Below are 56,387 nucleotides of genomic sequence, written 5' to 3'. Positions count from 1 at the left end.
GAGGCCGATGCGGCCTGCGAGGCGCTTTATCAATCCGTGACGGCGCTGGGGCTCGATCCGCTCTATGACGATCGCAACGAGCGCGCGGGTGGCAAGTTCGCCACGATGGACCTGATCGGGCTGCCATGGCGCATCACCGTCGGGCCACGCGGGCTGAAAAACGGCGTCGTGGAACTGACCTGCCGTCGCACCGGCGTCAGCGAGGAATTGCCCCCGGAACAGGCGGTCGAGAAGCTGGCGCAGATCTACGCGCCTTTCCGCGGCACGATGGTGGGCTGACATGCTGCTGCGGGCGGTCACATTCGCAGGCGGCTTGGCCGGCGCGGTGGGACTGTCGCAGTTTCCTGAATTCTCGCAGCAATATACCCAGCGTCTGGCGGGGGCAGTGGACGAGTTGAGCCGCTTTGTCGCGGAGTTTGACGCCGATGCCGCCGGGCAGGGGTTCACCCGGCAAGACGCCTTGGAGGATCTGCGGCAGGGCGGTCAGATGGGTGCGGCGCGAGCGCAGACGATGGCCAGAACGCTGGCGCGGCATACACGCCTCAGCGCGGATCTGGCCGCGCTGCGCGAAGCCGGGCCGTTCACCCGTGCCTACCGCGCCCGCAGTTTCACCGACCCCGAAATTGTCCGCGCCACATGGGGCGATTTCAGGCCCGCCATGCCGCTGACCTTCGAGGGCGCGGTTTTCGCAGGCTTCGGGTTTCTGGGCGGGCTGGGCCTGCTGGGCGGGCTGATCGCGTTTATCCGCTTGCCATTCCGCCGCAAACCGGCGCAAACCGCCGAGCGCATCTGATGCCCGCCCCCCGGCGGGCGGGCTGCGCTTGACGCCATTGCAACCCCGGCGCACTCTGCGCGCAAAACAACATTGAGGTATCCGAGTGGCAGGCTCTCCGGCCCCTTTCGCCCCATTCGAGTGGATGATCGCGTGGCGCTACCTGCGCGCCAAACGCGCCGAGGGCGGCGTGAGCGTGATGACATGGATTTCGCTGATCGGAATCACGCTGGCGGTCTTTGCCCTGATCGCCACGCTGGCCGTGCGGTCAGGCTTTCGCGCTGAATTCGTCGATACGATCCTGGGATCGAACGCGCATGTGACGATCTACAACGCAGGCGCGGTCGATCCGGTCACGGGCAATATCGACCGGATGCTGGACGACTACGAGGCGATGGCCGCCCGCGTGCGAACGGTGCCCGGCGTTACCCGCGTGGCCCCCTTGATCAAGGCGCAGGTGATGGCCAATGCCCGCGACCGCAACGCGGGCGTGCAGATATTTGGCATCACGCTGGAAAACCTCAAGACGATACCGCGCATCGCCAATCCCGAAACCGGGCAGGGCGATATTGACCGGTTTGGCGAAGGGGTGGCGATCGGCTCGGGTGTCGCGCGCGAACTGGGCGTCGGCGTCGGCGACCGGATCAAGCTGATTTCACCCGGCGGGGTCAAGACGGCGTTCGGCAGCACTCCACGCGTCAACGCCTACGAGGTGGTCTATATCTTTACCGCCGGGCGCTACGATATCGACCGGGTGCGCGTCTACATGCCCTTTGCAGAGGCGCAATCGTTCTTCAACCGAGAGGGGCGCGCGGACGAGCTGGAAGTGATGGTGGCCGCCCCCGAGAAAGTGGACGAGATGGGGCTGGACCTGGTCCGCGCAGCGGGGGAGCGCTCGCTCGTCTGGACCTGGAAGGACGCCAGCGACGGATTCCTGCGCGCGCTCGAAGTCGAGGACAACGTGATGTTCATCATCCTGTCGATCCTCGTGCTGATCGCGGCGATGAACATCACCAGCGGGCTGATCATGCTGGTCAAGAACAAGGGCCGCGATATCGGCATTCTGCGCACCATGGGCCTGACCGAAGGTTCGGTTTTGCGCGTCTTTTTCATCTGCGGTGCCTTCACCGGGCTGATCGGAACGGTATTCGGCGTGATCCTGGGTTGTCTCTTTGCGGTCTATATCGACCCGATCTTCAGCATGGTGAATTACCTGATGGGCGGGCAGGTGTGGGACCCGTCAATTCGCGGCATCTATCACCTTCCGGCCAAGCTGGAGCTGGGGGATGTGATTTCGGCGGTGTCGCTGTCGCTGGGCCTGTCATTCATAGTGACGATTTTCCCGGCCCGCCGCGCGGCACGAATGAACCCGGTAGAGGCGTTGCGTTATGAGTGAGGCTGTGCTGCGCCTGAGTGGGCTGGAAAAGATCTATAACAAGGGTTTGCAAAGCGAGGTCGCGGTGCTGCGCGGTGCTGATCTGACGCTGGCCCCGGGCGAGATCGTGGCGCTGGTCGCGCCCTCTGGCGCCGGCAAATCGACGCTGCTGCATATTGCCGGTCTGCTCGATACGCCCGACGCGGGCACGGTCGAGATCGGCGGCGTGGCGATGGCCGGGCTGGGGGATCGGCGGCGGACCATCGTCCGGCGGCGCGATGTCGGCTTTGTCTACCAGTTCCATCATCTGCTGCCGGAATTCACCGCCTTGGAAAACATCGTGCTGCCGCAACTGGCGGCGGGCACACCGCGCCGCGATGCAGAGGCGCGCGCGCGCAGCCTTCTGGATCAGGTCGGCATCGCAGCGCGCGCCGATCATCGCCCCTCGGCCATGTCGGGCGGAGAGCAACAGCGCGTCGCCTTCTGCCGGGCGCTGGCCAATGCGCCGCGCCTGTTGCTGGCGGATGAGCCCACCGGAAATCTCGACCCCGAGACATCAGACCAAGTGTTCCGCACGCTCACCGAACTGGTGCGCAGCACCGGCCTTTCGGCGCTGATCGCGACCCATAACCTTGATCTGGCGGCGCGCATGGACCGCACCGTGCGGCTTGACGGTGGGCGCGTGGTCGCGGTCTGACAGCCGTCGATTGACCACCGTGGCGGGGGCGCGCAGAGTATACGCAATCAGGTTCCGGAGGTTCCATGCCCACGATTACAGTCGATCAGATCGAAAGGCTCTGCAAGGCGGCGCTGATGCGCCACGGTGCGGAGGATTGGATCGCCGCGTCAGTCGCGCGCGCCACCGCCGCGGCAGAGTCCGTGGGCAACAAGATCTGCGGCCTGTACTACCTCGACAGCTATTGCCGCCAACTGGTCAGCGGTCGGGTCAATGGCACCGTCGATCCGGTGGTCACGCGGCCACGCCCCGGTGCGGTCTATGTCGATGCCGGGTTGGGTTTTGCCCAGCCTGCCTTCGAGCGTGGTTTGCCGGTGGCGCTGGAGGCCGCACGCGAAAACGGCATCGCCAGCCTTGCCATCTGTCACGCGCATACCTGCACCTCTCTGGGCTATTTCACCGATCAGATCGCGCGTGCGGGCTTCATCGGCTTTGGTGCGACCAACGCGACGCCGATTGTGGCACCTCCGGGCGGCAGCCACCGGGTGATCGGCACCAATCCCATCGCCTTTGCGGTGCCCGACGGGCAGGGCGGTGTCGCGATGCAGTTCGACCAGTCCACCACGACCGTGGCCTTGGGCAAGATCACCATGGCCAAGGCCGCCGGCGAAACGATCCCCGAAGGCTGGGCCGTGGACGCGGATGGCCAGCCTACAACCGACCCCGACGCAGCACTTCAGGGATCGCTGGTCAGCATGGGCGGCTACAAGGGCTGGGGTCTGGGGCTGATGGCTGAATTGCTGGCCGCTGGCATGACCGGGTCGCGCAACGCGATGGACGTGCCGCCGCTCAAGGCCACCGATGGCCCGCCGCATGATCTGGGCCAGTTCTACACGCTGATCGATCCCGGCCTGTCGGATGCCTTTGGCTCACGGCTGGAGCGCGTCTCGCAAGGTGTCGCCCAGGACCCGGGCGCGCGGATGCCGGGGCAGGGCCGGGTGGCCGCGACCCAGGTGGAGCTGAGCGATGCTTCCTGGGCCGAGTTGCAGGCGCTGGCAGGCCCCGCCTAAACCTGCTGCGTGACAAAGACACCTGCGGCCATGATCCCGATGCCGCAGGCACGGGTGAGGGTGAGCGGTGACAGCTGCGCGCCGAACAGGCCGAAATGGTCGATGATGGCGGCGCTGACAAGCTGCCCCAGCAACACGAAGAACACCGCATTTCCGACGCCGAATTTTGGCGCGATATAGGTGATCGTCAGCACGTAGAACGCCACCAGAGTCCCGGCGAGGAACAGATGCTTTGGCGCCGCCCACGCCCCCAGCACGGCGCGCGGACCGGACACGGCCAGCACCGTGATCGTGCAAACAAACGCCACGACAAAGAGGATCGCCGCCGCCGCCGCGGGCGAGCCCAGCCGGGTGCCAAGTGCCGCGTTCAGCGCGGCGAGGATCGGAATGCCGATACCGGCGGTCAACATAGTTAAGGCATAAAAGGATGTGTGAGACATCGGGGCTGCTCCGCGGTTGCGTATCGCGCGTAAACTGGCACGCACCGCGTGTATACGCCAGACGCCAATTCGCTGGCATCCGGTTCGCGGCGCGCGTGAAAGGCACTACCTTTGATCAATGGTGACAGGGCGGGGCATCGTACGGTGCCCCCAGCGCTGATTAACACCTTGTCGATACTTCCCTGAACCATCCGGGCGCGCCCGGACTGGCGAAACACGTGATGTCCGTTTCCCGCCCCAGTCCCGCATCGGGCCGGGCCGGGTTCCGGATGTGGAAAGGGAACGACATGAACAAGGCAGTTACCGATGGCATCGTCTTCATGCCTCCGGCGTTTGAGCGCGGGCTCAATGTCTGGTCCAGCGGCGATGGAACCCCCGGATCAGACACTTATGACGGTGCGGTGAATGCTGGCATCATCGCCGCCGATCAGGATTTTGGTGGCGCGCTGGAACTGCAGAAAACCGAAAACCTGCAGAAACTGCGCTACATGGGGGAAACCCCGCTATTGCCGGGCTGCTACCTGAAAATCACCGCCCGGATCAAGGCGATTGCCGGCAATCTGCCCACCGTTCGGATTGCAGGCTGGGCGGCGGCATCGAACGGCAACCATGTCGGCGGATTGACCGAGGTCGGCCCGGCAACCACGCTGCAAAACTACGGCGAAGTGGTCGAGATCACCGCGATCGTCGGCACGGGCAACCGCAAGGGCGTCGATATGGCTTGGGGCGCGGCCCCGGCCTACGGGCATTTCGGGCTGGATCTGACGGGCCCGAATGGCGGCATTGTGCGGATCGACGATATCGTGATCGAAGACGCCACAGCCCTGTTTCACCGCGATCTGATGGATTGGGTGGATGTGCGCGACTACGGCGCCGTGGGTGACGGTGTGACGGACGACGCCGCCGCGTTCGAGGCCGCCGATGCCGCCGCCGATGGCCGTCAGGTGCTGGTGCCTCGGGGCACCTTCCATCTGGGCGACAGTGTCACGTTCCAGTCCGCCGTGCGGTTCGAGGGCACGGTGACGATGGCGGACCATCATACCTTGTCGCTGACCAACAATTACCACCTCCCGGCCTATATCGACGCCTTCGGTGACGAAGAGCTGGGCTTTCGCAAGGCGTTTCAGGCGCTGCTCAACAACACCGGCCACGAATCCCTGGATATGAAAGGCCGGATCATCTCTCTGACGGGCCCCATCGACATGCAGGCCGCGATCCCCGACAAGACCAGCTATTCCCAGCGCCGCCTGATCAAGAACGGGCAGTTCTATGCAGAGGATAATGCGGCATGGAACACCCAGACCGTGACCTCGCAAGCGACCTACTCGCCCAGCAACAGCCTGCGCCTGACCAATGTCACCAATGTCGCCAATATCCCGCTGGGCGCCTTGGTCGAAGGCAACGGCGTCGGGCGCGAGGTCTATGTCAGCGCCGTCAACATCGCCGCGCAGGAGATCACGTTGAGCCAGCAACTCTATGATGCGGCGGGCACACAGGTCTTCACCTTCCGCCGCTTCCAATACATGCTCGATTTCAGCAATTTCGCGAAACTCAGCAAGCTGTCCTTGGTCAATATCGAGTTTCAGGCTGCGGGAAAATGCAGCTGCGTGATGCTGCCGCAAGCTGCGACCAGCTTTCAGTTTCGCGATTGCTATTTCACACGGCCCCGGGATCGCGGCATCTCCAGCCTGTCGACGGGCGATCAGGGGATGATCGTGGATCGTTGTCAGTTCCTGTCTGCCGAGGATGCCGAACTGGTGGCAAACCGGACCTCCATCGCGCTCAACGCCAATGCCAACGATGTGAAACTGCGCGACAACCGGATCACGCGGTTCCGCCATTTCGCGGTTTTGGCGGGGTCGATCAACATTGTGTCAGGCAATCACTGGTTCCAGGGCGACGAATCCAATGACGGCACGCGCTCTGCCGGGCTGGTGCTGACGCGGACCAACTGCCGCACGACGATTGACGCCAACTATGTCGATAACTGTTTTATCGAATGGTCGAACGAGCATGACAGCGCGCCGGAATTTTCCAGCGAGTTCTCGTTCAGCGCGCTCAACATCACCGGCAACGTGTTTCTGGCGGGCAACGTGGCGCCGTGGTTCACCTTTATCGTGGTCAAACCGCATGGCGCGGGGCATTTCCTCAACGGGCTGAGCGTGACCGGCAATTCGTTCCGCATCATCGACGATCCGATCGACAGGGTGGATTCCGTCGATACCAGCTTTGCCGATCTCGACTACAACCGGATCAAGAACATCTCGTTCCGGGACAATACGTTCGGCAACATCTTTCACCCGGTTCTCAGCCCGCTGATGCTGGAGTTCGAGCAATCGAGTGCCGCCGAGAGCTGGACCATCGATCTGGCAGACAGATTGCCTTTCGGGGCCTTCGCGCAGACCGTAGAAGCGGTGATCCCCGCGGGCCCGCTGCTCGATGGAGCGGGCAAAACGGTGCATGTCGCGCCCTATTATCAGGCCAAGCAGGGGCCAGACAGCAATCAGGTGCGGCTGCGCTTCGGGACGCCGGTGCGCGGGACCGTGACGCTGCGGGTGCGGATCGACGATCCGCTCTGACGCGGTGTACGTCTGGCGGCTCTGGAGTGTCTAGAACGTCCGCCAGACCCCGAATTTTATTCCGAATGCCGCGGCATTCCTGATCCCGGCCGTCACACCGAATTCGATGTGGCGGCCGGGGTGCGTTTCGATCACGACAGAGGGCACCACACGCAGGTAGCCGGGATCGGCCAGCGACCTGCCGTGTTGCAGCTGCACCATCCACTTGCTGCGCGGGCCGGGGTTGTAGCCCAGCGTCAGGTCGGTCTTGACCGCCACGTAACGGCTCTCGATGCCGATTTCGGCGCGGGTTTCGATCGACATCCAGCCGAACCGGTCCAGCAATTCGAAACTGCGCCCGGTGGCGATGCCCGGCCGCGCTACCGCCTCATCATCGATCATGCCCAGCCCGAATTCAGCCGTGACCTTGGTGTCGCGGGATTGCGACAGCAGCGGCAGCACCGCGAAGGCGAATGCCTTGTACTGGCCCCGTTCATCCGATCCCAGATCAAGCCCGAGGGTCAGATTGCTGTGCAGGCCGTATTCGGCGTAGATCGTGCCATAGCCACCGGCGGCGCCGTATGCTTGGGCATCTTCGAGGGTGAGGGCATAGGATAGAAACCCGCGCCCCGCGTCGCGCAGCCATGGCCCTGCCAAGGCCTGCCCCGGCAAGAGCAGCAGCAAGATCAGCGCGCGCAGCATCGTTTCACCTCCACGCGCCACAGTCGGTAAACTTGGTAAACCAGAGGTTAATGTTCGCCGGATCATTGCGGCGCGCGGCACCGCTGCAAAATACCCGCGACGCTGGAGCGCGGGGCATATTTGATTTTCCTGTTTCAGGAGAATCGCAAAAGGTTCTAAGCTTGGCATAAAACGGAGGACGCCATGCCGCAGATTGATGCAGCCACCAGCCACCAGACCGTGATCACCACATTTGAAATGACTCCGGGCACCTGTCAGGACCTGCTCGACGAACTCACCGAAGCCTATGAGAAATTCATCTCGCACCAGCCCGGCTTCATTGCCGCAGGGTTGCATGTGAATGACGCCCAGACCCGGATCGCCAACTATTCGCAATGGGAACGGCGCGAGGATTTCCAGGCGATGCTGCGCAGTCAGGAAATGCGCACGCGCAACCGCCGCATCCATGCGCTGTGCAAGAGCTTCGAGCCGGTCATGTATGACGTGGCCGCCACTTTCGGCTGATTTGGGTCAAAGTGCGCCGCACCGCGCGGCTGTAACATCAGAGGATCTCGGGAAAAAGGAGACCCCAATGTACAAGAACATTCTGGTGCCAGTGACGATTGCTGACGACCGCGATCTGAAACCCGTTCTGCAATTGGCGCAGGTTCTGGCCGAGCCGGGTGCCACGATCACGCTGCTGCACGTGCTCGAGCAGATACCGGTACACGCACTGTCCTTCCTGCCTGCGGATCACATGGCCAAGCGCCGGATGGAGGTCGAGGCGAAGTTGGCCGATCTGGCCGAGGGCGTGCCCGGTGGCACAAGTCTCGTGGTCGGTGGACATGCCAGCCGCGCAATCCTCGACCACGCCAAAGAGGCCGGGAGCGATTGCATCATCATCGCCAGCCATCAGCCCGGCATGCAGGATCTGCTGTTGGGGTCCACCGCCGCCAAGGTGGTGCGCCATGCGATATGCAGCGTGCATGTAGTGCGGTAGTTCACGCAGGCGCGGTGGCCGCGCCGCTCAGACGCCCATCCGGTCGCGCATCGCGTACCAGGTCATCGCCAGCACCAGCAGCGGGCTGCGCAGGCTTGACCCACCGGGGAAGGGCGCGGCGGGCACCCGCGCCATCAGGTCAAAGCCCTGCGTCTCGCCCGCGACGGCCTGGGCCAGTAACAGCCCGGCATGGGTGGCGTTGCCGACACCGTGACCGGAATAGCCCGACGCGCTCAGGATGCCCGGCGCGAGCCGCGCGAAATAGGGCATGCGCTTCATCGTGATGCCCAGCGTCCCGCCCCAGGCATAGTCCAGCGGCACGTCTTTCAGATGCGGGAAGATCTCCAGCATCGGCTTGCTGACAGTGGCGCGGATATCGCTGGGAAAGCGGTAGCCGTAGCTTTCGCCGCCCCCAAAGAGCAGCCGCTTGTCATGGCTGAGGCGAAAGTAATTCACCACGAACTTGCTGTCCGCCACCGCCACGTCGCGGGTCAGCACCTGCGCGGCCGCGTCGCCCAATGGCTGGGTCGCGACGATGAAATTGTTGATCGGCATGACCCGCGCCGCGACCTTGCGATTGAGCCCGCCGAGATAGCCGTTGCAGGCCAAAATCACGTGATCGGCGGCCACGCGCCCGTGATCCGTGCGCACCAGCGTGCCGTGCCGCGTGTCGATATCGTGGACCTTTGAATTCTCATGGATGCGCACCCCCGCCGTCTCTGCCGCACGCGCCAGTCCCAGCGCGTATCGCAGCGGGTGCAGATGCGCCGCCCCCATATCCAGCGTCCCGCCATGATAGGCGGGAGAGGGGCACAGCGCGTGCATCTGCTCCGCATCCAGTTTTTCGATCTGGTCATAGTCGTAGCGGTCACGCAGATGATCGGCCTCTGCGTGTTCCTCGCGCATCTCCTTGGCGGAAAAACACGCATGTGCGACGCCGGGCTTCAGGTAGCAGTCGATCTTGTGCCGCTCGATCAGCGATTTCACCAGGGATTTGGTTTCTTCGGCCATTTCCCAAAGCTTGGCGGCATCGTCCCGGCCCACCAGCTTTTCGAGGCCGGGTTGTCCCATGCGCTGACCGCTGCCTAACTGCCCGCCATTGCGCCCGGATGCGCCAAAGCCCGCGCGATGCGCCTCTAGCAGCACCACGTCCAGCCCGGCCTCGGCCATATGTAGCGCGGCAGAAAGGCCGGTATAGCCCGCGCCGATCACGCAGACATCGGCCCGCGTCTCGCCCTTCAGGGCTGGGCGCGGGGCGGGCTGGTCGGCCGTGGCGGCATACCAGCTGTCAGGGTAAGTGCCGGGCCGGTCATTGGCATAGAGCAGATCCATGCGGGTGCGTCCTTCAGACGTTCAGCAGCAGATGTTCGCGCTCCCAAGGCGAGATCACATGCAGGAATTCATCATACTCGGCACGTTTGACGATGCCGTAGACACGGGCAAAATCGGGTCCAAGTACCTCGTGCAGGCGCGTTGCCTCTTCGAACATGTCCAGCGCATCGCCCAGAACACGGGGGATGTCGCCTTCGCCCTCATAGGCGTCGCCACGGAATTCCGGCGCGGGCATCTTTGCATCCTCCAGCCCCAGAAGCCCGCAGGCAAGGCTGGCTGCAATCGCCAGGTAGGGGTTGCAATCCATCCCTGCCAGCCGGTTTTCGACCCGCCGCGCGTTGGTCGAGGCAATAGGAATGCGGATGCCGGTGGTGCGGTTATCGCGTGCCCATTCCAGATTGATTGGCGCGGCGTGATCCTTGACGTAGCGGCGATAGGAATTGACGTAAGGCGCCATCACCGCGATCGCGGCAGGCATGTGGTTCTGCATACCGGCGATGAAGTGATAGAAGGCGTCGGTATCCTTGCCCTCGGCATCGACGAATATGTTCTCGCCGGTTTTCGCGTCCAGAACCGAATGGTGGATATGCATGGCCGAGCCGGGCTCGTCCGCGATGGGTTTGGCCATGAAGGTGGCAAAGCAGTCATGGCGCAGTGCCGCCTCGCGAATCAGCCGCTTGAAGTAGAACACCTCATCGGCCAGAACCACCGGATCGCCGTGATTGAGGTTGATCTCCAGCTGGCCCGCCCCGCCTTCCTGGGTGATGCCGTCGATCTCGAAACCCTGTGCTTCGGCGAAATCATAGATATCGTCGATTACCGGGCCGAACTCGTCCACGGCGGTCATCGAATAGGCCTGCCGCGCGGCGGCGGGACGGCCCGACCGGCCGATCATCGGCTTGATCTCTGTCGCCGGATCGATGTTGCGGGCAACCAGGTAGAATTCCATCTCGGGCGCCACGACGGGCGTCAGCCCGCGTTCGGCATATTGCGCAACCACCCGTTTCAGTACGTTTCGCGGCGAACAGCCGACCGGTACACCGTCGCCGTTCATCGCGTCGTGAATGACCTGAATGGTCCAGTCGCCGGTCCAGGGCGCGGCAGTGGCCGTGCTCATGTCCGGTATCAGGATCATGTCCTGCTCGATGAACCCATCCTCGCCGGCGGCCTCGCCCCAGTCGCCGGTGATCGTCTGGAAGAAGATCGAATCGGGCAGGTGAAAATGCTTCTGCTTGGCGAATTTGCTGGCCGGAACAGCCTTGCCGCGCGCAATGCCCGGCAGGTCCGAGATGATGCACTCCACTTCGTCGAGCCTGCGGCCTTCAAGATAGGCGCGCGCTGCTTCGGGCAGTTTATCGGTCCAGTCGGCCATCATACACCTCGTTTGAGAAAGGCCGCCATGCGGTCGGCCATGATCTGGTTGTCGGTGGGCTGATCCACCTGCGCCAGCGCGTTGTCCAGCAGCGGGTCGGGCACAAGCCCGCGCCCGCGCAATTCAATCAGCCGCTGAACGAATTCGGCGGTATGTTCGGGATGCGGCTGCACGGTAAAGATGCGGTCACCATAAAGCAGCGCGGCGTTGCGACAGAAATCGTTCTGCCCGACCACCTCGGCCCCGTCGGGCACCTTGGTCACCTGATCCTGATGCCAGGCGTTCAGATGCATCTTGCGGCCTTCGATCTCGTACCCGGTGCGCCCGACCGACCAGCCCTTGTCGAATTTCTCGACCTTGCCACCCATCGCCTGCGCAATGATCTGGTGGCCAAAGCAGATACCGACCATCGGGCGACCATCGGCATAGACATCGCGGATGAACTGCTCCAGCGGCGGGATCCACGGATGATCCTCGTAGGCCCCGTGCTTGGACCCGGTGATCAGCCAGCCATCGGCAGCCTCGGGGCCGTCAGGAAACACGCCATCCACCACGGCGTAGCTGTCATAGGTGAACCCGTGCCCGTCGAGCAGGTGCTCGAACATGGTGTCATAGTCGCCCATGACCGCCTTGATGTCATCTGGGGCATGTCCGGTCAGCAATATGCCTATCTTCATCGCGCGCGTTCACTCCGGCATCTTAATTTGATCAAATTCTAGGCTAGCCGAGCCCAATAGGCCCGGCAAGCCGAAATATATCGCCTTGCGGGGGCCGCGTCAGACTTTTTCGAGATAGGTCTTCCAGTGTTGATCTTCGGGGATCTCCGACATGATCTCGACCTCCTGCCGTTTGGTCAGCACCAGATTGCGGATCATCTTGGGTTCAAAAATCCGCGCAATCAGCGGGTCCTCGGCAAACTGGTCAATGGCGGTCTGCCAGTCTTCGGCCAGTTGCGGCAATTCCTGGTCATAGGCGCTGCCCGTGATCGGCTCGCCGGGGTCCATGCCGTCCTCGATCCCGATCAGCGCCGCCCCAAGGATCGCGGCAAAGCTGAGATAGGGGTTGATGTCACCGCCTGCGACGCGGTGCTCGATCCGGCGCGCTGCCGGAGACCCGCCGGGAACGCGCACGGCGGCGGTCCGGTTCTCGTAGGCCCAGCAGATCGCGGTGGGCGCATGGGCGTCGGGCACCAGCCGGGTATAGCTGTTGGCGTGCGGCGCAAAGACCAGGGTAGAGCCGCGCATCGCGGCGATGCAGCCCCCGATGGCGGCGCGTAGCGTGTCTGTCCCCTTGGGGCCGCCATCGTCAAAGATGTTCTTTCCATCCGCATCCAGCACCGAAAAATGCATATGCATCCCGTTGCCGGAATCCAGCACGAAGGGTTTGGCCATGAAGGTGGCGGCGCAGCCGAACTTGCGCGCAAGCCCGCGGATCAGCGCCTTGAACAGCCATGTATCGTCGGCGGCATGCAGCGCGTGCTGATGGTTCAGCGTGATCTCGAACTGGCCGACCCCGGCCTCGCTGGTGGCGGTCTGGGCGTCGATATCCATCGCCGCGCAGGATTCGTAGAGCGCCGAAATGAACGGATCGAACGCGTCCATCTCGCTCAGCGACAGGATCTCGGACCCGTCCATCCGCCGCCCACTGCGGGGATCTCGGACCGATTTCAGCACCTTGCCGCTATCATCCACCAGGGTGAATTCCAGCTCGGTCGAGGCGATGACCTGCCAGCCGTGCGCCTCGTAGCGGTCCAGCACCTTGCGCAACGCGTGGCGTGCATCGCCGTAAAACGGTGTGCCGTCCTCGAAATACATCTGCATCGGCACCAGCGGCTGCGGCCCATCCAGCCAGGGCAGGGGGACAACCCCGCGCGACGTGGGCAGCAGGATGCCATCGGCGTCGCCGGTCTCGAAGATCAGCGGGCTGCCGTCGATATCGGCCCCCTTGATATCCACGTTCAGCGCCGAGAGCGGCATGCGCACGGCACCGCTTTCAAGTTTCTCGAAGTAAGAGGCCGGCACGCGCTTGCCGCGCATCTGCCCATTGAGATCGCAGGCCGCGACGCGGAATGTGGCAAAGTTTTCAAGCTGCATCGGATCCACCTTTTGTCATACGACGCCTAGATTTACCGGATAAGGTTCGGACGCAACCGCAATTTCCGCCGCGCCTCTTGCGGCAGGTGCCGGTTGAGTCGCCGGTTGATCAGGCCAAAGACGCTGATCACCACCAATGTCAGCAGGATGAAATAACCCGCGAGAATGGGGTAGGGCACGAACGGGTTGAAGGTCTTGTCCGCAAAGTAATTCGCGTAATACAGCGCATCACCGCGTTGCTGCCACGCGGGAAAGCCGCTGAAAAAGACCAGTGTCGTGGCGTGAAAGAGGAAAATCGCCTCGTTGGTATAGGCAGGCCAGGCCAGCCGCAGCATCGTCGGCCAGATGATCCGCTTGAACCGGGACCAGCCGGAAAACCCGTAGGCATCTGCCGCTTCCACGTCGCCCTTGGGGATCGAGCGCAGCGCACCATAGAAAATCTCGCCGGAATAGGCGGCCGTGTTGAGAAACAGCACCACCAGCGCCCCCAGCCAGGCGGCTGTGAACGGGGCAAAGACTCCGCTGACGCCCTTGAGGCTGAGAAACAGGAAATAGGCAAAGAAGAACTGGATGAAGAGCGGCGAGCCGCGAAAGACAAAGATGAACCATTCCGAGGTCTTGCGCAGCACGATATTGCTCGAGCCCTTGCCCAGCGCCACGGCCGTGGCCAGGAAGAACCCCGAAAAGAGCGCCAGCACCCCGAAATAGACATTCCACAACATGCCCGAGCCGATCAGCACGAACTGGTCACACAGCGTGAAATTGTCACGTGGCAACAGCCGCTCGCCAATGCCGAGGCTGCGCAGCCCGTAGGCCTGGATGGTTTCGACACAGAACATCTAGGTTGCCGCCTTTCGGTGGGCTTCGCCGCCGGTGGTGGCCTGCCCGTGGGTCAGGCGGTTCATCACCCGCTCCAGAAAGACTTCGGAGACCTTGGTGAAGCCAAGGTAGAAGATCAGCAGCGCGAAGAAATACCACATCCGCCAGTCACCATGCGGATAATCGGTAAAGCGCGGATTGGCGGTGCCGCCCATTTCGCGCGCCCAGTAAACGATATCCTCGACCCCCAGCAAAAACAGCAGCGGCGTCGCCTTGATCAGCACCATCCACAGGTTGCTGAGGCCGGGCAGGGCATAGACCCACATCTGCGGCACCAGGATGCGCCAGAAGGTCTGCCGCCGCGACATGCCGTAGGCCTCTGCCGTCTCCAGCTGGCCGCGCGGCACGGCGCGCATCGCGCCAAAAAGGACATTGGCGGCAAAGGCGCCAAAGACGATCGAGAAGGTCAGCACAGCGGTGAAGAAGCCGTAAACCTCGTGCACCCATTGCGGTGCGGTCGACAGCGGCAGCTTGGCTGCGGCGCAGACGACAAAATCATTGCCCTGCCGGATCGGCTGATCCCAGTCCGGGCACAGGATCTGGTGCCGGGTCCATTCGAACATCTGGTCGAGCGCGATGACAAAAAACAGGAAGAATGCGATATCCGGCACGCCCCGGACCAGCGCGATGTAAATCTTGCCGAACCAGCGGAGCGGCAACACCCGCGACCGCGCCGCCATCGCCCCGCCAAAACCGAAGGCCAGCGCCGTGGGCGCCGTGATCCCCAGAAGCAGCAGTACGGTGCCAAAGCTCAGATACAGCAGCATGTGCTTGCCCGTTGTCAGGTAGCAAGCCAGCCACTGGAGCGAGCCGAGCGTCTCGGGGTCTGTGCAAAAGCTGAAGATGGCGAGCCTCGTTCAGGCGGTTTCCAGGTATTTTCAGAAAGATGAAAGGGGGCGCAGCGGCCCCCTCCCGTTTATCTTATTCAAAGGTCGAGGACACGTCCCACTTGGTGATCAGTGCATTGAGCGAGCCGTCATCCTTCATCGACTGGATCGCTGCGTCGAACTTGCCGCGCAGCTCGGCATCGGATTCGCGAACGCCCATGCCGACACCGCCACCCAGCGCCACGTCTTCACCGAGGAATACCAGATCGCTGTCTTCGGCTTCGATCGGCACGAGATAGGATTTGTCCGCCAGCACCGCGTCGGCCTCGCCATTGCGCACGGCGGCGATGGTTTCCTCGGGCGTGGCAAATTCGACCAGCGTCGCGCCGCTCTCGGCGATATAGCCGGCCTGGATCGTGCCGGACTGCGCCGCGATGACGCCCGTGGTCACGTCAAGCCCTTCGTCCATGCCGAGATAGGCGGACGGATCGGGCGGCGTGTAGTTCTGGGTGAAGTCGATGACCTCGTCGCGCTCGTCGGTGATCGACATGCCCGCGATGATCGCGTCGTAGTTGCCCGAAACGAGGTTGGGAATGATGCTGTCCCATTCGTTGGTGACCCATTCGCAGGTCAGTTCGGCGCGCTTGCACAGCTCATCGCCCAGTTCGCGCTCGAACCCGTCGATCTCGCCGGAATCGTTGATGAAGTTCCACGGCGCATAGGCGCCTTCAGTGCCCAGGCGGACAGTGTCCGCCGACAGGGCCATGCCCGCTGACAATGCCAGCGCAGCTGTGGAAAGGATCAGTTTTTTCATGAGATTCTCCCTTGGTTTCATGGTCTTGGTTTTTGTCAGTCGGCCGTGGTCGAGCTGAGAAACTGCTGCAGCCGCTCTGATTTCGGTGCGCCGAAGAGGTCCTTGGGCGGGCCTTCTTCTTCGATCAGGCCCTGATGCAGGAACACAACGTGATCCGATACATCTGCGGCCATCTTCATGTCATGGGTCACGATCATCATGGTGCGGCCCTCACTGGCCAGATCCTTGATGACACGCACCACTTCCTGTTCCAGCTCCGGGTCGAGCGCCGATGTCGGCTCGTCAAACAGCAGCGCCTCGGGCTCCATCGCCAGTGCCCGCGCGATCGCGGCGCGCTGTTGCTGGCCGCCCGACAGCTGCGCGGGATAGACATCGCATTTGTCACCGATGCCCACCTTGTCGAGATATTTGCGCGCGGCCTGTTCGACCTCGGCCCGGTCGCGTCCCAGCACCGTCACCGGCGCCTCCATCACGTTTTGCAGGATCGTCAGATGTGCCCAGAGATTGAATTGCTGGAACACCATGCTGAGATTGGTGCGGATGCGCAGCACCTGCTTGGGGTCGCTGGGATGCCGGCCCAGCCCCTTGCCGCGCCACGTGACCGGCTCGCCCTTGAAGATGATATCGCCCTGCTGACTGTCTTCCAGCAGATTGGCACAGCGCAGGATCGTTGATTTTCCCGACCCTGATGATCCGATCAGGGAAACCACATCACCACGATGGGCAGTGATGTCGACACCCTTGATCACTTCCAGGGCTTCGTAGGCCTTGTGCAGGTTTCTGATCTCGATAACTGGTGTGGCGTCGGTCAAGGTGTCTCCCAGCCGTCTTGGCGCGGCGTCAGATTGACAATAGGGCGGAAAAATCGGCGCGATGCAACTTGCAAAACGCGACAGGACCGTCCGAAACGTCCGAATTGCCGCAGGGTCAGTCCAAAACGGAAGTCTCGGGCCCCGGTGACGGCGGGTTTTCCACGCGCAGATAATCGCCTGCCGGGATACGCACGAGACCGGTCAGCGCCAAAGCCGCGCGATGTGGCGCGGGCAGGGCGGCGATGGCGGCGGTGATGGCGTCGGCCAGCGCGTCCGCATCGCGCCCCAGTGCGGTGATGTAGGGCAGGATCGGGGTGGGTGGCGTGCGGGTGATCTCCTTCAGCCCGGCCGCAAAGGGATCGTGCCGGGTGATCAGCAGCCATGTCAGCGCGTCGATGGCCGCCACATCGGCCCGACCTTCGGCCACGGCGCGCGCCGACAGGGTATGCCCGCCGGACCGCACCGGGTTGGCAAAGCGGAACCCCTGTGCCGCGGCATAATTCTGCGGTGCGGCCCAGCCCGATTGCGACAGCGCGTCGTTGAACGCAAAGCGCGCCGTGGCAAACTCCTTGGCGGTGCTGCGCGTGTCGTCGGCGCGGGCGATGATCACCGAATTGTAATGCCCCGGCGGACAGCCGGGCAGGGTATGCACCGGCGATCCGACCAGCTTCACCTGTCCGTGCAGCCGCGTGCGGTAGGGATAGCCGCAGGTCTGCGACAGGATCAGGTCGGGGCTCTGCCAATGCGCCCAAGGATCGCCTCCGCGCGTCAGGGCCTCCGGGGTCGGCCCGGGCAGGCGCGCGCGAATCCCGGCCCAGAGCGCGTCATTGGCCGCGCGCGTCTCGGCGCGGTCATACATGGGCAGGCTGGCGATCACTCTGCCGCGACCCGTTTGCGCGCCAGTGCGCTGTCAAGATCGCTGATCCCGAGGAAACGGGAGACCATCCGCAAAAGCGCGTCTTCGTCGGCATCGCGCGTACCATCGGCCAGCGCGACCTTCCACAAGGCCTCGATCACCGCCACGCGTTCCTCGTAGGCCACTGCGTCCTTGATGGCGCGGGTGAAACGCACGGTGTCAGGGGCGTCGGCCTCGATCGCCTCGGCCTCGGCGCGCAAAGCGCAGGCGCCGGCGGTGTCCAGGCCGTAGCGTGCCGCCAGTATCCGGTCGATGCGCGCGATTTCATCGGCCGCATAGTCGCCATCGGTGCGCGCAAGACGCACCAGCAGCGCTGACAGCGCCAGCCGCGCATCGGTCTGATCAAGTGGGTCGGTTTGCGGGGCCGTCAGGCGCTTGAAAAAATCTGCAATCATGACGCAGATATAGGCCGGGCAGGCGGGCGCGCCAAATGCTTAATTCGCCACGACCCGATTTCGGACCTCGGCGCAATCGGCCTCGCTCAGGCCCAGCGCCTCGCGGAGTTGGGCAACCACGTCCAGTTCTGCATCGTTGCTTTCGCCGTCCGCCAGCATCACCTGCCAGAGCGCCTCATGCGCCTCCAGCCTGGCCTCGACACTGACAGTCTCGCGGATCAGCAGCGCGAATTTCCCGGTGCCCGGTGCGGCCGCTTCGATCTTTTCGCAGGTGGCGCGCATCTTGGCCGCCTCGACCGGGTTCAGCCCGTTCATCTGCGCCAGCAGCCGGTCAATCAGGCTGATTTCCTCTACCCGGTAATCGCGGTCGGACTTGGCCACGCGCACCATCAAAGCCCCCAGTGCCAGCCGGGCATCGGGTTCTGGTAGCGGGTCGGGCTCGTGGCCCTTGAAGAGGTTCAGGATACGGGTGAGCATTCCACCGTTTCTATCTGTGTCCGGGCGCTGGGCCAAGCAATTTCGACACTGCTGGCGAAACGTCGCGAAGGCGCCACATTTGTTCCCAAAAATCTACACGGTGATGCACCATTGAGCGCCCTGTCGCCACAGGTGTGACCAAAAGTAATGATTACCGGATGCGGCGCTATTGCGCGGCCCAAGGAGAGATACGCGATGTATGCATGGAACCGGCGGGACTGGGCGCGGCTGGATCAGGCCGCGCATCTTGAGATGGCCCGCACGGCCCCTGCCGAGAAGCTGGGCGATCTCGCGCGCCACTATGACTGGGATCTGTTCCCCGAACCGGTGCTGGGCTGGATCATGTCGCAGAAGGGCATCGACCTGGCCAGCGCGATCGCCGCGTTTTTCAACGGCACGCCGGAACGGTTCAACCACCTGCACAAGCGCGACGTGCCAGAGACGTTCCAGCCCGCGGCGCGGACGCTGGACAATATCTGTCTGCGCGTGAATTGCGGGTTCTACACCACTCTGCCGGCTCTGCCCGATGTCGATACACCGCGCCTGGTGCAATGGATGGCCAGCCAGCAGGCCGACCGTAAGCGCGGGGTCTGCGGGCGTTGGGTGCTGGACGAAAACATCATCGCGCCGTTGCTGGATGGCGCGCCCAGTGCATTGGTCGACTCGGCAGCGTCGGGTCCGCGCATCGCGCGGCGGCGCGGGATGCCACGCTGGCTGGCGTCGGGGCTGCGTGCTGCGACCCGCCTGACGCCGAACTCACGAGACTAGCCACCCGCCAGATCAACCACTGCCAGAGCGGTCGGCCCTGATGCGCCCCGCGCTAGTTGCGCGGCGGCACCAGCTTGCCGGGGTTCATGATTCCCAGCGGATCCAGCGCCGTCTTGACCGCGCCCATCACCGCCCAGGCGTCGCCGTGCTCGGCCCTCATATAGGCCAGCTTGCCAACCCCGATCCCATGTTCGCCGGTGGCCGTTCCGCCCAAGCCCAAAGCGCGCTCAACCATTCGCCCGGACGCCGCCATGGCGGCATCGGCCTCGGCGGAACTTTCCGGATCAATCAGCAGGATGGCGTGAAAATTGCCATCCCCCACATGGCCCAGAATCGGGCCCTGCACGCCGCTCGCCTCCAGATCGCGGGCGGTTTCGTCTATGGCCTGCGCCAGCTTGGAGATCGGCACGCAGATATCGGTGACGATCGCCCTTGCGCCGGGGCGTGCGGCCAAAATCGCGTAATAGGCATTGTGCCGCATCGTCCAGAGCGCGGTGCGGTCCTCGGATTTTGTCGCCTGCTCAAAGCCCGATCCGCCATGCATCTTCGCAATCTCGCCAAAGGTTTCAGAGCATTCCGCAACCCCGCTGTCCGAGCCGTGAAACTCCAGCAACAGATGCGGCTTTTCCGGCAGATGCATCCCGGAATAGGCGTTCACCGCCCGCACCGAGGCCACATCCATCAGCTCGATCCGCGCCATGGGCAGGCCCATCTGGATGGTATCCATCACCGCGCTGACCGCGCCGCTGACCGTGTCGAAGGCACAGACCGCGGCCGAGATCGCCTCGGGCTGACCATGCAGGCGCAAGGTCAGTTCGGTGATCAGGCCCAGCGTGCCCTCGGCCCCCACGAAAAGCCCCGTCAGGTCATAGCCGGACGCCGATTTGCGCGCCCGCGTGCCGGTGCGGATGATGCGGCCCTCCGAGGTGACGACCTCAAGCCCCATCACGTTGTCCCGCATCGTGCCGTAGCGCACGGTGGTGGTGCCGCTCGCGCGGGTCGAGGCCATGCCCCCAAGCGACGCATTGGCACCGGGATCCACCGGAAAGAACAGGCCGGTGGCGCGCAGCGCGTTGTTCAGCGCCTCGCGGGTCAGACCGGGCTGCACCCGCACATCCATGTCATCGGCGTTCAGCGCCACGATTCGGTCCATGCGGCTGAAATCCACGCAGATGCCTCCCTGAAACGCCTGCGCCTGCCCCTCCAGAGAGGTACCGGTGCCCCAGCCGATCACCGGCACGCGGTGCCGCGCGCAGGTCTGCACGATCTGCGCCACCTCTTCGGTGCTTTCGGGATAGGTGACAGCATCGGGCGGGGCGAGGGGAAAATGCGACTCTGACCGGCCATGCAATTCCAGATCAGACTTGGACCGAACGCAACGTTCGCCTAGTAAGGTCCGAAGTGTGGCAATCGCCTCGTTTACGCCCATGCATAGCCCTCCTGCGCCAGAGTGGTAGACTAGAGCATGCGGCGTGATCGCGAAAGGCCGCGTCACGGACCCGGATACGAAGGCTGTATGCCAGAACCAGAGACGCCCCAACTGTCACGATATGCCACCGCCCTGGCTGCGGCGTTGCGCAAGGCCTGGCACGTGATGCTGTCGCGCGGGCCGAGCCAGTTCCAGTTCTGGCTGATCGCGTTGATCATCGGGATCGCGGCGGGTTTTGCCGCGCTGTTTTTCCGCAAGGGGATCAACTGGTTGCAGATGATCACCTATGGCGATGACAGCACGGCGTTGCTGCACGGCTATACCACTTTGCTGCCATGGTACTGGATGCTGATCGTGCCGATCTGCGGCGGGCTGGCGGTGGGCCTCATCCTGCACAATTTCACCCCCGACGGGCGCGTGCGGGCCGTTGCCGATGTGATCGAGGGCGCGGCGATGAACGATGGCCGGGTCGAAAAGCGCGCGGGGCTGGCCTCGGCCGCTGCATCGCTGATCACGCTGGGCACGGGGGGCTCTTCCGGGCGCGAGGGGCCGGTGGTGCACCTGGCGGCGGTGATCTCCAGCTGGGTCAGCGACCGCATCCACGCGAATGGCATAAACGGGCGCGACCTGCTGGGCTGTGCCGTTGCGGCCGCTGTTTCGGCCAGTTTCAATGCGCCCATTGCCGGCGCGCTCTTTGCACTCGAAGTGGTGCTGCGGCATTTCGCCGTGCACGCCTTCGCGCCGATCGTGATCGCCTCTGTCGCGGGCACGGTGATCAACCGGCTCGAATTTGGCGACATCACCGAATTCACCCTGCCTGTGTCCACCGCCCTGGAGTTCTACCAGGAACTGCCCGCCTTCCTGTTGCTGGGGCTGGTTTGCGGCGGCGTGGCCACGGTTCTGATGTACGCGGTGTTCTTTACCGAGGATATCGGCGACGAGATGCAGCGCGCCGTCGGTCTGCCACGCTGGCTGCGCCCGGCAATCGCGGGCGGGATTCTGGGCACGTTGGCGATCTGGTTCCCGCATATCATCGGCGTCGGCTACGAGACGACAAGCGCGGCACTGACCGGCCAGCTTGTGCTGCACGAGGCCATTGTCTTCGCGGTGCTCAAGGTGGCGGCGGTGTCCATCACCTTTGGCGGGCGGATGGGGGGCGGCATATTTTCGCCCTCGCTGATGCTCGGGGCACTCACCGGGCTGGCCTTCGGCCTGATTGCCACGGCGGTCTTTCCCGAAGTGTCAGGCTCGCACACCCTCTATGCGCTGGCCGGGATGGGGGCGGTTGCGGCGGCGGTGCTGGGCGCGCCGATCTCCACCACGCTCATCGTATTCGAGATGACCGGCGACTGGCAAACCGGCCTTGCCGTGATGGTCGCGGTGTCGATGTCCACCGCGCTGGCCAGCCGGCTGGTGGATCGCTCTTTCTTTCTCACCCAGCTGGAGCGGCGCGGCATCCGTCTGGCAGCAGGCCCGCAGGCCTATCTGCTGTCGATGAGCCGGGTTGCCACGCTGATGCGCAGCCCCGACGATGCGCGTGCCGCATCGCCTGACGCCTGCTGGGAGATGATCGAGGACGGCATCTATATCGACGGCAACGCCACGCTGGAGGCCGCCATGCCGATCTTTGATCGCAGCGGTGTCTTGTTCATTCCGGTGGTCACGCTGTCGGCAGGCGGCGCGCCGCCGGAACTTTTGGGCGCGCTCTTTCACGTAGATGCGCTCAAGGCGTTCAACAGTGCCTTGTCCGCGGTCAGCCAGGAAGAGCATAGCTGAGGCCGCGCGGGCCGGGCCGTCACGCCCCCTGACCGCCAAGGCGAACGCCTGATGCGTTGGCCGATCTCAGACCCGTTCGACCGTCACCGTATCACTGGGGTGAAACGCCAGATGGCCCTTGATGGCCGCCGCCACGGGGTTCGGGTCGTCAAAGCTCCAGGCGGCATTTTCCAGCGTCTTGCTCTTGGTGACGATATGATAGTAGCTGGCCTGCCCCTTGTGCGGGCATTTGGTGGTCTGCTCACTGTTGTCGAGAAAGGCCATGGCGATATCGCTGCGCGGGAAATAGATCACCGGCGGGTGGCTGCCCTCGGTCAGTTCCAGCCCGTTGGCGGTCTCGGCCAGAACGGCGCCGCCCGCGCGAACAGTCCATGTTCCCAATGCTTTACGAATCTTGATATGCCCCATGAGGTCCCCTGTTCTTGAATCAGCCGCATCCTAATCGGCAAACCGCCCTGCGCGCCAGTGGAATGTCACAATGGGCGGGTTGCCGATTTCAGCCAATGCGCCACGTCACCTTCGACCAATGGGCCGATCCGCTCGGCGCAAAGCTCGTGATAATCATCAAGCCAGTCACGCTCTTCGCCGCTCAGCCGGTCCACGTCGATCAGGCGGCGGTCGATTGGCACGTAATTGAGCGTCTCGAAACACAGCTTGCCGTCGATATCGCCGCCCTCCAGCCGTTCAGCCTGCGTGACCACCAGAATATTCTCGATCCGGATCCCGAAAGCGCCCGCGCGGTAGTATCCCGGTTCATTCGACACGATCATCCCCGGCTCCAGCGGCACTTCGCTGATGCGGCTGATCCGCTGCGGCCCTTCATGGACGCACAGATACACACCAATCCCGTGGCCGGTGCCGTGGGCATAATCCTGATCCGCCAACCACAGCGGATAGCGCGCAATCGCATCCAGATCACGCCCCGCCAAGCCCGCAGGCCAGCGCAGGCGGCTGATCGCGATCATGCCTTGCAGGACACGGGTAAAGGCGGCGCGCTCGTCTGCGCCGGGGTCGCCGATGGGCACGGTGCGGGTAATGTCGGTGGTGCCGTCCAGATATTGCCCGCCGCTGTCCAGCACCAGCAGATCGCCATCCTCAAGCGTGCGGTTCGATGCCTCCGAGACGCGGTAATGCGCCAGCGCCCCGTTGGGGCCGCTGCCCGCAATCGTGTCGAAGCTGATATCAAGCAGCGCACCGGTCGCGCGCCGACACTCTTCCAGTTGGGTCACCACGTCGATTTCGGTCACCGTGCCCGGCGCTTGGGCGTCAAGCCATGCCAGCGCCTCGCAGACTGCGGCGGCATCACGCAGATGCGCGGCGCGGGTGGCGTCCAGCTGTGCCGCGTTCTTGCGCGCCTTGGGCAATGTGCAGGGCTCGGCGCCGTATTCATGCGCAACCCCGGACTCGCTCAGCAGGTTGACGATAGCCATGGGCACGCTGGATTTGTCCAGCCGCACGGGTCCGGTCAACTGCGCCAGTGCTGCGGGCAGGTCGGTGTCGGGCAGGGCGGTGACGCCGCCGCTGCGGCAGCCCTCCGGCAGCGCGCCCAGCTTGGCGGCGTTCACGAATAGCTGCGTGCGCCCGTCATCGTGCAGGATGGCAAAGGCGTGGGCCACCGGATTGCGCGGGATGTCCGCGCCGCGAATGTTCAGCAGCCAAGCGATGCTGTCGGGCAGCGTCAGCACCGCCGCGCGTGCCCCATCGGCGCGCAGCGCCTCGGCCAGACGGGCGCGCTTGGCCGCGCTCGTCTCTCCGGCGAGGTCATCGGGATAGGCGCTGATCGCCCCCATCGGCGGGCCGGGGCGGTCGGTCCAGATCGCATCGACAAGGTTGGCCGACGCGCTCAGAACGATGCCGCTGCCAGCCAGCGCCTCGGTCAGCGAATCGATCTCCGACGGCGTGTGCAGCCAAGTGTCGTATCCCACGCGCCCGCCCTCGGGCAGCGCGTCTTTCAGCCAGTCCGCCAGCTTGGTCTCGGGCCAGTCTACCGGCTGATAGGCCGTGTCGTCGGTCTGGACACGCACCTGTTCGCGGTAACGCCCATCGACAAAGACACCCGCGCGCGCAGCCGTGATGGCGGCAAACCCGGCCGACCCGGTAAAGCCGGTGAGCCATGCCAGCCGCTCGTCGCCGGGCGCGACATATTCGCCCTGATGCACATCGGCCCGAGGCACGAGATAGCCATCGAGCCCGGCGGCAGCCATCGCCTCGCGCAACGCAGCAAGGCGTGCGGGGCCGTGTTCGGGATTGGCTTTGTCCTGGAACGTCTGGAACATGAAGCGGGGCCTTTTGGTGGATTCCGATTGTCGCAGTTTTCGCGCACACGCGCGGAAATGACCAGCCCTCGCCATCAACCCGTTCGATCAGGGCGCGACAGGCTGTGCTGGCGGCAGGACGCGGCCAGAGGAGATCGGGTATTTTGAGTTTTTGGCGCGTCGCACCCTGTTCAGGGCGATGATCCCGCATCAACCACTAAATAGCGGCGCTCAATTGAGCGGGGGGATAACCCGAGTCGCTGTTAAACAGCACCGCCTGCAAACCGCGTGTTGCGCACGCAGTTTGCAGGTATTCAGTTCAGTCTGCGTCTCAGGTCTTGCGGCGCCGCTTGACGAACCCGAGCATGCCCAGACCGCCCAGCAGAAGTGGCAGGCCAGCAGGCAACGGCACGGGGGTGGCGGGGGCGGTTTCAAACCTCACCCAGTCGAAATCCCAATCCCGTTCGCCACCCAGCGCCAGCCGGATATCAACGTAGTTCGTGGCGTTGAAAGTTTTGCCAAGAAGGGAGGTGCCGGAGGCAAGCGAGGTACCACCTGAATGAATCGTATCACCGATAACAACCGGGTGCGCGGTGGTGCCCGTCGCGATTCCGTCAATTCGGGTCTCGAAATATGTCCCTCCGGGAGCAAAGTTGTAGAAATCCAGCGTGACAGACCCCACCGCATTCGAATTGAAAAGGACATATGGCGCAGTCTGGCCCTCACGCCCAGGTACCAACATCGCATAGTTGAGCGCGTTGGTGCTGTTCGGTGTCCAGCCAAAGCTGTTGCCCTGCGGATCACCGGTGATCGTCGCTGCCGAAGCCGCACCCGTCATCGAGACGGCCAGTATCGCGCCGACGACCAATGCCTTGAATCTTGTTAGGTATCCCATTGTATTCATCCCCAATTTTTACCGACTCTCCGGAAAATATTCGGCCAGAGTCGGCTGAATCGTCACGCGGGGGCAACGTCTTGGCAATGCCTGAATTGGAAACAATCTGTTTCGTTCTGCGCAAATTGTTTCGCCCGGCGTATCGTCCGCAGACAAGCAGCGCCAAATATTTTGATATCCGACCAGATTTGCAGGATTTGCGCGCCCCCTTTGCCGGGGGCCGTGGGGCCGGGATCGCGCGGCGGATCAGCGTGTTCAGCCGACCCGGCGCATCCCCATCACCCGCGCCCGGGCGCGCGGATCGCTGTCAAACAGCGCCGCCAGTTGTTCGGTCATCGCGCCGGCCAACTGATCCACATCCGTGATCGTCACGGCGCGGTCATAATAGCGGGTCACGTCATGGCCGATGCCGATGGCCAGCAGTTCCACCGCCCGGCGCTTTTCGACCATCGCGATCACGTCGCGCAGGTGCTTTTCGAGGTAGTTGGCCGGGTTCACGCTCAGCGTGCTGTCATCTACCGGGGCACCGTCGCTGATCACCATCAGGATCTTGCGAACTTCGCGCCGCGCCGTGATCCGCCGGTGCGCCCATTCCAGCGCCTCGCCGTCGATATTTTCCTTCAGCAGCCCTTCCTTCATCATCAGGCCGAGGTTCTGCCGGGTCCGCCGCATCGGGCTGTCGGCGGATTTGTAGATGATGTGGCGCAGATCATTCAGGCGGCCGGGCAGTTGCGGGCGGCCCTCGGCCAGCCATGCCTCGCGACTCTGCCCGCCTTTCCAGGCCCGCGTGGTAAAGCCGAGGATCTCGACCTTGACGCTGCACCGCTCCAGCGTGCGCGCCAACACGTCGGCACAGATCGCCGCGATGCTGATCGGGCGGCCCCGCATCGAGCCGGAATTGTCCAGCAAGAGCGTCACGACCGTATCGCGGAACTCGGTATCCTTTTCCACCTTGAAGCTGAGCGGCGTCGTCGGGCTGGCCACCACGCGCGCCAAGCGCCCGGCATCCAGAATACCCTCTTCGCGGTCAAACTCCCACGACCGGTTCTGCTGTGCCTGAAGGCGGCGTTGCAGCTTGTTGGCAAGCCGGCTCACCGCGCCCTTGAGCGGTTCCAGCTGCTGGTCGAGATAGGCGCGCAGGCGTTCCAGCTCGACCGGCTCGGCCAGATCCTCGGCGTTGATCTCTTCGTCAAAATCGGTGGAGTAGACCAGATAATCGGGGTCCGCGTCAGAAACCGGCTGCGGCGCGGGCGGCTCCAGCGGGGCCTCGCCGTCGGGCATGTCGGTTTCCTCGCCCATGTCCTCGTCGGCCATGTCGTCCATGCTGACCTGCGCCTGCGACGCGTCCTGCTGTTCTTCCTGCGACTGTTCGGGATCGGCGTCGGCGTCTTCGCTTTCGCTGTCGTCCTGGCCGCTGCTGTCAGGCTCTTCCTGCTCTTCGGCGTTTTCCTCGGCCTCGTCGTCCTGATCGTCGTCCTGCGCGTCGGGGTCATCGCCCAGCTGGTCGCCATAGCCCAGGTCTTCGATAATCTGGCGGGCGAACTTGGCGAATTGCGTCTGGTCGGCCAGCGTATCCTGCAGGTTCTCCAGCGTGCCACCGGCCTCCGCCTCGATGAAGCCGCGCCAAAGATCCATGACGTTCTGCGCGCCCTCGGGCATGTCGCGGCCAGTGGCAAGGTGACGAATCAGGTAGCCCGCAGCAGTGGCCAGCGGCGCATTGGCGGCATCGGTGATCTGATCGAACCCCAGGCGCTGCGCCTCGGCGGCGATCTTGCTGTCGATGTTGCTGGCTGTGCCGGGCATGGTACGTGCGCCTACGGCTTCGCAGCGTGCGGTCTCCATCGCCTCGTAGATGTCGCGCGCCATGTCGCCGGGTGGGGCGTAGCGCGCGTGGGTGGCCGCATTGTGATACTTGTGCTTCAGCGCCAGCGCGTCGGCAGTGCCGCGCGCATGCAGCACTTCCTCGCGGGTCATCCGGCGGCTGACTTGCGGCAGACGCATCGCGTCGCCCGACACGCCAGCGGGGTCCATCGAGTAGGTGATCGACAGCTCGGCATCATTCGCCATGACCTTGGTGGCCTCGGCGAGGGCCTTCTTGAACGGATCGGCTGGGTTGTCGGATGGTTTGCTCATGGGCGCAGCTTTTCAAGCTCGTGTTTGGACAAAACTAGGGACAATTCCCTCCGAATGCCAGTGCGCCGCGCCGCCGCCCTTGCGGGCGGACTTCGCGAGGACGCCCGACAGGGCGGAGGAACCGCTACCGAATGCTCATGCTCGCAGCGCTCTCGGGCAGTTCCTCGTCAAAGCAACGCTGGTAGAACTCGGCTACGGTCTGGCGCTCCAGCTCGTCGCATTTGTTCAGGAATGTCAGGCGGAACGCGTAGCCCACATCGCGGAAAATCGTGGTGTTCTGCGCCCAGGCGATCACCGTCCGGGGGCTCATCACCGTGGACAGCTCGCCATTCATGAACGCGGTACGCGACAGATCTGCGACCGTGACCATCTGGCTGATCGTCTTGCGGCCCTTCTCGGTGTTGAACACCGGGTTCTTGGACAGCACGATGTTCACTTCCGCGTCATGGCTCAGATAGTTCAGCGTCGCCACCAGGCTCCAGCGGTCCATCTGGCCCTGGTTGATCTGCTGGGTGCCGTGATAGAGGCCCGTCGTGTCGCCGAGGCCGACGGTGTTGGCCGTGGCAAACAGGCGGAAAAACGGGTTCGGCGTGATCACTTCGTTCTGGTCCAGGAGCGTCAGCTTGCCGTCTGCCTCCAGCACCCGCTGGATCACGAACATCACGTCAGCGCGGCCCGCGTCATATTCGTCAAAGACGATTGCCGTCGGGTTGCGCAGCGCCCAGGGCAGGATGCCTTCGTGGAATTCGGTGACCTGAACGCCGTCGCGCAGCTTGATCGCGTCCTTGCCGATCAGGTCGATCCGGCTGATGTGGCTGTCGAGGTTGACGCGCACGCAAGGCCAGTTGAGCCGCGCCGCAACCTGCTCGATATGGGTCGATTTGCCGGTGCCGTGATAGCCCTGGATCATCACCCGGCGGTTATGGGCAAAGCCCGCCAGAATCGCCAGCGTCGTGTCGGGGTCGAACTTGTAGGTGGAATCGAGGTCGGGCACACGGTCGGTGCGCGTCGCAAACCCCTTGATATTCATGTCGGAGTCGATGCCGAAAACCTCGCGCACCGAAATCTCCTCGGTGGGCTTTGCGTTCATGTCAATGCTACCGTCGGCCATATGCGGGGTCCTTTGTCGGTCGTTTTGTGTCGTCGTTCCTCGTGCAACATATTGCAACCAAGGGCAAGGGAAAGCCAAAGATTTGCTGGCCTTTGCCGCAGGCCGCCCTAACTCTGTCAGAACCCTGCGAAAGAGCCGCCCGCGTGACACCCGACGCCATAGAAGAGCAGATTGCCCGCACCGCCACCGGCGACCGTGCGGCCTTTGGCGTGCTTTATTCCGCCACATCGGCGAAACTTTTCGGCGTGGCGCTGCGTGTGTTGAATGACCGCTCCGAGGCCGAAGAGGTGCTGCAGGAGGTCTATGTCAAGGTTTGGCACAATGCCGATCGCTACCGCGCCAATGGTCTCAGTCCGATGACCTGGCTGATCACGATCGCACGCAACAGCGCGATCGACCGGCTGCGCAAGCGCCGCGAAGGTCAGGCAGGGCTGGATGCCGCCGAGGCCGTGGCCGATGCCGCACCGGGGCCAGAGGCGCTGGTGGTGCAAGGCTCTGAGCGAGAGAAACTCGTCGGGTGTTTTGCGGAACTGGAGGAAGGCCGCGCTGCCGCCGTGCGGCGGGCCTATCTGCAAGGCGAAAGCTACGCAGAGCTTGCGGCGGCGTTTGACGTGCCGCTGAACACGATGCGAACCTGGCTGCGCCGCAGCCTGCTGAAACTGAAGGAGTGTCTGACGCGATGACCGACGGCCGGCAGCCATATGACGAGGATGACCGTATCCTCGCGGGGGAATATGCCCTCGGGTTGCTGACGCCCGAGGAAGCCACCCGTTTCGAGGCGCGTCTGGTGCAAGAGCCCGAATTGCGCGCGCTCTACGCCGCCTGGGCCGAGGATTTTGTCGGCATGACCGATGGCATCGCCGAAGTGACGCCGCCGCCGAACCTGCTGTCGCGAATCGAAGCCCGGATTTTCGGCGCCGCAGCGAAGCCTTCCCTGATGCAGCGGCTGGGTCTGGGCTGGGTCAGCGGCAGTCTGGCAGCAGCGGCGGTGGCCGTCGTGATCGGGCTCAATGCCGGACTTTTCGACACCGGACCGAGCGCGCCCGCCGATCCCGCCTATGTGGCGCAGATCGCGGCCGAGGATGGCAGCCTGATCGTGCAGGCGGCCTATGATGCGGATAACGGTGAGCTTTATCTCAGGCGCGATGTCGGCGGCGCGGCTTCGGGCCGCGCGCTGGAGCTGTGGCTGATCGCGGGCGACAATGCGCCTGTATCGCTGGGCGTGCTGCCCGAGACACAGGCTGGCAGCCTTACGATCCCCGAAGGATTGCGCGCGCAACTGGCTGGCGGCGTTCTGGCCATTTCCGATGAACCACCGGGCGGCTCGCCCACCGGTGTGGCCACCGGCGCGGTTCTGGCCATCGGTCCTGTCAGCCCGACCTGATCGCCACGAAAACTTTTTTCGCCGGTCTGAAACTTTCTCCTGCGCCGCGCCGTGTCTCCTGTCGCAAACCGGGCAATACCGCCCGGACCGTAGAGGAGAAATACCATGACACTTGCACGTTTTCTGGGCACCACCGCTGCGATCTGCCTTGGCGCCACGTCGCTGATGGCCGGAAACACCAACACCAATACCGACACCCAACAGATCGCCACCAGTAACCCGATGGTGGGCGGTGCCGCGATGTTCGCCGACAAGAACATCGTCGAGAACGCGGTCAACTCGGCGGATCACACCACGCTCGTTGCCGCCGTCAAGGCCGCCGGTCTGGTCGAAACCCTGTCGGGTGAGGGGCCGTTCACCGTATTCGCTCCCACGAACGACGCTTTCGCCGCACTGCCCGAGGGCACGGTCGAAACTCTGCTGAAGCCCGAGAACAAGGACCAGTTGACCAAGATCCTGACCTGTCACGTGGTCGGCGCCGATGCCATGGCGATGGCCATCAAGGGCATGATCGACGATGATGGCGGCAGCCATGTCGTGCCGACGCTGGGCGGCTGCATGCTCGATGCCACCTATGACGGTGACACGATCACCCTGACGGACGAGCAAGACCGCATGATCCACGTGACCATCGCGGATGTGAAACAGTCCAACGGCGTCATTCACGTCGTCGACGGCGTCATCCTGCCCGGGATGTAAACCCTCCGGCGAATCCGGTCAGGTAACAATTGTCACCTGATCGTGCGGGCCCGTGCCTTGTGATGCGGGCCCGCCACCACCAGATTGAATGGACCGCGCTGCCCGTACGAAGAGGAGAGAAAGACATGCAGAGACGTCATTTCATAGCGACCGTGCTGGCCGCCGGATCCGTCACCGCGCTGGCGCACCCCTCGATGGGGGCAGGCGATTTCGAGATCACCCGCACAGAGGCCGAATGGCGCGCCCGGCTGAACGATATCCAATATGCCGTGATGCGCGAAGAGGCGACCGAACGCGCTGGCAGCTCGCCATTGGACAAACAATACGCAGACGGCACCTATCATTGCCGGGGCTGTGATCTGGCGCTGTATCCTTCCTCCACGAAATACGACAGTGGCACTGGCTGGCCCAGCTTCTACAAAGCCTTGCCCAATGCCATCGGCACCAAGGCCGACCGCAGCTTCTTTGCGGTTCGCACCGAATGCCATTGCCGCCGCTGCGGCAGCCACCTCGGCCACATCTTTGATGACGGGCCCGCGCCCACGGGCAAACGGCACTGTCTCAACGGTGTCAGCCTGATCTTCAAACCGGCATAGCGCATGGCGGGCAGGGGGTGGTTCCGGCTGCTCCAGCCCGGCCTGCGCCCGTGGCTCACGAAAAACCTTCCGATCTCGTGGAACCTTTTCCGATGACGTGGCGTTAACGCTGCGTAAGCCCGCAGAAGCGGGATATTTCCGGTAAATTGACGATTTAGGAGGAGCCACTGAGTGGAACGTAGCGCATCGCCCAAAAAGCAAGACGATCTGAAGGACGGCAAAGGAACCAGCAGCACCCAGAGCGGCGTGCTGAAGGACAACGCCAACGGTCTTGATAAGCGGTTCAAGGACATATCCAGCGCCACTCCCGAGGGGCTCATGGGCGCGGCCTATGCAGGCGCCTACGCAATGACGATGTCGAAGCTTCTGGCCGAGAAGGGCCTGACCGCCAAGCAGATTGATGCCAAGGCGCAGGTTACGTTGGACGAGGCCGTTGGCGGTTTGGCCGTGACCCACGTGCATCTGGTTGTGACAGCGCGCGTCCCTGGGATCAGCGATGCGGATTTCCAGCAGGTCGCCGAGACCACCAGGAAAAACACCCCCATATCGAAAACCTCGAATGCAGAGATCACGCTGGATGCCAAGCTGGCATCCTGATTGCTTCTGAAATCGTTGGATAGTTGTTTCAGAGCGGGCCGGTCGGCCCGCTCTTTTACGTTTGGATAACGCCAAGGGCGCGGGGTGCGCGCGCGCCCCGTTGCCAATTCTACTTGAAGTTCCGGCTCTGCTTGATCTGCTCCCAGGCCCACACGACCTGTTGTAGCTGCTCTTCCTGGCTGCGGTCGCCGCCGTTGATGTCCGGGTGCAGCACCTTGATCAGCGATTTGTAGGACTTGCGGATATCGGCCTTGGACCAATTGTCCTCGGCCTCCAGAATCTCGATTGCCTGGCGTTCGGTCGGCGGCAGGCGGCGCTGGCCCGAGCGGGATTTGCCGGGGTTGCGCGTGGCGTTGCCGCCCAGCACCTGATGCGGGTCCTCGATGCCCAGCCGGGCCCAGGCGCGCGCCTCGGGATCGCCCATCGGCTTGGTCTCGCGTTCCCACACCTTGTCCTTGGACAATTGGGCATTCATCTCGGCCTCGGTGGTGCCGTCAAAGAAATTCCACTTCAGGTTGTACTCTCGCACATGCTGCTGGCAGAACCAGTAATAGTCATCCAGCACATCCGGCGCCTTGGGCGCGCGGTACTTGCCGGCCTCCTGACAGCCCTCGTGTTCGCACAAGCGCGTTGATGTCTCTGATGCGCCCGACATCCCCCGGCGTCCACGCGGGTTCTTCTTCTTGGCGGATGAAACGGACATATCGAAGCCAAATGGATCGGATTTGGTCATCGGGCACCTCTTTTCGTAACGGAGCGGTAAGTCTAATGTATTTTTCGGCCTTACTGAAACAGAGAAAACCAAAAACACGGTTGCGAACCAATCTCTCCTGCAGATTTCCTGCAGGTTCGAGATTCAGATTTCAAGCAGGGCACCTTAGGCTATTGGTCAGTGAAGAGAAGGGGTGGAGTGGAAAAAATGAACAGATCGGCGGAAATTCGTGAGGCGCTGCTCGCAGCGTTTCAGGCAGAGCATCTGGAAGTCATCGACGAAAGTGAGTCGCATCGCGGTCATGCGGGCTATCCCGAAGGCGGGCAGTCGCATTTTCGGGTGCGGATGCGTGCGCCGGAACTGAGCGGCAAGAGCCGGATCGCGCAGCACCGCGCGGTGCATGCGGCCATCGGTCCCACCCTGATGGGGCAGATCCACGCGCTGGCGCTCGAAGTCAGCGGCTGAAAGCAGCGGCGCGGCGTGGCCGCCTTGGCGGTCGCTACGGCTTGCGCGGCGCGTCGTCGGGCTCATGGCCGGGATCGGCTTCCGGTGCCGGGTCGGTTTCGGCAGGCTCCGGCATGTCGCGGCTCGGCGGTTCAGCGACAGGCGCCGTTTCGGGCGCGACCGGCGCTGGCGCTTCGGCAACGGCCTGCGCCTCGGCGATCACCATCTCGGCCGCATCCTCGACCGGACGGCGGAACACCATAACGGTGCGGTAAACCGTCTGGCTGGAGGTCAGCCCCTGCCGTTCAATGTTGGGCAGGATGTCCGAACGCAAATATTCCCAGCCCGCGCTGGCCTGTTCGTTCAGAAACAGCTCTACCGCGTTGGCGTGGCGCGCTTCGGCGGTTTTCCGGCCCGGTGCCTTGACGCCTTTGGCGGGCGGGGTAAGCACCTTGTATTCATAGCGGGTCATGGCAATGGTCCAGTGGTCAAAGTGGATCGTCGAGGCAACCTAAACGCCTGCGCAGCGGGGGGAAAGCCGGAATTGCCCGCATGTCACGATGCGGTCCCGCCCGGTGCCATGTCTGCCTCAAGCGCTTCGGCGGGCAGATGGCAATAGATCACATGCCCGTCCGGCCCGCTGCGCGGCGGCGGCACTTCGGTGTCGCAGACCGCCCCCATATGACGCGGGCACCGGCGCTGGAACGGACAGCCCGTGGCGGGCGGCGCAAGGTCGGCAGCATCATTGGTCAGCAGGCGCGGCGCGGCATCGGGATCGGGCTCCAGCACCGCGCCCAGCAGCACCTCGGTATAGGGATGCGACGGACGGCCATAGACTGCGGCGGTCGGCCCGATCTCGCACAGCCGCCCCTGGTAGAGGACGGCAACCCGGTCCGCCAGCGCATGCACGACGGCCAGATCGTGACTGACAAAGACATAGGTGGCCGCCGCCGCCGCCTTCAAATCGTTCAGCAGTTCCAGCACCGCCGCCTGCACCGACACATCCAGCGCCGATGTCACCTCGTCGCACAGAACGATATCGGGATCGGCGGCAAAGGCGCGGGCGATGGCGACGCGCTGTTTCTCGCCCCCCGACAATTGCCTTGGCAGCCGGTCAAGGTAATGCGCGCCCAGCCGCACCTGTTCCAGCAGCGCCTCTTGCCGGGCCCTCAAGGCGGGGCCCCCCAACCCGTGATAGAGCTTCAGCGGCTGCGCCAGTATCTGAGCCACGCTGTGACGCGGGTTGAGGCTGTCATCGGGGTTCTGAAATATCAGCTGAACCCGGCGCAACTGGGCCGGGCGGCGCGCGGCGACCAGCGGCGGCAGCGGGGTGTTGCCATCCAGCGCGATGGTGCCGGCCAGCGGCGCCAGAAGCCCGGCAATCGCCTTGAGGATCGTTGACTTGCCGCTGCCGCTTTCGCCCACAAGACCCAGCGTCTCGCCGCGCGCGATCTGCGTGGTGATTCCCTGCACCGTCGCCACGGGCGGCGCCGCACCGGTCAGCTTGTCCCAGAAACCGGGCCGCGCATAGCAGACGGCCAGATCTTCCAGCGCCAGCGCCGGGGGGCCGTCGCGTACCGTGTGGACGGGGGCCGCGCCAGTCCCGCCGAGGGGCAGGGCGGCCACGCGCTCGTGATGCAGGCAGCGCGCCTGCATTCCGCGCGCCGCGGTCTGCATCGCAACCGGCGCGGCGCGGCATTCATCGCTTGCCAGCGCACAGCGCGGCGCAAAGGCACAGCCCGTGCGCCCCTCGCCGGGCGCTGGCGGGCGGCCCTCCAGCGCCACCGGCAGATGCGTGTCGGCCAGCTTCGGGATCGAGGCCAGAAGCCCGCGCGCATAGGGATGCACGGGCGCGCGCAGCACGTCGCGCGTGCCGCCCTCCAGCACCACTTCTCCCGCATACATCACCATCACCCGGTCGCAGGTGCGCGCGATCACTCCCAGATCGTGACTGACATAGAGCATCGCCATGTGCCGCGCCTGCGCCAGATCGCGCAGCAGGTCCAGGATATGCGCCTGTGTCGTCACATCCAGCCCGGTCGTCGGCTCGTCCAGCAGCAACGCATCGGGATCGCCCGCCAGCGCCATGGCAATCGCCACCCGCTGTTGCTGCCCGCCGGACAGCTCATGAGCATAACGCCGGTAGATCGCCTCGGGGTCGGGCAGGCGCACCTGTTCCAGCAATTCCAGCGCGCGCGCGCGGTGATCGGCGCGGGGCAGGGGGCTGTGCAGGCGCAGCGCCTCGGCCATCTGCTTGCCGATGCGGATCGTCGGCGTCAGGGACTGCCCGGCATTCTGAGGCACGAGGCCCAACTGCCCGCCGCGGATCGCCTCCAGCCCGGTGCGGCGCTGGTCGAACATGTCGTGCCCGTCAAAGCGCACCGTCCCATTCAACAGCCGCAGCCCGGATTTGAGGTATCCCATCGCGGCCAGCGCCAGCGTGCTCTTGCCTGATCCGGATTCGCCCACCAGCCCGACGCTCTGGCCGCGTGCGACGCTCAGATCGACATCGTGCAGCACCGGCAGCGTGCGCCCCGAAAGCCCGGTAAAGCCGACGCTGAGGCCCTTGATCTGGATAAGAGGTGACGCGCCCATCTCAGATCACCGCCTTGCGCGCGCGGTCGATCCCCAGCGATTTGGCCAGCGCATCCGCCGCCAGATTGATGCCGACGATCAGCGAACTGAGCGCAATGACCGGCCCCAGTACGCCCCACAGCGCCAGGCTCATGTAGATCCGCCCATCCGCGATCATCAGCCCCCAATCCGGCGTCGGCGGCGCGACGCCGAAGCCCAGGAACGAGAGCGACGAGAAGGCCAGCAGCATCCAGGACCAGCGCATCGCGCCCTCGACCATCAGCGTATCGCGCACATTGGGCAGCAACTCGACCGCGATGATCGTCATGGCACCATGCCCGCGCGCCCGCGCGGCGGCGACGAAATCGCGCGCGATCACCTCATGCGTGGCGGCCCGCGCCACCCGGATGATCGGTATGCCAAAAAGAAAGCCCAGCGTCGGCACAAGCACCGCGTTGCTGGTGCCGAAGGTCATCACCAGCACCAGCAGGATCAGGATGCCCGGCAGCGACAGGAACGCATCGACAATGCGCATCATCGCCTCGTCGATCCGCCCGCCCGCCAGCCCCAGCGCCAGCCCGGTGAACCCACCCCAGAGCATCGCCAGCGGCGTGGCAAGGCCGGTCACGATCAGCGCTTCGCGCCCGCCCAGCATCACCCTTGACGCGATATCGCGGCCCAGGTGATCGGTCCCCATCCAATGCGCCATGCTTGGCGTTTCCAGCATTTCGCCAGAGCTCATCGCGCCGGTGTCATAGGGCACGAGCCACGGTCCCAGCGCTGCCAGCAGGATGTGAAACCCCACCAGCGACAGCCCCACCGCACCCGACGGGCGCGCCGCCACGTCGCGCAACACGCACCAGAGCCGCTGCATGCGGCCACTGCTCCGGGCCTGCGCCACGCCGCTCATCTCCGCCTCATATGGTAGGTGCGCAGCCGCGGGTTCAGCAGCATCGTCAGGATGTCCGCTGTCAGGTTCACCCCCACATAGGTGACGGCCACGATCAGCGTGATCGCCTGCACCACCGGCAGATCGCGGTCGGAAATGGCGTCGATCATCATCCGCCCCATGCCGGGATAGTTGAACACCACCTCGATCACCACCACCCCGCCCAGCAGCCACGCCACCGTCAGCGCCACCACGTTGATCGCGGGCAGCAGCGCGCTGGGCAATGCGTGGCGGAACACCACCTGCCAGTAGGGCACGCCCTTGAGCGTGGCCATCTGCACGAAATCGCTCGCCATCACCTCGATCACCGAGGACCGCACCATGCGCAGGATATGCGCCGTCATCACCATCGACAGCACGATGATCGGCAGGATGATCTCGGGGAAAAATGCCGAGATCGGATAATCCGCCGGCGCCACCACGATGCCCGGTATCCAGCGCAGCCAGACCGAGAAGATCAGGATCAGCACCGTGGCCGAGACGAATTCGGGGATGGTCATCGCCAGAATGGCCGATGTGGACAGGATCAGATCCACGGGCCGGTCGCGCCATAGCCCGGTGATCACCCCCAGCAGGATCGCCAGCGGCACCCCCACGGCCAGCGCGCAGGCCGCCAGCAGGGCCGAGTTCTTCAGCCGGTCGGTGACCAGCGTCGCGATGCGTTCCGTCCCGCCCGCCGACATGCCGAAATCACCCCGCACGGCGCCGCCCGCCCATTCGAAATAGCGTGTGAACGCCGACCGATCGAGCCCCAGGTCGACGCGGCATTTCTCCAGCAGCGCGCCTTGCGCCTCGCGTTCAAGGAAGGCGGTGCAGGCATCGCCGGGCAATGCCTCGACCCCCGCAAAGATCAGCAGCGAGACGATCACCACGGTGATGGCCCCCAATACGAGGCGGCGCAGCAGGAGCGTCAGCATGGCAGTCGCATGGCGGAGCGCGTCACTTCCTTGGTCAGCACGTGTTCACGTCGGCAACCCTGCCAACACGGCCCAGCTTAGAGCGTTTCGTGGGAAACTTGAAATACGAGTTTCCGTTGAGACGCCGACAATATTGATTTGTTGCACGGCGTTGCCACTTAACCCCGTCTCAGGTTCAGCTGGCAAGGCTTCAGGCCAGGGCTCGTCGCGCCGTCGAGGGCGTTTATCGCCGGATCGAGTTGCGGATGCTGATCCTGCGCCCGATCCCCTCGGGGCGTGGCAAGGCATCATGCGCGGCCTGCATCGCACCGAGACTGGCCATGATGTCATCCGGCATCGGTGTCACCTTCGGCCCGGTCATGTCCACATGCAGCGTCAGCCCTTCGGCCGTTGCCGCCAGCCAGCCATCTTCGTGATACAGATGCTGAAAACTGTGAAAGCGTTTGGCGTCATGATCAATCAACTGGAATGACACCCGCACCCGATCGCCCAGATGCAGCTCGCGCATGTACCGGATATGAAACTCGGCCGTATAGGTGGTCAGCTTCCGCGTTTCGGCATAATCCGCCCCGAACCCGATCAGCGGATAGACCTGATCGGCCCCGCGATCAAACAGCACCGTGTAATAGGCCATGTTGAGATGCCCGTTATAGTCGATCCAGTCCGGCTCGATCTCCATCAGATCGGACAGAAACGGGGCATTTTCGGGCTGTGGGGCAGGTTGAGGCATTCACGACGCGTCCTGTGTTCGGGGCACGTAAAGGGGTGTAGCGGCTACAGGCTGGCGAGGGAAGGGGGGGGAGTTGGGCGGAAAGCGGAAATTCGCTGCAAGTGCACAGTTTTCGGTCAACCTTCGCCGACAACCTACACAATCTTCAGCAGGACAACTTATTGCGAAGATGTTCTGGGCGTCTACACACACAGATGTTCCTATTTGGTAGTCACTTGATCAGGTCGCTCGATCGTTGCTTACGGCGGTCATTTAGCGTCGCAACGAAGCGACTTTCTCGTAGGACGACTCGATCGGCTCGGCATGCGGAATCACTTCGTGCGGATGGGCGCAGAGAAGGCGTATCACGCCGGAATGCGTGACTATGAGTGGCTTTGCGCCGACGATATGGCGGAGCGTTTCCTCTACGCGCGCCCGGAACGCCTCGGCGCTCTCGCCGCCCTCAGGATCTTGAGACCTGTTACGCTCCGATTTTGGGCGACCCTCGAAGGCACCCCAATGCCGTTCCGAGAGGCCACGGATGAACGTCACCGGTAATTCGAGGCACTCGCCGATGATGCTGGCAGTCTCTCTGCAACGCGAGAGTGGACTTGAGTAGATGGCGTCGATCCCGGCAAGCGAACCGACCGCGCTTTTTGCCTCCTGTCGCCCGCCAGCATCGAGCGGTATATCTTTCTGGCCAATAAGGATTCCGGCGCGATTCCACGTTGTCCGCCCATGACGGAGCAGAACGATCGTCGTGGGTGAATCTTTTTCCATCTCTAAATCATCGTTCCCGATCAGAGGAGTAGCGCTTCTATTAAAGGAGGGACGCCCACGTCCATATCGAGGAGCGTGAGCAGTTCGGTCTTGAATTCGCGCGCCACTTCGCTGAGCTCTTCAAATTCCAGTGTGTCCATTCCCGCAGCACCGGGCAACTCCAACTGCGACCGGATCTTCCTATTGTCGAGGGCCGACAGGAAGCTGGCGTAGAGAGCTTGGACAGGCATCATCTTGTTCAGCCCGTAGATCTGCCTGAGGCGTTCCAAAGGCGGAAGAGCGAGCAATTCGGCAAGCCTCTCTCTCTTGGTCGCCGCGTCACAGCCAACGGTCTGCCGGGCCGCCGCGATGCCTGCAAAGTAAAGGAGCATGCGTGATAGTCGCAGCTTCACGAGGCGGATTGCCCGCGGCTTGGTTGAATCGGCGGTCTTGTTCTCGAAGTCCACGCAGATCGTGCGCCAGTAACGGATCACGTCGTTGAGGAAAAAGCGCACGATCTTCTGATCGTCGAGGTCTTCGGAGACGTAACGTGCGATAAGGTCCGATCGAAGACAGTCGAAACCATCCTTGTTTGCCACCCATTCGCCCTCGAGAAGATAGAGCATCCGCCGGGTGATATACGTGTTCGTGTCGTCCTCCCCTCCGATCGTCGCCGTCAGTTGTGTGGTCTGAAGAGGACTCTCGAACACGCCGCCAGCCGCGGGCATTTTTATGCCCATTGCGACAAGGCGCTTGCGATACTCTGTCTGCGCCGCTTTCGCAGCATCAATGTCACCGCCGACCGTTAGGAAGAAGAGGTCCACGTCTGACCCACTCGTCGCTTCCCGCCTCGCGATGCTGCCATTCACGCCGATGATAAGGTCCGAATCTCCGCGAAGCAGGTCAGCCGCGACCGAGCGCAGTATTTCAAGTATCTCTTCGGACTTATTGCGAGTGCCGTCGAGCACTCTGGCCACATCTGCGCCTTTGTTCAGCTTTGCTATATTCATAGTGCTTCAACCAGTTCTTCAATTGAGACACGTCGCGTGGATTTGGTTTGTGTATAGCGCGCATCGAGTTGGCCGGGCTCGTCCAACTCGCTATCTGTGCACACTGTGAAGGCCCGATCTTTGACCATCACCTCGCCCTTCATCCAGTTGCCGGGGAGATAATCCTTCAAGGACGACCGTCGATCCGCTACGCGGCCAAGCACATCAAACAACTGCGGGTGACGCTTACGAAGCGTCCCCTCACTGCGCTCGAAATCGGTCGCATCGAATGCGTCGATGTTAGCCCTCATATAAGCCTGCGCGATAGCGTCCAGTAAGCGTCCACGTGCGCCGCCGATCAGAAGGGTGTAGACGTCATGCTTGAGCGTCCAGAACGCGTCGAATTGCGAAAGCGGAGCATGGCCAGTCTGCGCCCAGCGTCGAACCGCCCGCAGCATGGCAAGCGGCGCAGCGCGGGGCTCCATGAATGCCCGGCTGCGCGCGATGCCATCTAATGTATCGAAATTTATAGAGCCGGCGAAGAGAAAGGCATCGGGGCCATCATGATGACCATCTATCATGGCGAGCACTTCATCGGGATCGAGATTCGCGCCACGCAAGGAAGCATAGACCGCGCGTCCGGAGCGCGTCTCTCCCAGCACGATGCGCCTGGTCATCGAGTGATGATCAACGTCGAAAGCTTCCGCAAATACGGGCTCCAGCGTATGAGACAGCGGTCCATGCCCGACATCATGCAATAGAGCGGCCGCGACGAGTAGGCGGCGGCGCTGCTGGCAGAGTCCCGCCTCGCGCGCGTAGGTGTCTGCAAGGCGGGCCACGCCGAGAGTATGCTCAAGGCGATTATGCCGCCGCCTATGGGCGGAGCGGCCCGACCCGTGGCGCATGAAGTCGATCGCCCCCAGAAAGCCGATACCGGCGAGCCGACGCAGAGGTGCAGTCGACATGAGCTCGAGTGCGAAAGGATCGTCGAAGCTTATCGCCTCGTCGGAACGGAACGTCGCTTCTGCGGCCGCGAGAGGCATAAGTTCGCACGCATCCGACGGATGCGTCTCGATCCGGTGCCCTCCCATCTCATCCAACATCCACAATCCTTCCTGAACACACTGCTCGTCTGGTGCACGCGTTCTGCACAACCCAGATCAAACTTATGCATCACTTGGTTAGATGTAAGTGCTTTTTCCATCCGTGTCCAAAGTTCATACGATCAAATTTCGGTTGTGCTGTATCGCAGCATCCGCGCGTTCCGTAAAGGTCCGCATTGGGCCGTGAAGCGACGGGTTCCATGAAGCATGGCTCGGACAACCAGGCGGGCCAAACATTCCCTTCTCCGGATCAGCACAGATACACTGGCGTCGCACCCGCTCAGCAGCGGCCGCGCGGCGCAAAACATTTCCCAGCGCGCCGCGCACCGACAGGGGACCGACGTAATACCGATGTGATACCGATGCCGGGTTTACAGCCCCAGCTTGGCGCTCACGATCTGGTTGACGGCCTTGGGGTTGGCCTTGCCGCCCGTGGCCTTCATCACTTGCCCCACGAACCAGCCGGCCAGTTTGGGGTTGGCTTGCGCCTTCTCCACCTGTGCGGGGTTGTCGGCGATAATCTGGTCCACGGCGGCCTCGATGGCACCGGTATCGGTGACCTGCTTCATGCCACGTTTCTCAACGATATCAGCAGGATCGCCGCCCTCTGTATAGACGATTTCAAACAGATCCTTGGCAATCTTGCCGCTGATCGCGTCCGAGGCGATCAGGTCCACGATCCCGCCCAGCTGCTCGGGGCTGACCGGGCTGGCGGTGATATCCGCGCCCTCTTTCTTGAGTCGCCCGAACAACTCGTTGATGACCCAGTTCGCCACCAGCTTGCCATCGCGGCCAGCGGCTGCGGCCTCGAAATATCCGGCACTTTCCATATCCGCCGTCAGCACTGACGCGTCATATTCGCTCAGCCCGAAGTCTTTGACAAATCGCGCTTTTTTCGCATCCGGAAGCTCGGGCAGAGAGGCGGCGATTTCGTCCACCCAGGCCTGCTCGATCTCCAGCGGAAGCAGATCGGGATCGGGGAAATAGCGGTAATCATGCGCCTCTTCTTTCGAGCGCATCGAGCGTGTCTCGTTCTTGTCCGGATCATACAGGCGGGTTTCCTGATCGACCGTTCCGCCAGCCTCAAGAATGCCGATCTGGCGGCGCGCCTCATAGTCGATGGCCATCTGGATGAACCGCGTAGAGTTCATGTTCTTGATTTCGCAGCGCGTGCCGAGATGGGAAAAATCCTGTGTTTCCTGATACTTCTCGTACTGGCCCGGACGACATACGCTGACATTCACGTCGGCGCGCAGGTTGCCGTTCTGCATGTTGCCATCACAAGTGCCCAGATAACGTAGGATCTGGCGCATCTTCAGCACATAGGCCGCCGCCTCTTCGGGGCCGCGAATGTCGGGGCGGCTGACGATCTCCATCAGGCAGACACCGGTGCGGTTGAGGTCGACAAAGGACATGTTGGGGTCCATGTCGTGAATGGATTTGCCCGCGTCCTGCTCCATGTGGATTCGCTCGATCCGCACCAGCCGCGCGATACCCGGCTCCATGTCCACAAGGATTTCGCCCTCGCCGACGATGGGGTGGTACAGCTGGCTGATCTGATAGCCTTGTGGCAGGTCGGGGTAGAAGTAATTCTTGCGGTCAAAGGCTGACTTCAGGTTGATCTGCGCCTTCAGGCCCAGCCCGGTGCGCACAGCCAGCTCGATGCAGAATTCATTGATGACTGGCAGCATGCCCGGCATCGCGGCGTCGACGAAAGCAACATTGGAATTGGGCTCAGCCCCGAAACGGGTGGAGGCGCCCGAGAACAGCTTGGCATTCGAGGCCACCTGGGCATGCACTTCCATGCCGATGACCAGTTCCCAATCGTGTTTCGCCCCGGCAATCACGCGTGGTTTGGGGGTCTCATATGTCAGATCCAGCATGGGCTGCCCTCCTAAAGCGCTTCTCTCGGAACGCGCGCAACATGTCAGTGTGATGGGCGTTTCGAACACTCTTCGTGCCTCAAGAACAGCTCGAAACGCTTCAGGTCACGTGAGCAGGGTTCTAGGGCAGCGTGCGAAAGGGGGCAAGAGCCTGCACGCTGGCACCGGGCCAGGCTGTGGGCGCGGGGTGAGTTTGGCAAAATGGCGACAAACAGTAGCGAGCGAGCGAATTGCGATTGCAAAATACCGCAAAGGTTGATTTTCTTGGGCTAACCTCAAACGTTATAATGCTTTTCTGGGGGCTCATGGGTAAGAGTGATAAAGAACAGCGTGCTCAGGAACACGCGATAGAATTGGTTGGGGACAAGTGGACCTTGTTGCTGATTGCCGCGCTGCTTCGCGAAGGTCCGAGTCGTTTTCTGGATTTGCAGGATGGTCTGGGTGTTTCACCCAACACGCTCTCGGCGCGGCTCAAGCGGATGGAAGAGGCCGGGCTGATCACGCGGCATCCCTATTCCGAGAACCCGCCCCGGTCAGCATATGTGCTGACACCGGGCGGTTCCGCGTTATCGCCGGTTCTGGAAGCGATGCGAGAATGGGCATCGCAAAACCGCAGGGGATAGGCCGAGCGGGCTCAGATCGCAGGCAGGTGGTACATCCCCGCGGGCGAAAATGCGATACTGCTGCCATCGGAGATATCATCGGCAAAGATCGAAGCGATGGCGCGGAGCGCTGTCTGGCGGCCTTCACTGATCAAGGCGCGCCGCGTGGGCAGGCGGATCGTCTGGCCGGGGCTATGCAGCGCCTGTGTCCAGATCAACGGATGCAGTTCGTGAAGATGATCCGACAATATCCACTTCAGGTTGCCATGTAGTGCGGCGCGCACGGCGGCCGTGGCTTGGGGCGCGCCGTCCTGCGGGCGCATCGACACGGCGCAAAAGGCCGCCAGCAGGTTTGCAGTATGCTGATCCGGGCAGCGGGCCAGAATGTCGCGCAGCCCATCTGCAAAAAACGCGGTATCCAGCAGGTCGAGCGCACCGACATCCAGCGCCAGTGCATCGAGATAGACCCAAGCATAGGCTCCGGCGCCCCAGATATCGCCGGTGCGCGCGGCCGTGCGCCGCGCCTCCAGTTCCAGGGTCCTGTAATCGCCCAGGCGGCTGGGCAGCAACGTCTGACCCAGCGCGCGCATATGGCGCGGGCTGGTGGGATCAAGGTCGATGAGATCCTCGAAGTCGTCTGCCACATTGCGTTCAATGCGGGTCTGCGCCGCCAGCAGCGCGCATTCGGTCGCCGCAAGCGAGGGGGCGTTTTCGGCCAGTCCGCTGAACGGCATCAGCAGATCGGCGGCGCGGTCGAAATGCGCCTTGAATCGGTCCACCCTTACATCGGGCTGTTCGGTCAGCGGGCTGTCAGGCGCGTGGCGCCAAGCCCAGCCGATGTCGATATGGGCCGCCGCGACGATCATCGCGCGGGCGTAATCGTCCGGCGCGTCGGCGAGGATCGCTTCGAATGCGTCAATGCCGCTGCTCGGCGGGGCGGTGCCTTCGAACAGCGCGTCCTCGGCCATCGCCACAACGTCGCTGCGCGCCCCGAAGCTGAGCAACATCGCCGCAGATTCGCCACCCGGTGTCGCCGTGCGGGCCGCATCGGCGTCATGGATTGCCTCGGCCAGTTGATCCCACAATTCCTGCCGGGCAAGCTTCAGCCCGCGATCCTGAAACTCGGCGCGCGCCATTTCTTCGTCGGTGATCGGCATTGAGGGCAGGATGATCCGGCGGCTGAGCGCGTCGATGTCGATCCGGCCACTGCGGGGCCGCCCTACCGCCGCCCTCCCCATCAGGCGCGGAAATTTGCCAAACAGGGCGCGCCGCAGCTTTGCACGGCCAATGAAATTTTGCGCAACAGTCGTGAATGGCAGGGATAGTGACACTGGGTTTTCGCCTCGTGGCAGGAGTTCATTTTCTGTTGCCTCGGAGGATGCCGGGGCAATCGGGCCAAAACATGACACCGGTTTGGAGAAGCCAAGATGAAACGGCCAAATCCAGAGGGTCATTGCCTTTGATCGCGTTTCCGGCGATTATGCCGGATGATCCGGTTTGCCCTTTGTATTTGCATGATTTTTCTGGCGCCGGTTTCGGCGGTAGGGAGCGAAGACGGGTCGCTGGGCGAGATTAAACCCGTCGCACGGCCTAGCGAGATTCCGCCGACCCGCTGGGAACACCGGCCCGAGGCGGCGCGGTGGACGCGGGGTGCGCTGGCCGCGCTCCGGACCCATGGCAAGGCATTGGAAAATACCGTGCCCCGCGACATCGCAGAGTGGTGTCCGGGTTACGTAAGTGCTCCCCCGCCACAACGTCGTGCCTTTTGGGTCGGCTTCCTGTCCGCCCTGGCCAAGCATGAGAGCACATACCGACCAGATGCGGTGGGTGGGGGAGGCAAATGGTACGGTCTGCTTCAGATCCTGCCGTCAACGGCGCGCGGCTACGGCTGTATGGCGCGCTCTGGCTCGGCGCTCAAGGACGGGGCGGCCAATCTCAGCTGTGCGATTCGCATCCTGGCCGTCACCGTCCCGCGCGATCAGGCCATCGCGGTCAAGGAGCGGCGCTGGCGTGGGGTGGCGGCTGATTGGGGGCCGATGCGCTCGTCCCGTAAACGCGCCGATATGGCGGGCTGGTTGCGCCAGCAGAGCTTTTGCGCCGTGACCACGTCGCCGCGGCCCAAGGCACGGCCAAAACCGGCCGCTGACATAGCGACCGGCGATTGAGCGTCATCATCCCAGAATACGGCTGACCATCTCGTTGGTGTCGCGGCTGAGGTTCGGCTGCGCCAGAATACGGTGCAGTTGCCGTGTGATCAGTGCCTGACGGTCGGCGTCATAGCGGCGCCACGTCTCGAACGCCGAGCACATCCGCGCAGTGGTCTGCGGGTTGAGCGGATCAAGCTTGATGAGGCAATCGGTCAACAACTCGTACCCCGCGCCACTGGCATGGTGGAACCCGGCCGGTGACATCGTCAACGCGCCCAACGTGGCGCGGAACCGGTTGGGGTTTTTCAGCGTGAAATCAGGATGCTGGGTAAGTTCGCGCGCGATACGGGCCGCATCCTGCGGCGCAGCGTTCACGATTTGCAGGCTGAACCATTTGTCGATCACAAGGCGGTCGTGCTGCCATTGATCGTAAAAGGCGGCGGTGGCGGCAGCGCCGTTTCCGGCCTGCAGCAGGCATCCCAGCGCCGCCAGTTGCTGGGTCATGTTGTCCGCGCTGTCATACTGGCGCTGCGCCTGCGCGCCGCCGTCGATCCGGGTGATCATCGCCAGCGCCGCATTTGCCAGCGCCCGCGCACCAGACTGGGCCGCATCAGGGCTGTAGGGGGCCGTTACCTGATGCTGCGCATAGAGCCGGGTCGCGACGTCCTGCATCGCCTGTGCGCGCGCCTGCCGCAGCGTTTCCAGCGCCTCCCAGATCGCCTGCGGGTCGGGCGCGGTGCCGCCATCATGCAGCGCCTGCGCCAGATCATCCTGGCTGGGCAGCCCCAGTGCCAGCGCGCGGAACGCGGGGTCAAGGCTGTCATCGCGTGCCATCGTCTGAATCGCATCAAGATAACGGTCATCCGGCGCGGCGCCATCGCGGATCATCGCCAGCAGCCCTTCGCGTGCCAGTTCGCGGCCTGCCTCCCACTTGTTGAACGGGTCGGTGTCATGGGCCAGCAGGAAGGCGCGTTCTGCGGCACCCGCATCGCGTTCGATAATCACCGGTGCCGAAAAACCGCGCAAGATCGATGGCACCGGTTTTGCTGCCAAGCCCCCAAAGCGGAAACTCTGCGCTTCTTCGGTCATTTCCAGAATTTTGGTTGCTTGTACCTCGGTGCCATCTGACGCCAGCAGGCCGACGGCAATGGGGATCACGCGCGGTGGCTTGTCTTCCTGGCCCGGCGTGGGCGGTGTGTGCTGGCGCAGATGCAGCGTATAGGTGCCGTCTGCAAAATCATCCGTCACGGTCACGCGGGGTGTGCCTGCGTCATCGTACCAGCGGCGGAACTGCGTCAGGTCACGGCCCGTCGCATCCTCGAACACTTTCAGCCAATCCTCGATCGTGGCCGCATCGCCATCGTGGCGCTCGAAATAAAGGTCGAGCGCCCGGTAGTAGGCCTCATCCCCCACCAGCGTTTTCAGCATACCGATCACCTCGGCGCCCTTTTCATAGATCGTTGCAGTGTAAAAATTGTTGATCTCGACAAAGCTCGATGGCCGCACCGGATGCGCCAGCGGGCCGTTATCTTCGCGGAACTGGCGCGCGCGCAGGGCGATCACATCCTCGATACGTTTCACCGGGGCGCTGCGCATGTCTGAGGTGAACTGCGAGTCGCGGTAGACGGTCAGCCCCTCTTTCAGGCACAGCTGAAACCAGTCGCGGCAGGTGATCCGGTTGCCGGTCCAGTTGTGGAAATACTCATGCGCGATGATCGCCTCGATCCGCTCGAAATTGGCGTCCGTGGACGTCTCGGGCGAGGCCAGGACGCAGGAAGAGTTGAATATATTCAACCCCTTGTTCTCCATCGCGCCCATGTTGAAATCATCGACCGCCACGATGTTGAAAAGATCCAGATCGTATTCGCGCCCGTAAACTTCTTCGTCCCAGCGCATCGACGCCTTGAGCGCCTGCATTCCGAAGGCGCATTTGCCCTCGTCACCGGGGCGCACCCAGATATTCAGCTCTACTTCGCGGCCCGACCGGGTGGTGAATTGGCCGGGGTGGTTGACCAGCTCTCCGGCCACCAGTGCAAAGAGATACGCAGGTTTTGGCCACGGATCATGCCATTCTGCAAAGCCATCGCCCTGTGCCACCAGATTGCCGTTGGACAGCATCACCGGCGCGTCGCCTTCGATTCGCACGGAAAAGACGGCCATGACGTCGGGCCGGTCCGGGTAATAGGTGATCTTGCGGAAGCCTTCGGCCTCGCATTGGGTGCAGTACATGCCGTTCGACATGTAGAGCCCTTCGAGCGCGGTGTTGGCGGCGGGGGCGATCTCCACTTCCGCCTCCCAGATGAAGGGCGCGTCCGGTACGTCGCAGCTCAGCCCGGTCTCGGTCAGCGTGGGCGTGACAGGCGCGCCGTCGATTGCCGCAGAGATCAGCGTCAGGTTTTCGCCGTGCAGGCTGAAATCGCGGCTTTTCGCATCGGGATTGGGGCGGAATGAGATCCGGCTCAGCACGCGGGTGGCACTGGGGGATAGCCGAAAGGTCAGTTGCACGTCTGAGATCAGGTAGGCGGGCGGGGTGTAATCCGCCAGGAAAATAGGCTGGGGGGCGGCATCTTTCATGGTCTCGGTCTCCGGCGACTGGGGGGATAGCGTGCGGTTCGGACGTTATGTCACCCAAACCCACCCTTCAATGGGTGATCATGCAAACGTGCTATGCGCAGATGTCGGACAAAGGAAAGCAAACCCACCATTCCCTGCAAAAATGCGCAACCACGTGTTCGCCGAAATTGTTTTCATGCGGCGCGGCACGTTGTACCAAGGGGCAGGCTCAGCAGGCAGGATTCTCATGGCACGTCCCCTCGTAGGCATCATCGGCAATTGTTACGTGATCGAAGACCGTTACCCGGTACATGCGGGTGGGCGAATGAATTCCGAAGCCATCGCGCTGGCCTCGGGTTGCATGCCGATGATCGTGCCCAGCGATCCCGATCTGGTCACGGTCGATGAACTGCTGGCCCATTGCGACGGCTTTCTGCTGACCGGCGGACGGCCCAATGTGCATCCGCAACATTATGGTGAAACCCCGACCGAGGCGCATGGCGTGTTCGATCTGGCGCGCGATGCGATCACATTGCCGCTGATCCGGGCCTGCGTTGAACGCGGTCAGCCGTTTCTGGGCGTCTGCCGTGGCTTTCAGGAAGTGAACGTGGCGCTGGGCGGCACGCTCTATCCGGAAATCCGCGATCTGCCGGGGCGTGACAACCACCGCATGCCGCCCGACGGCACGCTGGAAGAGCAGTTTGCGCTCCGTCACAAGGTCACGTTTTCCGAAGGTGGCGTTTTCCACCGCCTGATCGGCGCGCAAGAGGTCATGACCAACACGCTGCACGGGCAGGGGATACGCGATGCCGCTCCGGGGATCGTCATCGACGGGCATGCGCCTGACGGGACGCCCGAGGCGATTTATGTGGATGGTGCGCCGGGCTTTACGCTGTCGGTGCAATGGCATCCGGAATGGAACGCGGTGAATGATGCGGCCTCGCGCCCGCTGTTTGGCGCATTTGGCGATGCGGCGCGGGCCTGGTCCAGCCAAAAACGCGGGCAAAAGCGCCCGCAGCCCCGGAAATCCGCCTAAGGTGCAGGGATGGCGTGGCCCGGAGCCGCGGTTTTCGGTCGTGCCGTCGCCTGCGTTGGGCCAGAAATCAAGATCAGGTTGGGGGGCTTCAGTCGTGCTGGGCAACCGGTGTGACCGGCGTGCCGTGAAGCGGGGCGCAGAAAAACGACCGCGCTGATGGCTGCGACGACGCCTGCGTTGTGGTGCGCCACCGTTCGGCAGGGCCTGACCGATCTGATCCGGGGGCAGCACGGCGCTGGGCACTGTTTGCCGTCTTGTCGTTTATCATTCCATCACCTCCCGGACCTCTGCGGAGCCTCCGCACAGCTCACTTTTCTCTTAGGTTCCCAGCGCCCGGTCTGGCAGGAGAATTTGGCGATAGGTGGGTAATGTTGCGGCAGAATTAGAGCGGATTTGGGTCAGAATGTGGCACATCATGCCGCCGCGCGGAGCGGGCGCGCATCTGAACACAACAGTTGCGCCTCGCGCCGCTTCAGGCAGCGGCGGGCGGTGCGGCCATGGGCGTTTGGGTTGCTGCGCAGTTCCGGAAAGATCGAGAATATCTCGTGGCGGCTGACGTTGCTGAGCGCGGAAATGCCGCTGTCGCCCGCGTGAAAGCTCTCAGTCGCAGCGCCGTCGGCAAAAACCACTTCATGCGCATCGAGCATCAGATGGATATAAGTGACATGCGTCTGCTCGATCTGGCGCACATCGACGCCATCGATCAGGTGTTTGGCCGACACCAGAACCTCGGACGCGCCAAAGAGCAGTTCGGCCCGGTAGCCTGAAAACACGATGCGATGCTGCGGCGAAACCAGCAGCGGGCAGGTGGCTCCCGGCATGACATGCTGAGCGATGTGGACCGGTGCGAACCGCCCAAGCCCCGCAACGCGGCGAGCGCCCAGCCAGCGTATTGGTTGCAGCCCGTTGTCGCGGGTCACGATCAGGTCGCCGACCCGCAGCGTCTCGATCGGGCGAGAGCCGTGTTCGGTCAGGATATGCACGCCGGGGGTGAAGCAGATGATATTCTCGATTTCGGTGAAGGTGACGACCGTGCCATCGGCCATCGCGAAATTACCCGACAACCCGCCAGCGTTGTCGTCGGTGTTGGTAAAGGTGATGTCGCTGTAGCTGACATCGGAGTTGAGCTGCAGCGTATCGCCATCGGTCTCGTCGCCTTCGCCGCCGGTGATCGAGATGGTGCTGCTGCCGGTCTCGCCCAGATCGGTCAGAACGAACAGGTCGTCGCCGTCGCCACCGTCGGCTGTGTCGCCCTCCGACAGGTACATCACGTCGTCGCCGGCCCCGCCGTCATAGACATCCGCACCACGGTTGCCGGTCAGGGTGTCGTCGCCTTCGCCGCCGATCAGCGTGTCGTCGCCATGCCCGGCGTCGATGCTGTCATTGCCGGTGCCGCCGTCGATGCTGTCGGCTGACCCGCTGCCGCCGCTGTCGACGATGACATCGTTGCCCGCGCCGCCAAGGATGGTGTCGGCGCTGTTGCCGCCATCGATGGTGTCGTCGCCACCTTCGCCATCGATATAGTCGCGCCCGGCACCACCATCGATGCTGTCATTGCCATCGACGGGCGGAATGGTGGTGAAATGAATGTCACTGATCCACACCGCCTGGGTGCCGGACTGGCCGTTCGAGTACAGGATTTCGATGTTCGAAACCGGTCCTGCGATGGTGATGAGAGCCGAACCACCCGCTTGCAATTGGCTCTCTGCCACGGCGGCGGCCGTGATGGTGTTGCCGACCACCTCGTCAGAGCCGCCGGGGGTGATGGTCACCGCCACCGGATCGCCGTTGGCGTCGAAGGCGTTGATGGTCAGGATGTCGGTGTGGTTGCCGCTGCCCCAATCGATGTCGTTGATGCGAAACTGGACGTTGCTGACCTCATCGCCGTAGCCGCTGCGCTCTGCCCCGGAAAAGGCGATGCTCGTGACCGATGTGGTGCCGTTGTCGCCGTAGAGATACGCGTTCGATGTGTCGCTGAACGGTTCACCGCTCTCGGTATAGGTCCTGTCGGTGCTCTCGATCCGCAACAGCGGTTCGGTATCGCCGCCGTCGTCAAAGCTGACGGTGACGTCCATATCCCCGGTGTTCTGGGTGAACCCGCCTTCCAGGTTGGTGTTTTCACCGCCCTGTGCACTCCAGCTCAGCGATTCCGCCGAAGCGAGCTGCGGCCCGCCATTGTCGCCATAGATCGTGTCGCTGCCAGCGCCACCATCCAATGTGTCGTCATCATTGCCGCCATAGATGGTGTCGTTTCCGGCGCCCGCCGCCACGCTGTCATCACCGCCAAGCGCATAGACCAGGTCTTCGTTACCGCCGGTGCCGGGGGCGTCATTGCCGTCGATGACATCACCATCCGGATCATCCGCATAGGCGGCATCGATCGTGTCGGCGCCATCGGTGCCGTCAACGATCCCGTCAGGGATTTGCGGGATCCCGTCCGCGAAGCTGATCGCGTAGGCGCCAGCGGGATCGCCGTTCTGGAAATCGTTGGTATCGTAGGCCAGCAGTTCGGTGCTGTTGCCCGACCCGTCCAGCAGCACGTCATTGTCGCCGCCATCAGTATAGCCCACATCGGCCAGATCGCTGCCGCTACCGGCCCAGTCGATATTTTCATAGATGTATTCGACGGTGAAATCGCCTGCGCCATCGCTGGTCAGCACCACTTGGAAAGAGTTGGTGCCGCTTCCCGAATAGGGTTGCACCTCGAGCCAGGTCATCGTGATCGTGCCCGCGCCGGTGTCGACATCCCAGTAGATCTCGCCACCTCTGTTGAGGTTCACATCCGCAAAGAACGGGGCCAGCATCGGCGTCGTTTCGGCCGTCAGATCCGATGTCTGCCAATCGGTGAAGGTGGTGCCGAACGAAATCGTGCCATTCGTGTTGAGATAGATGGTCGCGTAATCGTTGCCGAAAAAGTTGATCCCGTTCGCGCCGAAGACCGGTGTCGTGTCAATCGCGACCGAGCCGTCGTCGTTGCCGCCCGCCGCCTTGGTTGCGGTGGTAAAGACATTTTCGCCGTAACCTGCGGGGCCGCCAAGCCCAGAGTTCATCGTTGCCATCGGGCCTGCTCAATCAATCGGTTTTCTTGTTTCGCGCACCGATAAGATTCAAATGCTTTCGGCGCTTTGTTTGCGAAAAAGGTACAAATCACCTGCGGCGGGATGACGTTGATTTTTCGGCAAATTCTGGACGAATTAGGGCGATACCGCGACGCGCGGCCTCAGCGTGTGGTGGCAGCCGCCGCAAGCGCCTCGAGCGTGTCGGGCAGGGCAAGCTCGCGACGCTTCTTGCCGCTGATGCCGCCCGCGACCAGCAGGTAGGACAGCATCAGATGCTCGCGCAGCGCGGCGTCCGGCAAACCCGGCGCGGCGTAATGCTGCAACCATTTCATGCCGCGCGAGGCAAGATATGGGGCAGGGCGGATGCCCGGCTGATCCTGCAACACCTCCCAGGCGATATCCGAGACCTTGAAGGTGAACGCCGCGTCGTTGTCATGCCAGCCGCAGATCGCGAAAACCTTGGTGTCCACTTTCCACACATCTGCATTGCGCCACTGAACCACATGGTGGGTCTGCGGCAGGCGGGCGCAAAAGGCGTTGAATTCGGCACGTGTCATCGATGCGTTTCCCTCGGTCGGTCCTTCCACCCCTCGCGGACGTTCATCGCGGGCAGGGCGCTAAAGGCCCGAAGAGCGTGCCCGCAGCCCTGTTGAGCGCCCATGATCGGGGTACGGCTGCCATCCGGGATCATGAGACCCTCAACCATGTTTCGCAGCGTAGCGGATTGCCCTTCTCTGGCAAGTGTCGCAGGTTTGTGCGCAATTGCGGCAGCGGCGCTGTTCGCCGCGCAAAACGGAGTGATTCAGATGAAATGGCTCGACACACCGCCGGTCTGGCTGATCGGATTTCTGGCCCTCACGTGGATACAGGCGCACCACTTCGGGTTTGGTCTGGGATTCGGTGGTGCTTGGTCGGATTTCGTCGGCGGATTGCTGGTCGGGGGCGGTTTCCTTCTGATCGGCCTTGCCGCACTGGAATTCCGGCGCGCGCGCACCACAATCATTCCCCACCTCGAGGCGGAACGGATGATAACCTCGGGCATTTTCCGGCGGAGCCGCAATCCGATCTACCTGGGCGATGCGCTGATTCTCGCAGGTTTCATCCTGCGCTGGGAGGCGGTGCTGGCGCTGATCCTGGTTCCCGTGTTCGTCTGGGTGATCGAGACTAGATTCATCATTAAAGAGGAAAACATGCTGCGCCGCAAATTCAGGGCCGATTTCGCACGCTATTGCCAAAAGACTCGGCGTTGGCTGTAACATTCTGTATATCGCATGTCGCTTTACAATGTGAAATAACCGCAAAAATGCTTTCGGATCGTCGCGGCGCTGACGCCGCGCGGGTCTCAAAGCGATGGAATAGGGGGATAGACAGGTGAAAATCGGGACGCCTAGGGAAGTTATGTCGGGGGAGTCGCGGGTTGCGATGACGCCGGAGTCTGCGGTGCAATTGCGCAAGCTTGGGCATGAATGCGTGATCGAGGCGGGCGCGGGAGCGGCGGCGGGGTTTTCGGATGCGGCTTACAAGGCTGCGGGGGTTGAGGTGGTCAAGACCGCGGCGGCGCTGTGGAAGGCGGCTGATGTGGTGGCCAAGGTGCGGGTGCCGACCGATACCGAGATGAAGCGGCTGCGCTCTGGGCAGACGCTGATCAGTTTCTTCAACCCCGGTGCCAATGACAAGCAGCTCAAGCAGGCCGCCGACAAGGGTGCCACGGTCATCGCGATGGAGATGGTGCCGCGGATCAGCCGGGCGCAGAAGATGGATGCGCTGAGCTCGATGGCCAATATCGCGGGCTACCGCGCGGTGATCGAGGCGGGCAACAACTTTGGCCGCTTCTTCACCGGTCAGATCACGGCCGCGGGCAAGGTGCCGCCGGCCAAGGTCCTGGTGGTGGGCGCGGGCGTTGCCGGTCTGGCGGCGATCGGCACCTCGACGTCGCTGGGGGCGATCACCTACGCCTTCGACGTGCGCCCCGAAGTGGCCGAACAGGTCGAGAGCATGGGCGCCGAGTTCGTCTATCTCGACTTCAAGGAAGAACAATCTGACGGCGCGGCCTCGGGCGGTTATGCCTCTGTTTCGTCGCCGGAATTCCGCGAGGCGCAACTGGCGAAGTTCCGCGAACTGGCGCCGGAGATGGACATCGTCATCACCACCGCGCTGATCCCGAACCGCGAGGCGCCGGAGCTGTGGACCGAGGACATGGTCGCGGCGATGAAGCCGGGCTCTGTCATTGTTGACCTGGCGGCGGAGAAGGGCGGCAACTGCAAACTGACCGTCATGGATGAGAAGATCGTGACCGAGAATGGCGTGACGATCATCGGCTACACCGATTTCCCCAGCCGGATGGCGGCGCAGGCCTCGACGCTTTACGCCACCAACATCCGCCACATGCTGTCCGATCTGACGCCCGGGAAGGATGGCGTGATCGTGCATGACATGGAGGATGACGTGATCCGGGGCGCCACCGTGACCCATGCGGGCGCTGTCACCTTCCCGCCGCCACCGCCCAAGGTGGCCGCGATCGCGGCCCAGCCGAAGAAGGAGGCCCCGAAGGAGCTGACCGCAGCCGAGAAACGGGCAAACGAGGTGGCCGCCTTCAAGGCGCAGACCAAGCAACAGGTGACCCTGCTTGCCGTCGGCGGCGGGCTGCTGCTGGCCGTAGGGCTGGTGGCTCCGGCCAGTTTCATGCAGCACTTCATCGTCTTCGTGCTGGCGGTCTTCGTCGGCTTCCAGGTGATCTGGGGCGTGGCGCATTCGCTGCACACGCCGCTGATGGCGGTGACCAACGCGATCAGTTCGATCATCATCCTCGGCGCGCTGATGCAGATCGGCTCGGGCTCGTGGCTGGTGCTGATGCTGGCCGGGCTGTCGGTCTTCATGGCCGGGATCAACATATTCGGCGGGTTCCTCGTCACACGGCGCATGCTCGCCATGTTCCAGAAATCCTGAGGAGGGCCGCATCATGGAATACGGATTCACAACGGCCGCCTATGTGGTGGCGACAATCCTCTTCATTCTCTCGCTGGGCGGGCTGTCGGGGCAGGAAAGCGCCAAGCGCGCGGTCTGGTACGGCATCGTCGGCATGGCGCTGGCGGTCACCGCCACGCTGATCGGCCCCGGTTCGGGGCTGTGGCTGCTGTCGCTTCTGCTGATCGCAGGAGGCGGGGCCATCGGCGTGGTGGTCGCGCAACGGGTGCAGATGACGGAAATGCCGCAGCTTGTCGCGGCGATGCACAGCCTTGTGGGGCTGGCGGCGGTCTTTGTCGGCTACAACGCGCATTTCGAACTGGTGCGCGTGCTGGGCATGGACGAGGCGGCGCGCGCGCTGACCGACGGCTTCGCGGCGCTTTTGGCGCACAAGAGCAGCGTCGAGATCTCGATCCTGCGGGTGGAGCTGTTCCTGGGCGTGTTCATCGGGGCGGTGACCTTCACCGGCTCGATCGTCGCCTTCGGCAAGCTGGCGGGTAAGATGAACACCGCCGCGCAGAAGCTGCCGGGGGGGCACATGCTCAATGCCGGCGCCGCGGCGCTGTCGGTGATCTGCCTGATCTGGTACTTCAACAGCGGCGGGGTCTTTCCACTGTTCGTGATGACGCTGCTGGCGCTGTTCGTGGGCTATCACCTGATCATGGGGATCGGCGGCGCCGACATGCCTGTCGTCGTGTCGATGCTCAACAGCTACTCGGGCTGGGCGGCGGCGGCGATCGGCTTCAGCCTTGGCAATGACCTGCTGATCGTGGTGGGTGCGCTGGTGGGGTCCTCGGGCGCGATCCTGAGCTACATCATGTGCAAGGCGATGAACCGATCCTTCATCAGCGTCAT

General features: G+C 63.3%; 55 protein-coding genes (1 of these 55 running past the window's edge). 22 read left to right on the top strand and 33 right to left on the bottom strand.

The window, feature by feature from the left end; translation table 11 throughout:
- The 5 genes from proS to O3306_RS16680 form a co-directional block, all read left to right on the top strand.
- Positions 1-279, top strand: partial view of a proline--tRNA ligase gene (gene proS, locus O3306_RS16700; protein ID WP_272009362.1) — the 3' end only. 1,077 nt of this gene lie to the left of the window's left edge; only the last 279 of its 1,356 coding nucleotides appear in the window; its start codon lies beyond the left edge, outside the window; it ends in the stop codon at positions 277-279.
- A 1-nt stretch (position 280) separates the two neighbouring features.
- Complete coding sequence (locus O3306_RS16695) at positions 281-793, top strand: DUF2937 family protein (protein WP_272009360.1); 513 nt, start codon at positions 281-283, stop codon at positions 791-793.
- Positions 794-878: 85 nt separating this feature from the next.
- Positions 879-2,168, top strand: coding sequence for a lipoprotein-releasing ABC transporter permease subunit (locus tag O3306_RS16690; protein ID WP_272009359.1), 1,290 nt, complete (start codon positions 879-881; stop codon positions 2,166-2,168).
- On the top strand, positions 2,161-2,844 hold the full coding sequence (locus O3306_RS16685; RefSeq protein WP_272009357.1) for an ABC transporter ATP-binding protein: 684 nt from the start codon (positions 2,161-2,163) through the stop codon (positions 2,842-2,844). Before O3306_RS16690 ends, O3306_RS16685 begins: the two co-directional genes overlap by 8 nt.
- A 65-nt stretch (positions 2,845-2,909) precedes the next feature.
- Positions 2,910-3,893: an Ldh family oxidoreductase gene (locus O3306_RS16680; protein WP_272009355.1), complete on the top strand. Its 984-nt coding sequence runs from the start codon at positions 2,910-2,912 to the stop codon at positions 3,891-3,893.
- On the opposite strand, the gene O3306_RS16675 is transcribed toward O3306_RS16680, so the two are convergent.
- Entirely contained in the window at positions 3,890-4,333 is a 444-nt protein-coding gene (locus O3306_RS16675) for a DMT family transporter (protein ID WP_272009353.1), read from the bottom strand. The genes O3306_RS16680 and O3306_RS16675 overlap by 4 nt on opposite strands.
- 287 nt (positions 4,334-4,620) lie before the next feature.
- On the opposite strand from O3306_RS16675, the gene O3306_RS16670 reads away from it, so the two are divergent.
- Positions 4,621-6,912 (top strand): glycosyl hydrolase family 28-related protein, encoded by a 2,292-nt coding sequence (locus tag O3306_RS16670; RefSeq protein WP_272009351.1) that lies wholly within the window; start codon positions 4,621-4,623, stop codon positions 6,910-6,912.
- Positions 6,913-6,942: 30 nt separating this feature from the next.
- Here O3306_RS16670 and O3306_RS16665 read toward each other — a convergent pair whose 3' ends face one another.
- Entirely contained in the window at positions 6,943-7,593 is a 651-nt protein-coding gene (locus O3306_RS16665; protein WP_272009349.1) for a hypothetical protein, read from the bottom strand.
- A 183-nt stretch (positions 7,594-7,776) separates the two neighbouring features.
- Between O3306_RS16665 and O3306_RS16660 the strand changes: the two genes are divergently transcribed.
- Entirely contained in the window at positions 7,777-8,097 is a 321-nt protein-coding gene (locus O3306_RS16660) for an antibiotic biosynthesis monooxygenase family protein (protein WP_272009347.1), read from the top strand.
- A 67-nt stretch (positions 8,098-8,164) separates the two neighbouring features.
- Positions 8,165-8,572: a universal stress protein gene (locus O3306_RS16655; RefSeq protein ID WP_272009345.1), complete on the top strand. Its 408-nt coding sequence runs from the start codon at positions 8,165-8,167 to the stop codon at positions 8,570-8,572.
- 27 nt (positions 8,573-8,599) lie between these two features.
- On the opposite strand, the gene O3306_RS16650 is transcribed toward O3306_RS16655, so the two are convergent.
- The 11 genes from O3306_RS16650 to O3306_RS16600 all read right to left on the bottom strand — a co-directional run bounded on the left by O3306_RS16650 (position 8,600) and on the right by O3306_RS16600 (position 18,489).
- Positions 8,600-9,904: an NAD(P)/FAD-dependent oxidoreductase gene (locus tag O3306_RS16650; RefSeq protein WP_272009344.1), complete on the bottom strand. Its 1,305-nt coding sequence runs from the start codon at positions 9,902-9,904 to the stop codon at positions 8,600-8,602.
- A gap of 13 nt (positions 9,905-9,917) precedes the next feature.
- On the bottom strand, positions 9,918-11,276 hold the full coding sequence (locus tag O3306_RS16645; protein ID WP_272009342.1) for a glutamine synthetase family protein: 1,359 nt from the start codon (positions 11,274-11,276) through the stop codon (positions 9,918-9,920).
- On the bottom strand, positions 11,276-11,953 hold the full coding sequence (locus tag O3306_RS16640; protein ID WP_272009340.1) for a type 1 glutamine amidotransferase: 678 nt from the start codon (positions 11,951-11,953) through the stop codon (positions 11,276-11,278). The genes O3306_RS16645 and O3306_RS16640 overlap by 1 nt, the downstream gene beginning before the upstream one ends.
- 99 nt (positions 11,954-12,052) lie before the next feature.
- The gene (locus O3306_RS16635; RefSeq protein WP_272009338.1) at positions 12,053-13,369 is read right to left on the bottom strand and encodes a glutamine synthetase family protein; all 1,317 of its coding nucleotides are present in this window, start codon (positions 13,367-13,369) and stop codon (positions 12,053-12,055) included.
- Between the two features lie 32 nt (positions 13,370-13,401).
- Positions 13,402-14,208, bottom strand: coding sequence for an ABC transporter permease (locus O3306_RS16630; RefSeq protein WP_272009336.1), 807 nt, complete (start codon positions 14,206-14,208; stop codon positions 13,402-13,404).
- Positions 14,209-15,093 carry an ABC transporter permease gene (locus O3306_RS16625; RefSeq protein ID WP_272009469.1) on the bottom strand — a complete coding sequence of 295 codons (885 nt, stop codon included), beginning with the start codon at positions 15,091-15,093 and terminating at the stop codon, positions 14,209-14,211.
- Between the two features lie 76 nt (positions 15,094-15,169).
- Positions 15,170-15,889, bottom strand: coding sequence for a transporter substrate-binding domain-containing protein (locus tag O3306_RS16620; protein WP_272009334.1), 720 nt, complete (start codon positions 15,887-15,889; stop codon positions 15,170-15,172).
- A 35-nt stretch (positions 15,890-15,924) separates the two neighbouring features.
- On the bottom strand, positions 15,925-16,701 hold the full coding sequence (locus O3306_RS16615) for an ABC transporter ATP-binding protein (protein ID WP_272009333.1): 777 nt from the start codon (positions 16,699-16,701) through the stop codon (positions 15,925-15,927).
- A gap of 115 nt (positions 16,702-16,816) precedes the next feature.
- A complete protein-coding gene (locus tag O3306_RS16610) occupies positions 16,817-17,578 on the bottom strand; it encodes a phosphate/phosphite/phosphonate ABC transporter substrate-binding protein (protein ID WP_272009332.1) in 762 nt (253 codons plus the stop codon).
- Positions 17,575-18,012 carry a tellurite resistance TerB family protein gene (locus tag O3306_RS16605; RefSeq protein WP_272009330.1) on the bottom strand — a complete coding sequence of 146 codons (438 nt, stop codon included), beginning with the start codon at positions 18,010-18,012 and terminating at the stop codon, positions 17,575-17,577. Before O3306_RS16605 ends, O3306_RS16610 begins: the two co-directional genes overlap by 4 nt.
- A 39-nt stretch (positions 18,013-18,051) precedes the next feature.
- Complete coding sequence (locus O3306_RS16600) at positions 18,052-18,489, bottom strand: tellurite resistance TerB family protein (RefSeq protein ID WP_272009328.1); 438 nt, start codon at positions 18,487-18,489, stop codon at positions 18,052-18,054.
- 195 nt (positions 18,490-18,684) lie between these two features.
- On the opposite strand from O3306_RS16600, the gene O3306_RS16595 reads away from it, so the two are divergent.
- Positions 18,685-19,257 carry a hypothetical protein gene (locus tag O3306_RS16595; RefSeq protein WP_272009326.1) on the top strand — a complete coding sequence of 191 codons (573 nt, stop codon included), beginning with the start codon at positions 18,685-18,687 and terminating at the stop codon, positions 19,255-19,257.
- A 52-nt stretch (positions 19,258-19,309) separates the two neighbouring features.
- Here O3306_RS16595 and O3306_RS16590 read toward each other — a convergent pair whose 3' ends face one another.
- On the bottom strand, positions 19,310-20,686 hold the full coding sequence (locus O3306_RS16590; protein ID WP_272009325.1) for an FAD-binding oxidoreductase: 1,377 nt from the start codon (positions 20,684-20,686) through the stop codon (positions 19,310-19,312).
- 87 nt (positions 20,687-20,773) lie between these two features.
- Here O3306_RS16590 and O3306_RS16585 point away from each other — a divergent pair, with 87 nt between their 5' ends.
- The gene (locus O3306_RS16585; protein WP_272009323.1) at positions 20,774-22,462 is read left to right on the top strand and encodes a chloride channel protein; all 1,689 of its coding nucleotides are present in this window, start codon (positions 20,774-20,776) and stop codon (positions 22,460-22,462) included.
- 66 nt (positions 22,463-22,528) lie between these two features.
- Here O3306_RS16585 and O3306_RS16580 read toward each other — a convergent pair whose 3' ends face one another.
- The 5 genes from O3306_RS16580 to cobS all read right to left on the bottom strand — a co-directional run bounded on the left by O3306_RS16580 (position 22,529) and on the right by cobS (position 28,856).
- Positions 22,529-22,870 carry a DUF427 domain-containing protein gene (locus tag O3306_RS16580; RefSeq protein WP_272009321.1) on the bottom strand — a complete coding sequence of 114 codons (342 nt, stop codon included), beginning with the start codon at positions 22,868-22,870 and terminating at the stop codon, positions 22,529-22,531.
- A gap of 65 nt (positions 22,871-22,935) precedes the next feature.
- A complete protein-coding gene (locus tag O3306_RS16575) occupies positions 22,936-24,738 on the bottom strand; it encodes an aminopeptidase P family protein (RefSeq protein ID WP_272009319.1) in 1,803 nt (600 codons plus the stop codon).
- Between the two features lie 310 nt (positions 24,739-25,048).
- On the bottom strand, positions 25,049-25,612 hold the full coding sequence (locus O3306_RS16570; protein WP_272009317.1) for a VPLPA-CTERM sorting domain-containing protein: 564 nt from the start codon (positions 25,610-25,612) through the stop codon (positions 25,049-25,051).
- 255 nt (positions 25,613-25,867) lie between these two features.
- On the bottom strand, positions 25,868-27,745 hold the full coding sequence (gene cobT / locus O3306_RS16565; protein ID WP_272009315.1) for a cobaltochelatase subunit CobT: 1,878 nt from the start codon (positions 27,743-27,745) through the stop codon (positions 25,868-25,870).
- 124 nt (positions 27,746-27,869) lie between these two features.
- Complete coding sequence (cobS, locus tag O3306_RS16560) at positions 27,870-28,856, bottom strand: cobaltochelatase subunit CobS (RefSeq protein ID WP_272009313.1); 987 nt, start codon at positions 28,854-28,856, stop codon at positions 27,870-27,872.
- A 143-nt stretch (positions 28,857-28,999) separates the two neighbouring features.
- Between cobS and O3306_RS16555 the strand changes: the two genes are divergently transcribed.
- From O3306_RS16555 to O3306_RS16535, 5 genes are all read left to right on the top strand, one after another.
- Positions 29,000-29,539 (top strand): sigma-70 family RNA polymerase sigma factor, encoded by a 540-nt coding sequence (locus tag O3306_RS16555; RefSeq protein ID WP_272009311.1) that lies wholly within the window; start codon positions 29,000-29,002, stop codon positions 29,537-29,539.
- On the top strand, positions 29,536-30,240 hold the full coding sequence (locus tag O3306_RS16550) for an anti-sigma factor (RefSeq protein ID WP_272009309.1): 705 nt from the start codon (positions 29,536-29,538) through the stop codon (positions 30,238-30,240). The genes O3306_RS16555 and O3306_RS16550 overlap by 4 nt, the downstream gene beginning before the upstream one ends.
- Before the next feature lie 165 nt (positions 30,241-30,405).
- Positions 30,406-30,939 carry a fasciclin domain-containing protein gene (locus tag O3306_RS16545; protein WP_272009467.1) on the top strand — a complete coding sequence of 178 codons (534 nt, stop codon included), beginning with the start codon at positions 30,406-30,408 and terminating at the stop codon, positions 30,937-30,939.
- 125 nt (positions 30,940-31,064) lie between these two features.
- The gene (gene msrB, locus O3306_RS16540) at positions 31,065-31,535 is read left to right on the top strand and encodes a peptide-methionine (R)-S-oxide reductase MsrB (protein WP_272009308.1); all 471 of its coding nucleotides are present in this window, start codon (positions 31,065-31,067) and stop codon (positions 31,533-31,535) included.
- A gap of 171 nt (positions 31,536-31,706) precedes the next feature.
- Complete coding sequence (locus tag O3306_RS16535; RefSeq protein WP_272009306.1) at positions 31,707-32,132, top strand: OsmC family protein; 426 nt, start codon at positions 31,707-31,709, stop codon at positions 32,130-32,132.
- 109 nt (positions 32,133-32,241) lie between these two features.
- On the opposite strand, the gene O3306_RS16530 is transcribed toward O3306_RS16535, so the two are convergent.
- Positions 32,242-32,865, bottom strand: a complete 624-nt coding sequence (locus tag O3306_RS16530) for a DnaJ domain-containing protein (protein WP_272009304.1) — start codon at positions 32,863-32,865, stop codon at positions 32,242-32,244.
- Between the two features lie 186 nt (positions 32,866-33,051).
- On the opposite strand from O3306_RS16530, the gene O3306_RS16525 reads away from it, so the two are divergent.
- Entirely contained in the window at positions 33,052-33,309 is a 258-nt protein-coding gene (locus tag O3306_RS16525; RefSeq protein WP_272009302.1) for a BolA family protein, read from the top strand.
- Between the two features lie 34 nt (positions 33,310-33,343).
- Here O3306_RS16525 and O3306_RS16520 read toward each other — a convergent pair whose 3' ends face one another.
- The 9 genes from O3306_RS16520 to gatB all read right to left on the bottom strand — a co-directional run bounded on the left by O3306_RS16520 (position 33,344) and on the right by gatB (position 43,171).
- Positions 33,344-33,760, bottom strand: a complete 417-nt coding sequence (locus tag O3306_RS16520; RefSeq protein ID WP_272009300.1) for a hypothetical protein — start codon at positions 33,758-33,760, stop codon at positions 33,344-33,346.
- Positions 33,761-33,843: 83 nt separating this feature from the next.
- On the bottom strand, positions 33,844-35,883 hold the full coding sequence (locus O3306_RS16515) for an ABC transporter ATP-binding protein (protein WP_272009298.1): 2,040 nt from the start codon (positions 35,881-35,883) through the stop codon (positions 33,844-33,846).
- A gap of 1 nt (position 35,884) precedes the next feature.
- A complete protein-coding gene (locus O3306_RS16510; protein WP_272009296.1) occupies positions 35,885-36,736 on the bottom strand; it encodes an ABC transporter permease in 852 nt (283 codons plus the stop codon).
- A 32-nt stretch (positions 36,737-36,768) separates the two neighbouring features.
- Entirely contained in the window at positions 36,769-37,728 is a 960-nt protein-coding gene (locus O3306_RS16505; protein ID WP_272009294.1) for an ABC transporter permease, read from the bottom strand.
- Between the two features lie 223 nt (positions 37,729-37,951).
- On the bottom strand, positions 37,952-38,458 hold the full coding sequence (locus O3306_RS16500; RefSeq protein WP_272009292.1) for a thioesterase family protein: 507 nt from the start codon (positions 38,456-38,458) through the stop codon (positions 37,952-37,954).
- Between the two features lie 252 nt (positions 38,459-38,710).
- Positions 38,711-39,217, bottom strand: a complete 507-nt coding sequence (locus tag O3306_RS16495) for a histidine phosphatase family protein (RefSeq protein WP_272009290.1) — start codon at positions 39,215-39,217, stop codon at positions 38,711-38,713.
- 20 nt (positions 39,218-39,237) lie between these two features.
- Positions 39,238-40,206, bottom strand: coding sequence for a hypothetical protein (locus O3306_RS16490; RefSeq protein WP_272009288.1), 969 nt, complete (start codon positions 40,204-40,206; stop codon positions 39,238-39,240).
- The gene (locus O3306_RS16485; RefSeq protein ID WP_272009286.1) at positions 40,203-41,288 is read right to left on the bottom strand and encodes an HD domain-containing protein; all 1,086 of its coding nucleotides are present in this window, start codon (positions 41,286-41,288) and stop codon (positions 40,203-40,205) included. Before O3306_RS16485 ends, O3306_RS16490 begins: the two co-directional genes overlap by 4 nt.
- A gap of 371 nt (positions 41,289-41,659) precedes the next feature.
- Positions 41,660-43,171 carry an Asp-tRNA(Asn)/Glu-tRNA(Gln) amidotransferase subunit GatB gene (gene gatB / locus O3306_RS16480; RefSeq protein WP_272009284.1) on the bottom strand — a complete coding sequence of 504 codons (1,512 nt, stop codon included), beginning with the start codon at positions 43,169-43,171 and terminating at the stop codon, positions 41,660-41,662.
- Positions 43,172-43,407: 236 nt separating this feature from the next.
- Here gatB and O3306_RS16475 point away from each other — a divergent pair, with 236 nt between their 5' ends.
- Positions 43,408-43,794, top strand: coding sequence for a winged helix-turn-helix transcriptional regulator (locus O3306_RS16475; protein WP_272009282.1), 387 nt, complete (start codon positions 43,408-43,410; stop codon positions 43,792-43,794).
- A gap of 11 nt (positions 43,795-43,805) precedes the next feature.
- Here the strand turns inward: O3306_RS16475 and O3306_RS16470 are convergent, their stop codons facing one another.
- A complete protein-coding gene (locus O3306_RS16470; protein WP_272009280.1) occupies positions 43,806-45,104 on the bottom strand; it encodes a hypothetical protein in 1,299 nt (432 codons plus the stop codon).
- Between the two features lie 183 nt (positions 45,105-45,287).
- Between O3306_RS16470 and O3306_RS16465 the strand changes: the two genes are divergently transcribed.
- Entirely contained in the window at positions 45,288-45,938 is a 651-nt protein-coding gene (locus O3306_RS16465) for a transglycosylase SLT domain-containing protein (RefSeq protein WP_272009278.1), read from the top strand.
- Between the two features lie 6 nt (positions 45,939-45,944).
- Here the strand turns inward: O3306_RS16465 and pepN are convergent, their stop codons facing one another.
- The gene (gene pepN / locus O3306_RS16460; protein ID WP_272009276.1) at positions 45,945-48,494 is read right to left on the bottom strand and encodes an aminopeptidase N; all 2,550 of its coding nucleotides are present in this window, start codon (positions 48,492-48,494) and stop codon (positions 45,945-45,947) included.
- Between the two features lie 226 nt (positions 48,495-48,720).
- Here pepN and O3306_RS16455 point away from each other — a divergent pair, with 226 nt between their 5' ends.
- Positions 48,721-49,509, top strand: a complete 789-nt coding sequence (locus O3306_RS16455) for a gamma-glutamyl-gamma-aminobutyrate hydrolase family protein (RefSeq protein ID WP_272009274.1) — start codon at positions 48,721-48,723, stop codon at positions 49,507-49,509.
- A gap of 413 nt (positions 49,510-49,922) precedes the next feature.
- Here the strand turns inward: O3306_RS16455 and O3306_RS16450 are convergent, their stop codons facing one another.
- Both O3306_RS16450 and O3306_RS16445 read right to left on the bottom strand, forming a co-directional pair.
- The gene (locus O3306_RS16450; RefSeq protein ID WP_272009272.1) at positions 49,923-52,568 is read right to left on the bottom strand and encodes a Hint domain-containing protein; all 2,646 of its coding nucleotides are present in this window, start codon (positions 52,566-52,568) and stop codon (positions 49,923-49,925) included.
- 161 nt (positions 52,569-52,729) lie between these two features.
- On the bottom strand, positions 52,730-53,125 hold the full coding sequence (locus O3306_RS16445) for an MmcQ/YjbR family DNA-binding protein (protein WP_272009270.1): 396 nt from the start codon (positions 53,123-53,125) through the stop codon (positions 52,730-52,732).
- Between the two features lie 249 nt (positions 53,126-53,374).
- Here O3306_RS16445 and O3306_RS16440 point away from each other — a divergent pair, with 249 nt between their 5' ends.
- The 3 genes from O3306_RS16440 to O3306_RS16430 all read left to right on the top strand — a co-directional run.
- Positions 53,375-53,824 (top strand): methyltransferase family protein, encoded by a 450-nt coding sequence (locus O3306_RS16440; RefSeq protein ID WP_272009268.1) that lies wholly within the window; start codon positions 53,375-53,377, stop codon positions 53,822-53,824.
- Positions 53,825-53,939: 115 nt separating this feature from the next.
- Positions 53,940-55,514, top strand: a complete 1,575-nt coding sequence (locus O3306_RS16435; RefSeq protein WP_272009267.1) for a Re/Si-specific NAD(P)(+) transhydrogenase subunit alpha — start codon at positions 53,940-53,942, stop codon at positions 55,512-55,514.
- A gap of 13 nt (positions 55,515-55,527) precedes the next feature.
- Positions 55,528-56,387 (top strand): NAD(P)(+) transhydrogenase (Re/Si-specific) subunit beta (locus O3306_RS16430; protein WP_272009265.1); only part of this gene is annotated, 860 nt, incomplete at its 3' end.

The sequence above is a fragment of the Roseovarius sp. ZX-A-9 genome, assembly GCF_028369135.1.
GTDB lineage: Bacteria > Pseudomonadota > Alphaproteobacteria > Rhodobacterales > Rhodobacteraceae > Roseovarius.
Note: the sequence above shows the minus strand (reverse complement) of the source record. Positions and strands in the feature narration are given on the sequence as shown.

Excerpts from the sequence above, each read along its gene's own strand:
- O3306_RS16695 (WP_272009360.1), top strand. The coding sequence starts at position 281 with ATGCTGCTGCGGGCGGTCACATTCGCAGGCGGCTTGGCCGGCGCGGTG.
- O3306_RS16685 (WP_272009357.1), top strand. The coding sequence starts at position 2,161 with ATGAGTGAGGCTGTGCTGCGCCTGAGTGGGCTGGAAAAGATCTATAAC.
- O3306_RS16680 (WP_272009355.1), top strand. The coding sequence starts at position 2,910 with ATGCCCACGATTACAGTCGATCAGATCGAAAGGCTCTGCAAGGCGGCG.
- O3306_RS16675 (WP_272009353.1), bottom strand. The coding sequence starts at position 4,333 with ATGTCTCACACATCCTTTTATGCCTTAACTATGTTGACCGCCGGTATC.
- O3306_RS16670 (WP_272009351.1), top strand. The coding sequence starts at position 4,621 with ATGAACAAGGCAGTTACCGATGGCATCGTCTTCATGCCTCCGGCGTTT.
- O3306_RS16665 (WP_272009349.1), bottom strand. The coding sequence starts at position 7,593 with ATGCTGCGCGCGCTGATCTTGCTGCTGCTCTTGCCGGGGCAGGCCTTG.
- O3306_RS16660 (WP_272009347.1), top strand. The coding sequence starts at position 7,777 with ATGCCGCAGATTGATGCAGCCACCAGCCACCAGACCGTGATCACCACA.
- O3306_RS16655 (WP_272009345.1), top strand. The coding sequence starts at position 8,165 with ATGTACAAGAACATTCTGGTGCCAGTGACGATTGCTGACGACCGCGAT.
- O3306_RS16650 (WP_272009344.1), bottom strand. The coding sequence starts at position 9,904 with ATGGATCTGCTCTATGCCAATGACCGGCCCGGCACTTACCCTGACAGC.
- O3306_RS16645 (WP_272009342.1), bottom strand. The coding sequence starts at position 11,276 with ATGGCCGACTGGACCGATAAACTGCCCGAAGCAGCGCGCGCCTATCTT.
- O3306_RS16640 (WP_272009340.1), bottom strand. The coding sequence starts at position 11,953 with ATGAAGATAGGCATATTGCTGACCGGACATGCCCCAGATGACATCAAG.
- O3306_RS16635 (WP_272009338.1), bottom strand. The coding sequence starts at position 13,369 with ATGCAGCTTGAAAACTTTGCCACATTCCGCGTCGCGGCCTGCGATCTC.
- O3306_RS16630 (WP_272009336.1), bottom strand. The coding sequence starts at position 14,208 with ATGTTCTGTGTCGAAACCATCCAGGCCTACGGGCTGCGCAGCCTCGGC.
- O3306_RS16620 (WP_272009334.1), bottom strand. The coding sequence starts at position 15,889 with ATGAAAAAACTGATCCTTTCCACAGCTGCGCTGGCATTGTCAGCGGGC.
- O3306_RS16605 (WP_272009330.1), bottom strand. The coding sequence starts at position 18,012 with ATGATTGCAGATTTTTTCAAGCGCCTGACGGCCCCGCAAACCGACCCA.
- O3306_RS16600 (WP_272009328.1), bottom strand. The coding sequence starts at position 18,489 with ATGCTCACCCGTATCCTGAACCTCTTCAAGGGCCACGAGCCCGACCCG.
- O3306_RS16595 (WP_272009326.1), top strand. The coding sequence starts at position 18,685 with ATGTATGCATGGAACCGGCGGGACTGGGCGCGGCTGGATCAGGCCGCG.
- O3306_RS16590 (WP_272009325.1), bottom strand. The coding sequence starts at position 20,686 with ATGGGCGTAAACGAGGCGATTGCCACACTTCGGACCTTACTAGGCGAA.
- O3306_RS16585 (WP_272009323.1), top strand. The coding sequence starts at position 20,774 with ATGCCAGAACCAGAGACGCCCCAACTGTCACGATATGCCACCGCCCTG.
- O3306_RS16580 (WP_272009321.1), bottom strand. The coding sequence starts at position 22,870 with ATGGGGCATATCAAGATTCGTAAAGCATTGGGAACATGGACTGTTCGC.
- O3306_RS16575 (WP_272009319.1), bottom strand. The coding sequence starts at position 24,738 with ATGTTCCAGACGTTCCAGGACAAAGCCAATCCCGAACACGGCCCCGCA.
- O3306_RS16570 (WP_272009317.1), bottom strand. The coding sequence starts at position 25,612 with ATGGGATACCTAACAAGATTCAAGGCATTGGTCGTCGGCGCGATACTG.
- cobT (WP_272009315.1), bottom strand. The coding sequence starts at position 27,745 with ATGAGCAAACCATCCGACAACCCAGCCGATCCGTTCAAGAAGGCCCTC.
- cobS (WP_272009313.1), bottom strand. The coding sequence starts at position 28,856 with ATGGCCGACGGTAGCATTGACATGAACGCAAAGCCCACCGAGGAGATT.
- O3306_RS16550 (WP_272009309.1), top strand. The coding sequence starts at position 29,536 with ATGACCGACGGCCGGCAGCCATATGACGAGGATGACCGTATCCTCGCG.
- O3306_RS16545 (WP_272009467.1), top strand. The coding sequence starts at position 30,406 with ATGGCCGGAAACACCAACACCAATACCGACACCCAACAGATCGCCACC.
- msrB (WP_272009308.1), top strand. The coding sequence starts at position 31,065 with ATGCAGAGACGTCATTTCATAGCGACCGTGCTGGCCGCCGGATCCGTC.
- O3306_RS16530 (WP_272009304.1), bottom strand. The coding sequence starts at position 32,865 with ATGACCAAATCCGATCCATTTGGCTTCGATATGTCCGTTTCATCCGCC.
- O3306_RS16525 (WP_272009302.1), top strand. The coding sequence starts at position 33,052 with ATGAACAGATCGGCGGAAATTCGTGAGGCGCTGCTCGCAGCGTTTCAG.
- O3306_RS16520 (WP_272009300.1), bottom strand. The coding sequence starts at position 33,760 with ATGACCCGCTATGAATACAAGGTGCTTACCCCGCCCGCCAAAGGCGTC.
- O3306_RS16515 (WP_272009298.1), bottom strand. The coding sequence starts at position 35,883 with ATGGGCGCGTCACCTCTTATCCAGATCAAGGGCCTCAGCGTCGGCTTT.
- O3306_RS16510 (WP_272009296.1), bottom strand. The coding sequence starts at position 36,736 with ATGCAGCGGCTCTGGTGCGTGTTGCGCGACGTGGCGGCGCGCCCGTCG.
- O3306_RS16505 (WP_272009294.1), bottom strand. The coding sequence starts at position 37,728 with ATGCTGACGCTCCTGCTGCGCCGCCTCGTATTGGGGGCCATCACCGTG.
- O3306_RS16500 (WP_272009292.1), bottom strand. The coding sequence starts at position 38,458 with ATGCCTCAACCTGCCCCACAGCCCGAAAATGCCCCGTTTCTGTCCGAT.
- O3306_RS16495 (WP_272009290.1), bottom strand. The coding sequence starts at position 39,217 with ATGGAAAAAGATTCACCCACGACGATCGTTCTGCTCCGTCATGGGCGG.
- O3306_RS16490 (WP_272009288.1), bottom strand. The coding sequence starts at position 40,206 with ATGAATATAGCAAAGCTGAACAAAGGCGCAGATGTGGCCAGAGTGCTC.
- O3306_RS16485 (WP_272009286.1), bottom strand. The coding sequence starts at position 41,288 with ATGTTGGATGAGATGGGAGGGCACCGGATCGAGACGCATCCGTCGGAT.
- gatB (WP_272009284.1), bottom strand. The coding sequence starts at position 43,171 with ATGCTGGATCTGACATATGAGACCCCCAAACCACGCGTGATTGCCGGG.
- O3306_RS16465 (WP_272009278.1), top strand. The coding sequence starts at position 45,288 with ATGATTTTTCTGGCGCCGGTTTCGGCGGTAGGGAGCGAAGACGGGTCG.
- pepN (WP_272009276.1), bottom strand. The coding sequence starts at position 48,494 with ATGAAAGATGCCGCCCCCCAGCCTATTTTCCTGGCGGATTACACCCCG.
- O3306_RS16455 (WP_272009274.1), top strand. The coding sequence starts at position 48,721 with ATGGCACGTCCCCTCGTAGGCATCATCGGCAATTGTTACGTGATCGAA.
- O3306_RS16450 (WP_272009272.1), bottom strand. The coding sequence starts at position 52,568 with ATGGCAACGATGAACTCTGGGCTTGGCGGCCCCGCAGGTTACGGCGAA.
- O3306_RS16445 (WP_272009270.1), bottom strand. The coding sequence starts at position 53,125 with ATGACACGTGCCGAATTCAACGCCTTTTGCGCCCGCCTGCCGCAGACC.
- O3306_RS16440 (WP_272009268.1), top strand. The coding sequence starts at position 53,375 with ATGAAATGGCTCGACACACCGCCGGTCTGGCTGATCGGATTTCTGGCC.